51 protein-coding genes and 1 rRNA gene (1 of these 52 running past the window's edge) are annotated in these 57,671 nt (G+C 41.4%); 42 read left to right on the top strand and 10 right to left on the bottom strand.

Annotated elements, in window-relative coordinates; genetic code table 11:
* From GGQ95_RS12110 to dnaA, 8 genes are all read right to left on the bottom strand, one after another.
* A 16S ribosomal RNA gene (locus GGQ95_RS12110) occupies positions 1-76 on the bottom strand; the annotation flags it as partial.
* A gap of 818 nt (positions 77-894) precedes the next feature.
* A complete protein-coding gene (locus GGQ95_RS12115) occupies positions 895-2,007 on the bottom strand; it encodes an HD-GYP domain-containing protein (RefSeq protein WP_183186878.1) in 1,113 nt (370 codons plus the stop codon).
* A 98-nt stretch (positions 2,008-2,105) separates the two neighbouring features.
* Positions 2,106-4,577 (bottom strand): DNA gyrase subunit A, encoded by a 2,472-nt coding sequence (gene gyrA / locus GGQ95_RS12120; RefSeq protein ID WP_183186879.1) that lies wholly within the window; start codon positions 4,575-4,577, stop codon positions 2,106-2,108.
* 240 nt (positions 4,578-4,817) lie between these two features.
* A complete protein-coding gene (gene gyrB, locus GGQ95_RS12125) occupies positions 4,818-6,740 on the bottom strand; it encodes a DNA topoisomerase (ATP-hydrolyzing) subunit B (RefSeq protein ID WP_044745142.1) in 1,923 nt (640 codons plus the stop codon).
* A gap of 32 nt (positions 6,741-6,772) precedes the next feature.
* Positions 6,773-7,903 carry a DNA replication/repair protein RecF gene (recF, locus tag GGQ95_RS12130; RefSeq protein WP_066150829.1) on the bottom strand — a complete coding sequence of 377 codons (1,131 nt, stop codon included), beginning with the start codon at positions 7,901-7,903 and terminating at the stop codon, positions 6,773-6,775.
* Positions 7,904-7,914: 11 nt separating this feature from the next.
* The gene (yaaA, locus tag GGQ95_RS12135; protein ID WP_044745199.1) at positions 7,915-8,136 is read right to left on the bottom strand and encodes a S4 domain-containing protein YaaA; all 222 of its coding nucleotides are present in this window, start codon (positions 8,134-8,136) and stop codon (positions 7,915-7,917) included.
* A 112-nt stretch (positions 8,137-8,248) separates the two neighbouring features.
* Positions 8,249-9,385, bottom strand: coding sequence for a DNA polymerase III subunit beta (gene dnaN / locus GGQ95_RS12140; protein WP_044745144.1), 1,137 nt, complete (start codon positions 9,383-9,385; stop codon positions 8,249-8,251).
* A gap of 172 nt (positions 9,386-9,557) precedes the next feature.
* Complete coding sequence (dnaA, locus tag GGQ95_RS12145; protein ID WP_044745145.1) at positions 9,558-10,907, bottom strand: chromosomal replication initiator protein DnaA; 1,350 nt, start codon at positions 10,905-10,907, stop codon at positions 9,558-9,560.
* A 512-nt stretch (positions 10,908-11,419) separates the two neighbouring features.
* On the opposite strand from dnaA, the gene rpmH reads away from it, so the two are divergent.
* From rpmH to GGQ95_RS12200, 11 genes are all read left to right on the top strand, one after another.
* A complete protein-coding gene (gene rpmH, locus GGQ95_RS12150; protein WP_003397591.1) occupies positions 11,420-11,554 on the top strand; it encodes a 50S ribosomal protein L34 in 135 nt (44 codons plus the stop codon).
* A gap of 79 nt (positions 11,555-11,633) precedes the next feature.
* Positions 11,634-11,984: a ribonuclease P protein component gene (rnpA, locus tag GGQ95_RS12155; RefSeq protein WP_044745200.1), complete on the top strand. Its 351-nt coding sequence runs from the start codon at positions 11,634-11,636 to the stop codon at positions 11,982-11,984.
* A gap of 63 nt (positions 11,985-12,047) precedes the next feature.
* The gene (gene spoIIIJ / locus GGQ95_RS12160; RefSeq protein WP_044745146.1) at positions 12,048-12,815 is read left to right on the top strand and encodes a YidC family membrane integrase SpoIIIJ; all 768 of its coding nucleotides are present in this window, start codon (positions 12,048-12,050) and stop codon (positions 12,813-12,815) included.
* Positions 12,812-13,456, top strand: a complete 645-nt coding sequence (jag, locus tag GGQ95_RS12165; RefSeq protein ID WP_044745147.1) for an RNA-binding cell elongation regulator Jag/EloR — start codon at positions 12,812-12,814, stop codon at positions 13,454-13,456. The genes spoIIIJ and jag overlap by 4 nt, the downstream gene beginning before the upstream one ends.
* A gap of 442 nt (positions 13,457-13,898) precedes the next feature.
* Positions 13,899-15,284: a tRNA uridine-5-carboxymethylaminomethyl(34) synthesis GTPase MnmE gene (gene mnmE, locus GGQ95_RS12170; RefSeq protein WP_159720677.1), complete on the top strand. Its 1,386-nt coding sequence runs from the start codon at positions 13,899-13,901 to the stop codon at positions 15,282-15,284.
* Between the two features lie 17 nt (positions 15,285-15,301).
* Entirely contained in the window at positions 15,302-17,191 is a 1,890-nt protein-coding gene (gene mnmG, locus GGQ95_RS12175; protein WP_066150824.1) for a tRNA uridine-5-carboxymethylaminomethyl(34) synthesis enzyme MnmG, read from the top strand.
* A gap of 20 nt (positions 17,192-17,211) precedes the next feature.
* Positions 17,212-17,928 carry a 16S rRNA (guanine(527)-N(7))-methyltransferase RsmG gene (gene rsmG, locus GGQ95_RS12180; protein ID WP_066150821.1) on the top strand — a complete coding sequence of 239 codons (717 nt, stop codon included), beginning with the start codon at positions 17,212-17,214 and terminating at the stop codon, positions 17,926-17,928.
* Between the two features lie 61 nt (positions 17,929-17,989).
* Positions 17,990-18,835, top strand: a complete 846-nt coding sequence (noc, locus tag GGQ95_RS12185; RefSeq protein WP_066150818.1) for a nucleoid occlusion protein — start codon at positions 17,990-17,992, stop codon at positions 18,833-18,835.
* Positions 18,836-18,970: 135 nt separating this feature from the next.
* Positions 18,971-19,732 (top strand): ParA family protein, encoded by a 762-nt coding sequence (locus GGQ95_RS12190; RefSeq protein WP_044745152.1) that lies wholly within the window; start codon positions 18,971-18,973, stop codon positions 19,730-19,732.
* Complete coding sequence (locus GGQ95_RS12195) at positions 19,725-20,579, top strand: ParB/RepB/Spo0J family partition protein (RefSeq protein ID WP_066150815.1); 855 nt, start codon at positions 19,725-19,727, stop codon at positions 20,577-20,579. Before GGQ95_RS12190 ends, GGQ95_RS12195 begins: the two co-directional genes overlap by 8 nt.
* A 231-nt stretch (positions 20,580-20,810) precedes the next feature.
* Positions 20,811-21,512, top strand: coding sequence for a DUF554 domain-containing protein (locus GGQ95_RS12200; protein WP_080862690.1), 702 nt, complete (start codon positions 20,811-20,813; stop codon positions 21,510-21,512).
* A 47-nt stretch (positions 21,513-21,559) separates the two neighbouring features.
* Here GGQ95_RS12200 and yyaC read toward each other — a convergent pair whose 3' ends face one another.
* Entirely contained in the window at positions 21,560-22,183 is a 624-nt protein-coding gene (yyaC, locus tag GGQ95_RS12205; protein ID WP_044745154.1) for a spore protease YyaC, read from the bottom strand.
* Between the two features lie 246 nt (positions 22,184-22,429).
* On the opposite strand from yyaC, the gene GGQ95_RS12210 reads away from it, so the two are divergent.
* From GGQ95_RS12210 to GGQ95_RS12345, 28 genes are all read left to right on the top strand, one after another.
* Positions 22,430-23,320 carry a mechanosensitive ion channel family protein gene (locus tag GGQ95_RS12210; RefSeq protein ID WP_066150812.1) on the top strand — a complete coding sequence of 297 codons (891 nt, stop codon included), beginning with the start codon at positions 22,430-22,432 and terminating at the stop codon, positions 23,318-23,320.
* Between the two features lie 14 nt (positions 23,321-23,334).
* Positions 23,335-23,529, top strand: coding sequence for a DUF951 domain-containing protein (locus tag GGQ95_RS12215; RefSeq protein WP_080862676.1), 195 nt, complete (start codon positions 23,335-23,337; stop codon positions 23,527-23,529).
* 38 nt (positions 23,530-23,567) lie between these two features.
* Positions 23,568-25,577, top strand: a complete 2,010-nt coding sequence (locus GGQ95_RS12220) for a molybdopterin-dependent oxidoreductase (protein ID WP_183186880.1) — start codon at positions 23,568-23,570, stop codon at positions 25,575-25,577.
* 70 nt (positions 25,578-25,647) lie between these two features.
* On the top strand, positions 25,648-26,748 hold the full coding sequence (ychF, locus tag GGQ95_RS12225; protein WP_044745158.1) for a redox-regulated ATPase YchF: 1,101 nt from the start codon (positions 25,648-25,650) through the stop codon (positions 26,746-26,748).
* Between the two features lie 105 nt (positions 26,749-26,853).
* The gene (gene rpsF / locus GGQ95_RS12230; protein ID WP_066150806.1) at positions 26,854-27,141 is read left to right on the top strand and encodes a 30S ribosomal protein S6; all 288 of its coding nucleotides are present in this window, start codon (positions 26,854-26,856) and stop codon (positions 27,139-27,141) included.
* Between the two features lie 27 nt (positions 27,142-27,168).
* Positions 27,169-27,663: a single-stranded DNA-binding protein gene (ssb, locus tag GGQ95_RS12235; RefSeq protein ID WP_044745160.1), complete on the top strand. Its 495-nt coding sequence runs from the start codon at positions 27,169-27,171 to the stop codon at positions 27,661-27,663.
* Positions 27,664-27,790: 127 nt separating this feature from the next.
* Positions 27,791-28,027 carry a 30S ribosomal protein S18 gene (gene rpsR / locus GGQ95_RS12240; protein WP_027408127.1) on the top strand — a complete coding sequence of 79 codons (237 nt, stop codon included), beginning with the start codon at positions 27,791-27,793 and terminating at the stop codon, positions 28,025-28,027.
* A 68-nt stretch (positions 28,028-28,095) separates the two neighbouring features.
* Positions 28,096-29,025 carry a YybS family protein gene (locus GGQ95_RS12245; RefSeq protein ID WP_066150801.1) on the top strand — a complete coding sequence of 310 codons (930 nt, stop codon included), beginning with the start codon at positions 28,096-28,098 and terminating at the stop codon, positions 29,023-29,025.
* 38 nt (positions 29,026-29,063) lie between these two features.
* A complete protein-coding gene (locus GGQ95_RS12250; protein WP_080862679.1) occupies positions 29,064-31,037 on the top strand; it encodes a DHH family phosphoesterase in 1,974 nt (657 codons plus the stop codon).
* Positions 31,034-31,483, top strand: a complete 450-nt coding sequence (rplI, locus tag GGQ95_RS12255; RefSeq protein WP_044745163.1) for a 50S ribosomal protein L9 — start codon at positions 31,034-31,036, stop codon at positions 31,481-31,483. The genes GGQ95_RS12250 and rplI overlap by 4 nt, the downstream gene beginning before the upstream one ends.
* A gap of 98 nt (positions 31,484-31,581) precedes the next feature.
* Positions 31,582-32,946 (top strand): replicative DNA helicase, encoded by a 1,365-nt coding sequence (dnaB, locus tag GGQ95_RS12260; protein WP_044745164.1) that lies wholly within the window; start codon positions 31,582-31,584, stop codon positions 32,944-32,946.
* 147 nt (positions 32,947-33,093) lie between these two features.
* Positions 33,094-34,380, top strand: coding sequence for an adenylosuccinate synthase (locus GGQ95_RS12265; protein ID WP_044745165.1), 1,287 nt, complete (start codon positions 33,094-33,096; stop codon positions 34,378-34,380).
* 160 nt (positions 34,381-34,540) lie between these two features.
* Positions 34,541-35,257, top strand: a complete 717-nt coding sequence (gene yycF / locus GGQ95_RS12270; RefSeq protein ID WP_044745202.1) for a response regulator YycF — start codon at positions 34,541-34,543, stop codon at positions 35,255-35,257.
* A 10-nt stretch (positions 35,258-35,267) separates the two neighbouring features.
* Positions 35,268-37,097: a cell wall metabolism sensor histidine kinase WalK gene (walK, locus tag GGQ95_RS12275; protein WP_159720675.1), complete on the top strand. Its 1,830-nt coding sequence runs from the start codon at positions 35,268-35,270 to the stop codon at positions 37,095-37,097.
* Complete coding sequence (locus tag GGQ95_RS12280; protein ID WP_066150789.1) at positions 37,078-38,424, top strand: YycH family regulatory protein; 1,347 nt, start codon at positions 37,078-37,080, stop codon at positions 38,422-38,424. The genes walK and GGQ95_RS12280 overlap by 20 nt, the downstream gene beginning before the upstream one ends.
* A complete protein-coding gene (locus tag GGQ95_RS12285) occupies positions 38,411-39,196 on the top strand; it encodes a two-component system regulatory protein YycI (protein ID WP_080862681.1) in 786 nt (261 codons plus the stop codon). The genes GGQ95_RS12280 and GGQ95_RS12285 overlap by 14 nt, the downstream gene beginning before the upstream one ends.
* A gap of 8 nt (positions 39,197-39,204) precedes the next feature.
* Positions 39,205-39,993: an exodeoxyribonuclease YycJ gene (gene yycJ / locus GGQ95_RS12290; protein ID WP_044745204.1), complete on the top strand. Its 789-nt coding sequence runs from the start codon at positions 39,205-39,207 to the stop codon at positions 39,991-39,993.
* Between the two features lie 113 nt (positions 39,994-40,106).
* Complete coding sequence (locus GGQ95_RS12295; RefSeq protein WP_159720991.1) at positions 40,107-41,321, top strand: S1C family serine protease; 1,215 nt, start codon at positions 40,107-40,109, stop codon at positions 41,319-41,321.
* 97 nt (positions 41,322-41,418) lie between these two features.
* Complete coding sequence (locus GGQ95_RS12300; protein WP_082063770.1) at positions 41,419-41,574, top strand: CxxH/CxxC protein; 156 nt, start codon at positions 41,419-41,421, stop codon at positions 41,572-41,574.
* 92 nt (positions 41,575-41,666) lie between these two features.
* On the top strand, positions 41,667-42,137 hold the full coding sequence (gene rlmH / locus GGQ95_RS12305) for a 23S rRNA (pseudouridine(1915)-N(3))-methyltransferase RlmH (RefSeq protein ID WP_221212103.1): 471 nt from the start codon (positions 41,667-41,669) through the stop codon (positions 42,135-42,137).
* A gap of 141 nt (positions 42,138-42,278) precedes the next feature.
* On the top strand, positions 42,279-42,416 hold the full coding sequence (locus GGQ95_RS12310) for a PhzF family phenazine biosynthesis protein (RefSeq protein WP_183186882.1): 138 nt from the start codon (positions 42,279-42,281) through the stop codon (positions 42,414-42,416).
* Between the two features lie 13 nt (positions 42,417-42,429).
* Positions 42,430-43,947, top strand: coding sequence for an MDR family MFS transporter (locus tag GGQ95_RS12315; RefSeq protein ID WP_369815660.1), 1,518 nt, complete (start codon positions 42,430-42,432; stop codon positions 43,945-43,947).
* Between the two features lie 292 nt (positions 43,948-44,239).
* A complete protein-coding gene (locus GGQ95_RS12320) occupies positions 44,240-45,262 on the top strand; it encodes an ATP-binding cassette domain-containing protein (RefSeq protein ID WP_183186883.1) in 1,023 nt (340 codons plus the stop codon).
* The gene (locus GGQ95_RS12325; RefSeq protein WP_080862685.1) at positions 45,259-46,074 is read left to right on the top strand and encodes an ABC transporter permease; all 816 of its coding nucleotides are present in this window, start codon (positions 45,259-45,261) and stop codon (positions 46,072-46,074) included. The genes GGQ95_RS12320 and GGQ95_RS12325 overlap by 4 nt, the downstream gene beginning before the upstream one ends.
* Positions 46,075-46,447: 373 nt before the next feature.
* Complete coding sequence (locus GGQ95_RS12330) at positions 46,448-47,536, top strand: N-acetyltransferase DgcN family protein (RefSeq protein ID WP_066150768.1); 1,089 nt, start codon at positions 46,448-46,450, stop codon at positions 47,534-47,536.
* Positions 47,533-48,645, top strand: a complete 1,113-nt coding sequence (locus GGQ95_RS12335) for an alanine/ornithine racemase family PLP-dependent enzyme (protein WP_197431032.1) — start codon at positions 47,533-47,535, stop codon at positions 48,643-48,645. Before GGQ95_RS12330 ends, GGQ95_RS12335 begins: the two co-directional genes overlap by 4 nt.
* A 460-nt stretch (positions 48,646-49,105) precedes the next feature.
* Positions 49,106-50,248 (top strand): glycerate kinase, encoded by a 1,143-nt coding sequence (locus GGQ95_RS12340; RefSeq protein WP_159720667.1) that lies wholly within the window; start codon positions 49,106-49,108, stop codon positions 50,246-50,248.
* Between the two features lie 146 nt (positions 50,249-50,394).
* Entirely contained in the window at positions 50,395-51,846 is a 1,452-nt protein-coding gene (locus tag GGQ95_RS12345) for an alanine/glycine:cation symporter family protein (RefSeq protein WP_066150763.1), read from the top strand.
* 163 nt (positions 51,847-52,009) lie between these two features.
* Here GGQ95_RS12345 and GGQ95_RS12350 read toward each other — a convergent pair whose 3' ends face one another.
* The gene (locus tag GGQ95_RS12350) at positions 52,010-53,539 is read right to left on the bottom strand and encodes an FAD-dependent oxidoreductase (protein ID WP_066150760.1); all 1,530 of its coding nucleotides are present in this window, start codon (positions 53,537-53,539) and stop codon (positions 52,010-52,012) included.
* Between the two features lie 177 nt (positions 53,540-53,716).
* Here GGQ95_RS12350 and GGQ95_RS12355 point away from each other — a divergent pair, with 177 nt between their 5' ends.
* From GGQ95_RS12355 to GGQ95_RS12365, 3 genes are all read left to right on the top strand, one after another.
* Positions 53,717-55,102, top strand: coding sequence for a DUF8451 domain-containing protein (locus GGQ95_RS12355; RefSeq protein ID WP_159720665.1), 1,386 nt, complete (start codon positions 53,717-53,719; stop codon positions 55,100-55,102).
* A gap of 613 nt (positions 55,103-55,715) precedes the next feature.
* Entirely contained in the window at positions 55,716-56,930 is a 1,215-nt protein-coding gene (locus tag GGQ95_RS12360) for a branched-chain amino acid ABC transporter substrate-binding protein (protein WP_066150753.1), read from the top strand.
* A gap of 184 nt (positions 56,931-57,114) precedes the next feature.
* Positions 57,115-57,671, top strand: the 5' portion of a protein-coding gene (locus GGQ95_RS12365; RefSeq protein WP_044745180.1) for a branched-chain amino acid ABC transporter permease. It continues 430 nt past the right edge of the window; only the first 557 of its 987 coding nucleotides appear in the window; it begins with the start codon at positions 57,115-57,117; its stop codon lies beyond the right edge, outside the window.

Genomic DNA, 57,671 nt, shown 5'->3' on the forward strand with positions numbered 1-57,671 from the left:
ATTCGGTCCGCTCGACTTGCATGTATTAGGCACGCCGCCAGCGTTCGTCCTGAGCCAGGATCAAACTCTCCAAAAGAAAGTTGATTGGCTATTATTTAAATTTCGGCTGACCATACCGAAATTTTTCGATTCACGCTTCGTTTTGTTCAGTTTTCAAAGAACATTGTTCTAATAAAGCAGCTATTAAATAATAACAAATCAATCAGCTAATGTCAATCTTTTTTTATTTTATTCATCCGTTTTTCACGGACATTTTTTATTATACTTATATACTTTACATTAATCAAGTATTTTTTTCTTTTTTACTTCTTTGTCTATGAGACAGAAAAAGCGAAATGGTCACTTTTCTGTCTACTTCTTTAGAATTAAATCCATACTGGATAAAAGTTTAACTAAAAAAGTGTACCCCTATTTGAGAAAACATGAACAAACGACGTATACACCTCCGCTACCATCAACTGAACATAAAAAATCTGTAAAAGCGAAACCTGGCTTTTTAACGATTATATCTTTAATTCAGAGGTTTGTGTTGTTTTTCAACGGTCGGCCCGCTGTCACATATTTATATGATACAAACACCCCCGGACTTGATCTCCGACCGCCGAATACATTATCTACCCTTTTTAAAGATTTGTATTGATTATAGCTAGATCCTCTTTGATAAAACTAAAAGTATTTCTACTCCTTTTAAAATCATCCTCTATTTTTTAAATGCTTAACACTTGAAAGAAATACAAGGCGCAAATTATGATTTATCTAAATTAATGCTAATTTTTCGATTCGTAAGTCTCTAATCTGCTGACTAAGCATAGATATCATTTAACGCTTGCTACTCATGATCGCATCATCAAAAAAGGAATGGGAAAAATAGAGATGGTTTGCTTACTAAAATATTTATTCTCCATCCATCTCAGACGAATAAATGACCTCTTCGATAAAAAGATGACGTTGTTCGCTTAATGAAATAAACTCATTTCCATCAACTGTTTTAACAATAGGCCGCGTCGGTTCTTCTCTTTGAACAAACACAATTTCCGCCATTTCGCCATTGGATAACTTCACCTTTGTGCCGACCAAAAACATTGTTAAATGATTCAATAAGATTTGTATGACTTCCATGCTTAGTTTCCCAAAGTTATCTACTTGAATTTGTTCAAGCGCTTTAAACGGTGATTCTTTTTTCCGATAAAGACGCTCAGAAACCATGGCATGATATACATCCGCTACGGAAACAATCTTACTATATGGATGAATTTGCTTGTCATTGATCCCAAACGGATATCCGCTTCCATCATTTCTTTCATGATGCTGTAAAACAGCTAATTTTACTCCTTCCTGTAAAACAGGGATTTTCTGAACCATCTTATATCCTAAAATGGTATGTTCCTTTACCTCTTTATACTCTTCAGCCGTAAGAGCGGATTTTTTCATAATAATTTTTTCATTAATTTTAGCCATACCACAATCACAAAGAATCCCTGCTAGAGCAATTTGATAACATGCTCCTTTTCCATAATTCAGATGCTTCCCTAAAAACCCTGACAATAACCCGATACAGACCGCATGATGGTATAAATAATCTTCTTTCGTTGTATAACGATATAGGGTAAGCAGTTCTGTTCGATTATCGATAAAACGGTCAAGCAAAGGAATAATAATTGAACGAATTTCTCCAACATCAATAGGAGAACCTGACTGCCAAGATTGAAATGCTTTTTTGTATCGTTGTACTGCTTTTAAATAAAGAGCCATAATATCTTCCGTACTTTCATTATTTTGCTCATCGCTTTCCTTTTTTACCTCGATAATTTCTAGAGGCCTAAAGGGTTGGCCATTTGCTAATACCGGCTCTACATAAACATCTTCAATCAAAAATTTTTCCAACACATTTAAAAGCAACGGAGTTAATACAGTGTTCTTAGGAATAATTGTTTTCTTTGTTTTTCCAATTACATCGGCTGCTAGAATACATCCTTCTTGTAACTGATTAATTTTGACACGAATCATTTTATTCCCCCAGTCTAACAAGACACAATTCCCCGTGTATTATAAAAAGCTGACTCGAGGATGCGGGCTCTGTTCCTCGAATCAGCAATGTTAATCCATTAGTCTTCCTGTCTATCCTCAGCTTCCTTTTCTTCCTCTTTTGGTACTTTTGCAACTGTGGCAACATATTCGTGTTCATTATCACCTGATAGCCGGATCAATTTAACTCCTTGCGTATTCCGTCCCATTCTCGAAATATCGCTGACAGCAATCCGGATCAAAACGCCATTGGTGGTGATCAACATAAGATCTTCTTCGCCTGTTACAGTCTTTACAGCTACAACTGTGCCATTTTTTTCAGAAATATTGCATGTTTTTAACCCTTTTCCGCCACGACTTTGCACTCGATATTCTGAAGCCCCTGTGCGTTTTCCGTACCCGTTTTTCGTTACTACAAGCACATCATGATCTTCCTCTAGAATCTCCATTCCGACTACTTCATCGCCACCTTCTAACGTGATTGCCTTAACCCCCGTTGCATTTCTTCCCATTGTTCGCACCTCTGTTTCAGGGAAGCGGATGAGCATACCATGTTTCGTTCCAACGATCACGTGTTTAGAACCATCTGTCAATTTTACAGAAATAAGCTCATCTCCTTCACGCAAGCTAACGGCAATCAAGCCATTATTGCGGATATTGGCGAACGAAGATAGCGGAGAGCGTTTAGCAATTCCTTCTTTTGTTGTAAAGAACAAAAAGGAATTATCGTCAAATTGGTCGATCGTAATAATTGTATTGACCCATTCATCTTTATCGATTTCTAATAAATTAATAATTGGTATTCCTTTAGCTGTTCGTCCAAATTCAGGGATTTCGTATCCTTTCGAACGATATACTTTCCCTTTATTTGTAAAAAATAGAATGGTATGGTGGGTTGACGTGATCAAAAGGTGCTCCACAAAATCGTCTTCGCTTGTGTTCATTCCCTGAATTCCTCGGCCGCCACGCTTTTGACTTTTGTAGGTAGATAAAGGAAGGCGTTTAATATAGCCTTTATGCGTGAGCGTCACGACAATATTTTCACAAGGAATCAGATCCTCATCATCAAATTCTTCAATGCCTCCGCTTACAATCTCGGTTCTCCGTTTATCATTAAATCGCTCTTTTATTTCTGTGAGCTCATCACGAATAATTTGCAACACTTTTTCTTCATCCGCTAAAATCTCTTTAAGTTGGGCAATCAACTGAACCAACTCTTGGTATTCTTGTTCAATCTTTTCTCTCTCTAACCCTGTTAATCGTTGCAGGCGCATATCTAAAATGGCTTGTGCTTGTCTTTCGGTAAGTGAAAATTTTTGCATCAAACCTTGTTTAGCGATTTCTGTCGTTTGTGAGTGCCGAATTAAATGGATCACTTCATCCAAATGATCCAAAGCGATGCGCAGCCCTTCAAGAATATGAGCTCTCGCTTCCGCCTTTTTCAGCTCATAAGCTGTCCGGCGGCGAATGACGATCCTTTGATGATCTAAATAATGCATCAGACACTCTTTTAGGTTTAAAACTTTTGGCTCTCCATTCACGAGCGCAAGCATATTGATTCCAAAGCTTGTTTGCAGTGCTGTTTGTTTATACAAGTTGTTTAAAATCACCTTGGCATTAGCGTCTTTTCGAACCTCTATTACGATTCGCATGCCGCTGCGATCCGATTCATCACGCAAATCGGTGATTCCATCGATTTTTTTCTCGCGTACAAGTTCAGCAATCCGCTCGATCAGCTTGGCTTTATTCACCTGATAAGGAAGCTCCTGAACAATGATCGTTTCTTTCCCATTTGCTTTTTGCTCAATTTCCACTTTCGCTCTTAAGGTAATTGAGCCTCTTCCTGTTTCATATGCTTTCCTGATTCCGCTGCGCCCAATAATTTGTCCTGCAGTAGGAAAATCAGGTCCCGGTATAAATTCCATTAATTCAGCAACGGTCATTTCCGGATCTTGACTTAAGGCTAAAAGCGCATCAATTACTTCTCCCAGCTGGTGGGGAGGAATATTTGTCGCCATTCCGACTGCAATTCCTGAAGATCCATTGACTAGCAAATTAGGAAATCTCGATGGTAACACCGCCGGTTCCTTTTCCGATCCATCATAGTTATCTTGGTAATCAATGGTGTCCTTATTGATATCCCGCAACAGCTCCATCGATATCTTAGACATTCTTGCTTCTGTATAACGCATGGCTGCGGCTGCATCGCCGTCAATAGAACCGAAGTTACCATGTCCATCCACCAGCATATAGCGATAGTTAAAATCCTGAGCCATCCGCACCATCGTGTCGTAAACAGCTGCGTCACCGTGCGGATGATATTTCCCGATCACTTCACCAACAATCCGTGCTGATTTTTTATAAGGTTTGTCCGCTGTCATCCCTAAATCATGCATCGCATATAAAATACGACGATGGACTGGCTTTAATCCATCCCGAACATCTGGCAAAGCCCTTGAAACAATAACACTCATAGCATAATCAAGAAATGACGATCTCATTTCTTGGCTGATATTCACTTCGCGAATTCGAGGATTACGATTTTCTGACATGTTTACGTACCTCCCTTATAAACTCATTTTCCAGATGGGGAGGGTGGCATTTGAACACTCTCCAATACATAATGAAGGATTAACCTATACGAAGCCAACACTTTTCTTTTCATCCACGTCGGCAAGGTGTTCTTGCCGACATTGGATAGATCTGGGCATTGCTTCTTTATGCATATCAATGACAAAAACCATCAAAACCGATGTTCCGTAGATATAGAAATCGATTCTCAAACATCCATCTTAAATATCTAGATTTTTGACATACTTTGCGTTTTCCTCAATAAATTGTCTTCTTGGCTCAACCTTGTCTCCCATTAAAACCTCAAATATCTCGTCAGCTTCAATCGCATCTTGAAGGCTTACTTGAAGCAGCGTCCGCGTTTCAGGATTCATGGTTGTTTCCCATAGCTGCTCAGGATTCATTTCACCAAGACCTTTATACCGTTGAATGGTCGGTTTTGGAGTTTCTGGCAGTTCGGACAAGACTTGCTCTAGTTGACGATCATTGTAGGCATATTCCACCCGCTTGCCTTGCTGAATTTTGTAAAGAGGCGGTTGAGCAATATAAACGTATCCCTTTTCAATAATTTCCCGCATATAACGGTAAAAAAACGTTAGCAGCAGCGTCCGAATATGCGCTCCATCGACATCGGCATCCGTCATGATGATGATCTTATGATATCTTGCTTTTGTAATATCGAAATCTTCACCAATTCCTGTTCCTAACGCTGTTATAATTGTTCGCACTTCATTGTTCGATAAAATTTTATCTAGACGGGCTTTTTCAACATTGATAATTTTTCCGCGCAACGGTAAAATCGCTTGAAAATGGCGATCTCGTCCCTGTTTCGCAGATCCGCCCGCTGAGTCTCCCTCTACTACATACAATTCGCTAATAGAAGGATCCTTTGAAGAACAATCTGCCAGTTTCCCTGGCAAATTGGATATTTCAAGCGCACTTTTTCTCCGCGTTAGCTCGCGCGCTTTTTTTGCCGCTAAACGGGCACGCGCCGCCATCATTCCTTTTTCGATGATCTTCTTGGCAACAGTTGGATTCTCTAGCAAAAAGGTTTCAAACTGCTCTGAGAAGATGGCATCTGTTACTGTTCTTGCATCGCTATTTCCAAGTTTCGTCTTTGTTTGCCCTTCAAATTGCGGCGCAGGATGCTTCACAGAAACAATCGCCGTGAGCCCTTCCCGCACATCTTCCCCGGTTAAGTTAGCATCATTGTCCTTAAAAATGTGGTGTTTGCGTGCATAATCATTAATAATACGGGTTAATGCTGTTTTAAAACCCGATTCGTGTGTTCCGCCTTCATGTGTATGAATGTTATTAGCGAACGAATAAATATTGCTGCTGTAGCTGTCATTGTATTGCAAGGCGATCTCAACGGAAATTCCATCTCGTTCCCCATCGATATAAATAGGCTCATCATGAAGCACTTCTCTTGTTCGGTTTAAGTGTTGAACGTATGATTTAATTCCGCCTTCATAATAGTATTCGTTCTTTCGGTTTTCGTCTCGTTTATCTTCAAGACTAATTTTAATCCCTCGATTTAAAAAGGCTAATTCCCGTAATCGAGTGGCCAGCGTCTCGTAATCATACTCTGTCGTTTCGGTAAAAATCTCAGGATCTGGTTTAAACCGAGTAGTAGTGCCTGTCCGATCCGTTTCGCCAATAACTTGTAAATCCGCACAAGGAATCCCGCGTTCATATTTTTGATAATGAATTTTTCCTTCACGATAAACAAATACTTCTAATTCTTGTGACAGGGCATTTACAACAGAAGCACCAACTCCATGAAGCCCTCCAGATACTTTATATCCGCCGCTACCAAATTTTCCGCCGGCATGGAGCACCGTCATAATGACTTCAACAGCCGGTCGACCCATTTGTTCTTGAATGCCGACTGGAATACCACGACCATTGTCAACCACGGTAATACTGTTATCTTTTTCGATTGTTACAGAGATTTCTGTACAATACCCAGCCAATGCTTCATCAATACTATTGTCAACAATTTCCCACACTAAATGATGTAAGCCTTTGGGACCCGTTGATCCTATATACATGCCTGGCCGTTTCCGTACAGCTTCAAGGCCTTCCAATACCTGAATTTGCCGTTCATCATACATATGTTCGATTTTTTGTTCCATTGTCATGTTAATCACCTACGCTTTCCTTTGAAAAACGATCAAACATCCCCGGTGTCCGGGGAACAAATATGACCGGAACTCACTTGATAGATCGCTGCTTCCTTTATGACATCATGTTTAATTCCGTCAATACTTGTTGTAGTAACAAAGGTTTGAACTTTCTGGCGGATGGTGTTAAGCAGATGTGTTTGCCGAAAATCGTCCAGTTCCGAAAGTACATCGTCTAATAAAAGAATGGGATAATCGCCTGTTTCAGAAAAGATCAGTTCAATTTCGGCTAATTTGATCGATAAAGCTGTTGTTCTTTGCTGTCCCTGTGAACCAAATGTCTGTACATCTCTTCCATTGACATCAAATGACAAATCGTCACGGTGAGGACCAGCAAGTGTCGTACCTCGCTGAATTTCCTTCTCCTTTATTTTAACAAATTTTTCAGTATATGCTTCTATTATTCTCGACAATTCCAGCTCTTCTGATACCTGAACAGAAGGATGATATTGGATTTGCAGCTTTTCCAATCCTCGGCTGATTTCGTGATGAATGGGCTCAGCCCATTTTTGCAGCAGCTGGGAAAATTCATATCTCTTTAATGTAATTTTCGCGGCAATCTCTATCAGCTGTTCTGTTAATACATCTAAAACAGCTTCATCATGATGCTGCTTCGTTTGCAACAGCTTCAAATAATGATTCCGCTGCTGCAATATCTTTTGGTAGCGGCTTAAATCATGCATATAAACAGGGGAAATCTGCCCCATTTCCATATCAATAAAACGTCGTCTTACTTGCGGCCCGCCCTTGACTAAATGCAAATCTTCAGGAGCAAATAAAACCACATTAATGTGTCCGATATATTGACTTAATTTTTTTTGTTCAATATGACTTATTTTTGCTTTTTTCCCTTTTTTTGAAATCACAAGCTGCAAAGTTGACGGCCCATTTTTTTTAACGGCCTTCCCTTCTATTTTAGCATATTCCTCATCCCAACGAATCAATTCTTTATCATTTGATGTCCGATGAGATTTAGCCATCGCTAAAACATAAATAGCTTCCATCAAATTCGTCTTTCCTTGCGCGTTTTCTCCCAAAATCACGTTGACTTTATTCGTAAACGACAGCTCCTGGCTGATATAATTCCGGTAATTTTTTAACGATAGATGTGTTAAAAACAAAGATTCTTCACCTACTCCAAACCTTTTACCATAAAAGTTCCGAAATCGCGAATATCGACAACATCCCCATGCTTCAGTTTTCGTCCGCGACGATTTTCTCTATCGCCGTTGACATATACTTCTTTTGTTTGTAAAAACCATTTTGCCATACCGCCTGTATCAATCGCTTGCACAAGCTTTAAAAATTGGCCAAGAGTAATCGTTTCCGTTGTGATCTCTATCGTTTGTTTCATCATTTTCACCGCTCTTCAAAAAAATGTCCATCACTTCATTTTACTAAAAAATTGATCAATAGCAAATAAAGCTGCTAGAGAGTCGGAGTAGTTCTAGCAGCTTTATTATACATTAGTACGTTCTGACTGGTAAGATCAGCTGGAGCATGGAATCGCTGTGTAGTGGACGAAGAACAAATGGACGCATGGCTCCGGTAAAGCTGATCTTGATTTCAGCTCCCTCCAGTGCTTTAAGAGCATCCATCATGTATTTAGCACTGAAAGAAATTTTTAGCTCTTCCCCTTCGACAGATTCGCTCTGGATCTCCTCAGTAACTTTCCCGATTTCTGGGGATATCGATGAAATTTCTACAATGCCATCCTGTAATGTTGTCAATTTAACCACATTGTTTCTTCCTTCTCTAGCAAGCAAAGAAGCGCGGTCAATCGCTTGGAAAAACTCCTTCGCATTCACAATTACGTCTGTTTGGCTATCTGCCGGAATTAAGCGGGACGTATCAGGATAGTTTCCATCAAGCAATCGCGAGAAAAATAAAAGGTGTTTCGTTTTAAATAAAACCTGATTTTCTGTAATGACAATTTCTACATTTTCATTACTGTCATCAAGAATTTTACTTAATTCGTTTAAGCTCTTCCCAGGGATAACCACGTTATAGCCTAGACTTGCATCCATTTCGATTTTTGCTTTCCGTAAAGCAAGGCGATGACTATCTGTTGCAATACAGATCAGTTCTCCATTCTCTACCTTCCAGTTTACACCTGTTAAGATCGGTCGTGTTTCTGAAGTAGAAACCGCAAAAACCGTTTGACGAATCATGGTTTTTAGTAAATCCGTTGGAAGTTTGAACACATTCTCTTCTTTAATTTGTGGAAGTCTTGGATACTCTTCTGCATCTAAGCCGTTTAAGCTAAACTCCGCTTTTCCTGAACGGATGATTGTAACAAATTGATTTTGAACTTCTATTTCGACGTTGTCTTCTGGAAGTTTTTTAACGATTTCGGCAAAAAAACGAGCCGGTAATACAATACTGCCTGGTTGCAGGACTTCTGCAATAATTGTTCCTTCTTCTTCAGCTGGAATAGATGATTCAATGGATATATCTGAATCGCTTCCAGTCAGTGTGACTTCTTGAACAGTTGCTACCATTTTAATACCAGAAAGAATCGGGATCGTTGTGCGTGAAGAAACAGCTTTCATGACATCTTGAACGCTACGAACTAAGTGATCTTTTTGAATGGTAAGTCGCACGAATCGCACCCTCCTAAACTAGAATAAAAGTAAATTTATTTTATATAAAAAATAAGTAATAGTAGTAATAGTAGCTGTTAACATGTGGATAAGCCGAAAAATCGCAAAGGAAACACAGTCATCCACATGTGGATAGACTGTGCACAACTTTTTATATTATTCACACTATCTATCAATGTTTCAATTTTTCTTGAATTTCTTTTATTTGTTTCTGCAGCTGCACATCCGTTTGCAGCAAAGTTGAAATCTTCTCATGAGCATGGATCACAGTTGTATGGTCGCGTCCTCCAAATTCTTCACCGATTTTTGGCAAAGAACAGTCCGTCAGCTCCCGAGATAGGTACATAGCGATTTGCCTCGGAAAAGCAACCGATTTTGTTCGTTTTTTCGCCTTGAAATCTTCCAGCTTGAGATTGAAATGCTGCCCGACTACGCGTTGAATATCTTGAATGGTGATGACCTTCGGTTTGGAGCTTGGGATGATATCCTTTAGTGCTTCTGCAGCAAGATCCGCGTTAATTTCTTTATTAATAAGCGATGAATATGCCACAACTCGGATGAGAGCTCCCTCAAGTTCACGAATGTTGGAATCAATTTGATTAGCGATGTAAAGCATAACCTCATTCGGAATATCGAAGCCTTCTGCCTTTGCTTTTTTGCGAAGAATAGCAATTCTCGTTTCTAAATCTGGAGGAGTTATATCGGTTATAAGTCCCCATTCAAATCGTGAACGCAGGCGGTCTTCAAGAGTTGGGATTTCCTTTGGCGGCCGATCGCTAGAAATGACGATTTGTTTACTTTCTTCATGAAGCGTGTTGAATGTATGGAAAAATTCTTCTTGTGTTTGTTCTTTTCCAGCTAAAAACTGAATATCATCAATTAATAGGACATCAACATTTCGATATTTGTTGCGAAAGTCATCGGCTTTATTGTCACGAATTGCATTAATAAATTCATTAGTAAATTTTTCAGAAGATAAATAAACGACTTTGGCTGATGGATTATGTTCAATCACATAATGGCCGATCGCATGCATGAGATGGGTTTTTCCCAAGCCGACTCCTCCATATATGAAAAGAGGGTTATATGCTTTTGCTGGCGCTTCTGCTACTGCTAAGGAAGCGGCATGGGCAAAACGATTTCCGGATCCGATGACGAACGTATCAAATGTATATTTTGGATTTAGCATGTTTTGCGGAAAATCTACCTGCTCATCATCCAATTTACGTTGCTTTTTCGTCACCTGTTTAAGATCGATATCTTCCTCGTTCGAGTTGTGAGGAATGATAAATTTAATAGTTAGCTCTTCTCCAGTGATATCATAAATGGTTTCGCCGATTAAATGAGCATAGCGGGAATCCAGCCAATCTCTTGCAAATTCATTTGGGGCTACAATGACGAGTGTATCACCTTTTAGGGAGTGAGCTTTCGTTGATTTCAGCCAGGTTTCAAAGCTGGGTTTACTGATTTTTTTTTCGATCTCCGCAAGCGCCTTATTCCATAAATCATCAATATTTTCCACCCGTTGGCCCTCCTTTTTACACAAAGGGTTGTTCAATCTTTGTACAACTTTTTTAGCGATGCATATAAATTTATAAAAATACGCTGTGGAAAAATAATATAATTAGGAAGGAAAACGACATTTCGACAGAATCCACTTAGTGTGGATAGCTTTTTCTACAACCGTGAATAAATTGTCCACACATTATCCACATTTTGTGGATAAAAAAATTATACACAAGAATAATCCAGAGTGAAAACAAGAATATGATATCAAATAAACTAGCGTGTTGCAATGATTTTTGATAAATATCCACAACGCCCATACACTGTGGAAAATTATTATCCACATGGTAAGAAGTTGTGAAAAAAATGTCGATAAATGTTGTGAATAAATGAAAAGCAAGAGAAAATATATCCACAGGATAAAAAGTGACTGAAAGATCCACCTGGAACGGTTGACATTTCACTAAATTGTTCAATATAATTAGAAAGACTGCCTGTAACAGTTATTCCTCAGGGAGGTGTCATATAATGAAACGCACATATCAACCAAATAAGCGCAAACGCAGTAAAGTTCACGGCTTTCGCGCACGCATGAGCACAAAGAACGGACGTAAAGTGCTTGCACGTCGCCGCCGTAAAGGAAGAAAAGTATTATCCGCGTAGGCCACTGAAACCTCAGTGGTCTTTTTTCTAAGCTGTCTGCCCAAACTCTACGGAAGAATATGGAGTGTTGCGATTGGGGATGAAAAAAAAATACCGCATAAAAAAGAATGAGGAATTTCAACAAGTATTCCAAAAAGGCCATTCCATGGCCAATCGTCAATTTGTAATTTATGTATTGGATCGGCCAGAGCAGCCGTATTTTCGGATTGGCTTGTCCGTAAGTAAAAAAATTGGAAAAGCGGTCGTCAGGAATCGAGTAAAGCGTTATATTCGCCAGACTTTTCTAGAATTGCGAGATCAGGTTGCTACTGCAAAGGACTATGTGATTATTGCAAGACGGCCTGTTTCTGAAATGAATTATGCGGAAGTGAAAAAAAGCTTAATGCATGTGCTGAAAAAAGCTGGAGTATTAGAGAATCATTCTTTTTGATCAGAATGATGGTAAAATACATATACAGAAACCGGATTTTGGACATGTTAGGAGGGAAATGTAGTGAAAAGGCGAATTTGGTTAACGATCGCACTTGTTGCATTTATAGCTCTATTAGCGGGGTGTTCACAAGTAAATCAGCCGATCACATCGGAGAGTAAGGGATTTTGGAACGAGTATATTGTTTATCCGCTTTCGTGGTTGATTAAATATGTGGCGCACCTATTTGGTGGAAACTACGGTTTGTCGATCATCATTGTTACTATTTTGATCCGGCTTGTTATTTTGCCCCTGATGATTCAACAGACGAGAAATGCGAAAGCGATGCAGGCATTGCAGCCTGAGTTACAAAAGCTTAGAGAAAAGTATAGCTCTAAAGATATGGAAACGCAACAAAAATTACAGCAAGAGACGATGATGCTATTTCAGAAACATGGCGTGAATCCATTAGCCGGTTGTTTTCCGCTCATTATCCAAACCCCGATCTTAATTGGTTTTTACCATGCCATTATGCGAACAAGAGAAATTGCCGATCATAATTTCCTATGGTTCGATCTTGGAGCTAAAGATCCGTATTTTATTTTGCCTGTTGTAGCTGGGGTAGCGACATTTATTCAACAGAAAATAATGATGGCAGGGACTGAGCAGCAAAATCCGCAGATGGCGATGATGCTTTGGATTATGCCGATTATGATTATTGTTTTTGGTATTAACTTTCCAGCTGCTTTATCTCTTTATTGGGTAGTAGGAAATATCTTTTCTATTGTACAAACCTATGCTATTAAAGGTCCTGATTTAAAATCTAATCATTCAGGGGGACAGAAAAAGTGAAGGAAGTAACCGCGACCGCTTCGACTGTTGATGAGGCTATTCAGCTTGCATTAAATCAATTAGGCGTTTCAAGAGATCGCGTGGAAATTGACGTATTAGAGCAAGGGAAAAAAGGGTTTCTTGGTATTTTAGGCAATAAACCAGCGGTTGTAAAGGTAAAAGTACATCCTGATCCAATTGAAGAGGCAGAAATTTTTTTGAAAAATGTGATTGAAAAGATGGGGATTCCAGCGAGTGTGACGAAAAGTGAAGCAGGACATGACAAAGAAATTCAGTTTACCATTAGCGGTGAAAAGATCGGTTTGTTAATTGGCAAACATGGACAAACATTGAATTCTCTCCAGCTATTGACACAGCTGGTGGCGAACCGCTATGCCAATGGCTATGTTCATATCACAGTTGATGCTGAAAACTATCGGGCGCGGCGTCGCGATGTGTTGATGCAGTTGGCTGAAAAATTGGCGGAAAAAGCGGTGAAAACAAAAAAAGAAGTGAAATTAGAACCGCTGCCGGCATATGAGCGAAAAGTCATTCATTCTGCTTTAGCTAATAATCGGAAAGTTAAAACTTTTTCCGTTGGAACAGAACCTCATCGGTATATTGTTATAGCTCCCGTGCATGAGCAAATAAGCAAGGAATAAGATGTTTAAACATTCATAAAACGCGGGGGAAGGGGCTATCTCATCATTTGAGAAAGCCTCTTTTTTCTGTTGCTTTCGCAAAAAATAAGATCCATGCGCATAGAGACTGTCCTTGCGCTTAGTTCCATGAAAAAGAGATTATCGACGGTTGAAGCATGTGATATGCGCCCGCTTTTTGAACAATGAGCGATTTCTTGGCAATCTGCTTGTCCGCTCTCCCTGATTAAATCATGAGTTTTGTTTTTGGAATAAAGGAATAAATCATCCATGGGCAAGAGATAAAACGTTCATTTTGTTATTATTGTTATTCACATGTGGATAAGTTAAAATTGATAATGATTACTTTGATTACTTCCTGAATTGTGGATTATTTAATGATTGCAAGCGATTCTCTTGTTTACAATATAGATCATAGACAAGGATAGAAGAGAGGTGAAAATATATGGAGTTTGATACAATTGCTGCGATTTCTACTCCGATGGGGGAAGGCGCCATCGCCATTGTTCGTTTGAGCGGAAGCGAAGCCATTGCTATTGCGGATCGCCTTTTCAAAGGAAAAGGGAAAAAACGCCTGAATGATGTGCCTTCACATACCCTCCATTATGGGCATATTATTGACCCGGCTGATGGTCGTACGGTGGAGGAAGTAATGGTTGCTGTTATGCGGGCGCCTAAGACGTTTACAAGAGAAGACGTCGTCGAAATTAACTGTCACGGGGGGCTAGTTTCCGTTCACCGTATCTTGCAGCTTGTTTTGACAAATGGGGCTCGTTTGGCTGAGCCGGGCGAATTTACAAAGCGGGCATTTTTAAATGGTCGTATTGATTTATCTCAGGCTGAAGCGGTGATTGACTTAATTCGTGCAAAAACCGATCGAGCGATGAATGTGGCTCTTAATCAAATGGAAGGGCGATTATCAAAAATGATTCGCCAGTTGCGGCAAACGATTTTAGAAACGCTTGCTCATGTGGAAGTGAACATTGATTATCCTGAATATGATGACGTAGAGGAAATGACGCATCGGCTGCTTCTCGAGAAATCGCAGTATGTTCGTTCAGAAATCGAGCGGCTTTTACAAACGGCGCACCAAGGAAAAATATTGCGAGAAGGGCTGGCAACCGTCATTATCGGTCGCCCGAATGTTGGAAAATCATCTTTGTTAAATAGTCTTGTTCATGAAAATAAGGCAATTGTCACAGATATTCCGGGAACGACAAGAGATGTTATTGAAGAATATGTCAATGTCCGTGGTGTTCCGTTAAAACTGATTGATACAGCGGGAATTCGCGAAACAGAGGATGTCGTCGAGCGAATCGGTGTTGAACGTTCAAAGCAAATGGTGAAAGAAGCAGATTTGGTTTTATTTGTTTTAAATTACAATGAGCCGCTGACTGAGGAAGATGAGCAGCTTTTTGAAAGTGTAAAAGAGAAGGATGTTATCATCATTGTGAATAAAACGGATTTGCCGCAAAGAATCGATATGGAACGTGTAAAACAGCTTGCAAATGAACATCCGATTATCGCCACTTCTTTATTAGAGGAAAAAGGCATTGACCAATTGGAAGAGGCTATTTCTACGTTATTTTTTGCCGGAGCGGTGGAAGCTGCGGATTTGACATATGTGTCAAACTCAAGGCATATCGCTTTGCTCCATCAAGCGAAAAAAGCGATTGAGGAAGCCATTGCGGGAATAGAGGCAGGAGTCCCAATTGATATTGTACAAATTGATTTGACAAGAGCATGGGAATTGTTAGGAGAAATTGTAGGGGATACGGTACACGAAAGTTTGATTGATCAGCTGTTCTCTCAATTTTGTTTAGGGAAATGAAAAGGAGGTTGTTTCAAATGGAGTATCATGGCGGATCGTATGATGTCATCATTGTCGGTGCTGGCCATGCCGGATGTGAAGCAGGACTGGCTGCAGCGCGAATGGGTGCCAAGACGTTAATGATTACGTTAAACCTGGATATGGTCGCTTTTATGCCATGTAATCCGTCTATCGGCGGCCCTGCCAAAGGAATTGTTGTTCGAGAAATTGATGCACTAGGCGGGGAAATGGGGAAAAACATCGATAAAACATACATTCAAATGAGAATGTTAAATACGGGAAAAGGTCCGGCTGTTCGCGCGTTACGAGCGCAGGCAGATAAATTTTTGTATCAGCATGAAATGAAGAAAACGCTTGAGCGTGAACCGAATTTGACGCTTCTTCAAGGAAAAGTAGAGCGGCTAATTGTTGAAGAAGGCGTGTGCAAAGGGGTCATGACTCATACGGGCGCTCAATATTGCGCCAAGACGGTTGTCATTACGACGGGAACATTTTTGCGTGGAGAGATTATTATTGGCGATATTAAGTATTCAAGCGGTCCAAATAACCAACAGCCGTCCATTAAGCTGTCAGAGCATTTAGAGGAGCTCGGTTTTCAGCTCGTACGATTCAAAACGGGAACTCCTCCGCGAGTCAATAGCCGTTCGATCGATTATAGCAAAACAGAAATCCAGCCGGGAGATGATACTCCACAGGCATTTTCATATGAAACAACGGAATACATTACAGATCAGTTGCCGTGCTGGCTGACTTATACGACGGAAGAGACGCATCGCATAATTGATGAAAACTTGCATTTATCGCCGATGTACTCGGGAATGATTAAAGGAACGGGCCCGCGTTATTGTCCATCAATTGAAGATAAAATTGTCCGTTTCCACGATAAACCGCGTCATCAAATTTTCTTGGAACCAGAGGGCCGGAATACGGAAGAAGTATATGTACAGGGGCTTTCCACCAGCTTGCCAGAGCATATTCAACGAAAAATATTGTCAACGATTCCGGGACTTGAGCAAGCGCAGCTGATGAGAGCGGGCTATGCGATTGAGTACGATGCCATTGTTCCAACCCAACTATGGCCAACGCTAGAAACAAAAGTAGTGAAAAACTTATATACAGCTGGACAAATCAACGGTACCTCCGGCTATGAAGAAGCGGCGGGGCAGGGCATTATTGCTGGAATTAATGCGGCCCGCAAAGCGCTTGGAAAAGAAGAGCTCATTTTAAGCCGCTCTGATGCTTACATTGGCGTACTGATTGACGATCTCGTAACAAAGGGAACCAATGAGCCATACCGCTTGTTGACATCCCGGGCAGAATATCGCTTGTTGCTCCGCCATGATAATGCCGATTTGCGTCTTACAGAAATCGGGTATAAAATGGGATTAATTTCCGAAGAGCGTTACCAGAAGTTTTTAGCGAAGAAAGCAGCGATTGAAAAAGAGAAAAAACGTCTCCAAGCATGGATCATTAAACCAACAGACCAAGTTCAAGAGGTCATTCGTCAGGCGGGAGGCAGCGAATTAAAAGATGGCATTCGAGCTTCTGATTTATTGAAGCGTCCAGAAATGACATATGAGCATATTCAGCTGCTTGCTCCAGCTGAAGAACAGCTTCCGTCCGATGTGGTGGAGCAAGTAGAAATCCAAATCAAGTATGAAGGATATATCGAAAAGTCACTTCAGCAAGTAGAACGTTTAAAGAAAATGGAAAACAAAAAAATTCCTGAAGATATTGATTATGATGCAATTACAGGCCTTGCGACCGAAGCTCGCCAAAAATTAAAACAAGTCCGGCCTCTTTCTATTGCGCAAGCTTCGCGCATTTCAGGAGTAAATCCTGCAGATATTTCGATATTATTAGTGTATTTAGAACAAGGAAGAATTGCTCGCGTGTCGAATGAATAACATAGTGAAGGGATTGGCATATGGATACCAAACAGTTTCAGAGCCTATTGGAGGAGAAAGGGATTTCTCTTTCTCCCCGACAATTGGAACAATTTCAAATCTATTATGAGCTGTTGATTGAATGGAACGAAAAAATGAATTTAACAGCGATTACGGATCAATCGGGGGTTTATTTAAAGCATTTTTTTGACTCCATTTCTCCTGCGTTTTATTACGATTTTTCAAAGCCAATGTCGCTTTGTGATGTCGGGGCTGGAGCCGGATTTCCGAGCATTCCGTTGAAAATTTGCTTTCCGCATCTGAAATTGTCGATCGTCGATTCGCTGCAAAAGCGCATTACTTTTCTTCACGCTCTTGCCTCAGCGCTCGAATTGGAAGATGTCGCTTTTTATCATGACCGTGCTGAAACATTCGCTAGACGAGAAGGGATCCGAGAGGCATTTGACGTTGTCATGGCTCGGGCGGTTGCTCGAATGTCTGTGCTCAGTGAGCTATGCCTTCCATTGGTGAAAGTAAATGGGACATTTATTGCCATGAAAGCAGCGGCCGCTCAAGAAGAATTGGAACAAGGAAAAACAGCGATTAAAGTTCTTGGTGGAGAAGTTGCAGCCACTCATTCATTTACGTTGCCGATCGAAGAGAGTGAGCGTACCATTATTTTTATTCATAAGAAACGGAAAACAACCAAGCAGTATCCTCGGAAACCAGGGATTCCAAATAAACTTCCAATTGAATGAGAACGCCGACTGGGAACATTGTTAAAACAGGGGAGAGTTTTTAAAGGTGGTGTAGAGGGGAATGAAGCATCCTTTTTCGCGCTTCTTTAGTTTTGGAGAAAAGGAACAAGAAGAAATGATTGAAAAACATGAGAATGAAGAAGTAAGAAAAATTCCAGTATCGCAAATTGTTCCGAACCGTTTTCAACCACGAACCATTTTTGATGATGAGAAAATTGCCGAGCTCGCTTTAACGATTCGAACACATGGAATCATTCAGCCGATTGTTGTTCGTGAATGTGAAAATGGCAAATATGAAATCATTGCAGGAGAAAGGCGCTGGCGTGCCGTTCAAACGCTGGGATGGACAGAAATTCCGGCCATTATCAAAAATTTAAATGATAAAGAAACCGCTTCAGTTGCTTTAATTGAAAATTTGCAGCGCGAAGAATTAACGCCGATTGAGGAGGCGCTGGCGTATGCCAAGCTATTGGAATTGCACCATTTGACGCAGGAAGCGCTGGCGCAGCGGTTAGGGAAAGGTCAGTCCACTATTGCCAATAAGCTTCGTTTACTAAAATTGCCTCAAGAGGTTCAAGAGGCGCTATTGCAACGAACGATTACAGAGCGGCATGCGCGAGCGCTCATTGTTTTAAAGGATCGGGACAAGCAATTACAGCTTTTAAAAGAGATTATTGAAAAACAATTGAATGTCAAACAGACAGAAGATCGCGTATTAAAGATATTAGAAGCCAATCGTCCAAAGCCCAAGCCGAAACGAAAAGCTTTCAGCAAGGATATGCGAATCGCTGTCAATACCATTCGCCAGTCATTAGCGATGGTGGCTGATAACGGTCTTTCGATCGATTCTGAAGAAGAAGATTTTGAGGATTATTATCAAATTACAATTCGTATCCCGAAAAAATAAATGATTCAATGCGACCTCATCATATCGCGTGTGATGAGGTTTTTATTTCATGCGATGCATAGAAAATACATCCATTTTTTTTGTTTCATGATAAAATAGGACATATGAGTACGATTGTTAGAGGTAGGTGTCACCGTGGGCAAGATCATTGCAATTGCAAATCAAAAAGGCGGAGTAGGGAAAACGACAACGGCTGTGAATTTAGCAGCTTGCTTGGCACATATAGGAAAAAGGGTCTTGCTTGTCGATATTGATCCACAAGGGAATGCTACAAGCGGCATCGGAATTGAAAAAGGCGATGTAGATGAGTGCGTTTATAATGTCCTAGTAGAAAATATGAAAGCCAAAGATGTAGTAAGGCCGACAAATATTGAAAACTTATATATGATTCCAGCTACGATTCAATTAGCTGGGGCAGAAATTGAATTAGTTTCTGTGGTTTCACGCGAAATTCTTTTAAAAAAAGCTCTTGAGCCTTTAAAAAATGTATATGATTTTGTATTGATTGATTGTCCTCCATCCCTTGGGCTGCTTACATTGAATGCATTGACAGCTGCAGATGCCGTATTGATTCCTGTGCAATGTGAGTATTATGCGCTTGAAGGATTAAGCCAATTGTTGAATACGATTCGCCTCGTGCAGAAGCATTTGAATACGCAATTAAAATTGGAAGGCGTCGTGTTAACGATGCTTGATGCCCGAACGAATTTAGGGCTTCAAGTCATTCAAGAAGTGAAAAAATATTTTCGGGAAAAAGTATATGACACGATCATTCCGCGCAATGTTCGCTTGAGCGAGGCACCAAGCCATGGAAAGCCGATTATCCTTTATGACGTGCGTTCAAAAGGGGCAGAAGTGTATTTAGAATTGGCAAAGGAGGTGGTCGCGCGTGGCTAAAGGACTTGGAAAAGGGATTAATGCGCTATTTTCGAATTTGGAAGTAAGCGAGGAAGAAACGATTCAGGAGATTCAGATTAAAGAGCTGCGTCCCAATCCTTATCAACCTCGGCAAACATTTCATCCGGAATCGATTGAAGAGCTGAAGCAATCGATTATCCAGCATGGAATTTTGCAGCCGCTCATTGTGCGAAAAAGCATTAAAGGCTATGAAATTGTAGTGGGAGAGCGGCGATATCGCGCTGCTAAAGAAGCGCATTTAAAAACGGTTCCTGTTGTGGTGCGCAATTTGACAGAGCAACAGATGATGGAATTTGCGCTCCTTGAGAATCTTCAGAGAGAAGATTTGACTCCTATTGAAGAAGCCAAGGCCTATCAAACTCTTATGGAACATCTTCAATTAACACAAGAGGAGCTGGCTCAACGCATCGGAAAAAGCCGTCCGCATGTTGCGAACCATTTGCGACTCTTATCGCTGCCAAAAGAAATTCAGCAGTTGATTACCGATGGAACGTTATCGATGGGGCATGGCCGCGCTTTGTTGGGATTAAAAAGAAAAGAAAAAATGAAAGCGATCATTGAGAAGGTGATAGCGGAGCAATTAAATGTTCGCCAGCTTGAAAAGCTTATTCAGGAGACTAACGAGCGTGTTTCACGTGAAACAGTCAAACCAAAAAAAGAAAAGAGCGTTTTTGTTAAACAAAGTGAGTCATTATTAAGAGAAAAGTTTGGCACAAATGTGACGATTAAGCAAAATCGTAAAAAGGGCAAAATTGAAATCGAATTTTTCTCCAATGAAGATTTAGAACGAATTTTGCATTTATTAAATGTACAACTGGATGAATAGCCGAGCCATCAGCCTTTGATGGTTTATTTTTTTCTTTCTTCGCAGTTGGTGCCAATAACATAGTGTATCTTTTATGAGACTGTCTTTGAAGAAGAGCTACACATACTATGAACAGAAAGATCAGTTTTTCTTTTTTGGCTATTTTACTTTATTTTTATTTACGAACAAAGACATTGGAAAGCATGGATGCATATTGAGCATCATCCGCTTTATCTAGGGAGGCAAATTGTTTTGGTGTTATTAGGAACAATTGTGAATGGGATTTGCATTATTATCGGATCTTTATTAGGTAAAATATTCCACAAAATTCCTGAGCAAATGAAAGGGACCGTTATGAGCGGAATTGGTCTTGCTGTGACCTTGCTTGGAATACAAATGGGGCTAAAAAGTGAGCATTTTTTAATTGTCATTTGCAGTCTTGTTTTTGGCGGTATGATAGGGGAACTGTGGAATCTGGATCATCAATTAAACAAGCTTGGACAATGGCTGGAAAGAAAAGTAGGAGGACACAGCCAAGGAAATATAGCCAAAGGATTTGTAGCAGCTACATTGCTGTTTGTGGTCGGAGCCATGGCGATTATTGGAGCTATGGACAGCGGTTTACGAGGAGATCATCGAGTTTTATATACTAAATCGATGATTGACGGATTTACAAGCATCATTCTTACAACAACAATGGGAATCGGAGTCATTTTTTCTGCTGTTCCTGTTATGCTATATGAAGGAATCATCGCTTTATTAGCAACACAAATCCAAACATGGGTTCCGAAAGAATTAATGAATTCATTTATTGCCGAATCAACTGCAGTAGGCGGTATTTTAATTATGGCTATCGGCTTGAATTTGTTAGGAATCACAGCGATCCGTGTCGCTAATTTGTTGCCAAGCATCCTTATGACCGCTGTGATTGTAACCGCTCTTCATTTCTGGTAAAGTAAAAATCCCTTCTTGTATTATAGAATCAAGAGGGGATTTTTGCTTTAGAAAGGCTTCATTTGTTCTTGATTTAGGGCGGTAGCGGCTAAATACTCTTGACGCTTCAGATAGCGGTCTGCTTCATAAATGCCGTTTGCAATCGTTTTAGCCATATTCATTACTAAATGAAGACGGGTATTTTGCAAAACAAAAAATTCCATAAATCCACTGACATTGACGACTCCTGTAATATGAAGATCTCCAACCGGAGGAAGTTGCTTGTTTACGCCGGCACCTGGCCGGACGGGCCCTTCAGCAACTGTAATGGCGCCAACGCTTTTTAATCTTCCAAGGCAAGCATCAATGGCGATCATAAAAACATTGTCATGAAGAACGCGAATCCCATTAATTTTCTCCTCTAAATTTACTGCATGAATCGGTTCTTCCAATGTTCCATATACTTGAAAATAAGACAAATTCTTTTCTTTGAGCATGGTCCCGACAAGAGGACCGAGCGAGTCTCCGGTTGATCGGTCTGTTCCAATACAAACAATGGCTAATGGTTGCGTGATCGGCGAAGAAAGCAGGGAAATAAGGCGCATCGCAATCCAAGTAGAGGCTCCTTGTTCATCATGGAAAACTCGTTCTTTTTCATTTTTGGAATGAAAAAAAAGCGAAGAGATACTCATGAATATTCACTCCTGATATCAATTAAGTACTAAACAGTATACGGAAAAAACAAGAATTATATACATTGGGATTCTAGTTTTCTTATATGGCAATGGATGCTGTGAAACGAGGAAGTTATAAGAGAGCTTAATCGGAAGCTGCAACGCTACAAAATCATTTGAAATATTGGTACAATGATTGGTATGTATAATAGTGATTAAGAGGTAATTTAACGTATGTAGAGAGAAGATGAAAGGTGAAAGAGAATGAAAAAAGCTTATGAAAATGTTTGGGAATTTTTTTCTAATGAAGATTTTTGGGCCAAGATTGGCATTGGAAGTGTAAAAATCATTGCGATTATTTTGGTTGCAATGGTGATCTCCAAGGTTTTAAAAATTGCCGTTCATAATATTTTTAAAATGCGCCAAAAAGCGCCGATTCGTTTTTCAGAAAGACGGGAAGCGACATTATTAAAACTGCTGGATAACACGATTACGTATGTTATTTACTTTATAGCATTTGTGATGATTTTAGATACATTTGACGTGAAAGTAAGAACGCTGCTTGCCGGTGCAGGGATTGTTGGGTTGGCGGTTGGTTTTGGTGCCCAAAGCTTGGTGAAAGATGTCATTACAGGGTTTTTCATCATTTTTGAGGATCAGTTCTCGGTGGGCGATTATGTTCGAATCGGCAATTTTGAAGGATATGTAGAAGCCATTGGATTAAGGGTAACTAAAATAAAAAGCTGGACAGGCGAAGTTCATATTTTGCCTAATGGAACCATTACACAAGTAACGAACTTTTCATTGCATAATAGTGTCGCAGTTGTTGATGTGAGTGTTTCTCACGATGGAGATCTTGAACGAGCAGAGGAAGTCATTCGTCACCTGTTGAGCGAACTTCCAGAGAAATATGAGGATATGGTGGCTGCACCTGAGCTTTTAGGTATTCAAAATTTGACAAGCTCAGAGGTTGTCCTTCGAGTGACCTGTGAAACAAAACCGATGCGCCATTTTTTTGTGGCTCGGGCATTGCGCAAGGAGATTAAACTGCGCTTGGATGAAAATGGAATTGAAATTCCATTTCCAAAGCTTGTTCTGTATAATCGCGAAGGCGAAGAAGGTTTGCCTCAACCACGAGCAAAAGCTGATGCGTAAAGGAGGAGGAATCAATGGATAAAGAGTTTGGTCTTCATGACATTGTAGAAATGAAAAAAGCGCATCCGTGTGGAACGAACCGCTGGAAGGTGATTCGTATGGGAGCAGATATCCGCATCAAATGTGAAGGCTGTGCCCATAGTGTGTTGCTTCCGAGGAAAGAATTTGTTCGTAAACTGAAAAAGGTGCTGGAAAAGCATGAGGAGTAATTCCTCATGCTCTTTATTAAAGAGGGGGAATGGAGGAAATGCCAGACGTTCATATCTCATCGTGTCCTTTAAATTGCTGGGACACATGTGGATTGAAGGTGACGGTCCATGATGGCAAAGTAATCAAAGTGGATGGAGATGAACGCCACCCAATTACTCGAGGGAAAATTTGCGGACGAGGACGTATGCTGGAGGCACGGACCAATTCCCAAGAGCGATTGCTTTACCCTTTGAAAAAAGTGAATGGAACATTTATGCGGATCTCTTGGGAACAAGCATTGGATGAAATTGCAGAAAAAATGCGGGAGATTAAGGAAAAGTATAAGACTACAGCTGTTCTTCATAGCCATGATTACGCGAATAACGGACTACTAAAAAATTTGGATCGTCGGTTTTTTAATTGCTACGGAGGAGTTACGGAATTAATAGGAAGCATTTGTTGGGGAGCTGGGATTGAGGCGCAAAAGTGGGATTTCGGCAATGCTTACAGCCATGCTCCTGAGGATATTTACAATAGCAACAATGTAGTGATATGGGGCAGAAATGTTGCCCGCACGAATATGCACTTATTCGGACATCTTCAGTCTGTCAAAAAGCAAGGAACGAAGCTCGTTGTCATTGATCCGATTTTCAATCAAACAGCGCAAATCGCGGATCTGTATGTGTCTGTAGCGCCAGGAATGGATGGCTTTTTAGCGATGGGAATTATGAAGGAGCTGCTGCGCCTTGGCCTTGAAGATCGGCATTTTATTGAAACCTATACAGTCGGATTCGAAGATCTCCAGAATTTATTGAACCAGATCACAATGGAGGAGATTGAACAATTAACCGGGGTTGCGCACGAGATCATGAAAGAGTTAGCCCTTATATACGGAAACCGTCCAACGATGACGTATTTGGGACTTGGAATGCAGCGTTATGCTAATGGCGGAAATACGATTCGATTGATTGATGCTGTAGGAGCTTTAAGCGGAAATATTGGCATCAGGGGCGGTGGCGTCAATTTTGGCAATTTGCAGGTTGGTCAAAGCTTCAATATAGAAGCCTTGACTTTGCCGGAGCGGAAAACGGCATCTCGTACATTTACAATGATGAAGCAAGCCGAAGGAATTTTGCAAGCCACTGATCCGAATATAAAAATGGTCATTGTGACATGTGGAAATCCATTGACTCAAGTACCCAATACCAATCTAGTGAAACAAGCCTTTCAATCAGTGGAAACGGTGGTTGTTTTTGAACAGTTTATGACGGATACAGCGGAGATCGCCGATTATGTACTGCCGACCACAACGGTATTTGAGGAGGAGGATTTTTACTATTCCTCGATGTATCATGCTTATGTCAATTATGGTCCTGCTCTTGTTCAAGCTCCAGGAGAAGCGAAACCAGATCTTTGGATTTGGACAAGCTTAGCCGAACGGTTAGGATTTGCAGACGATTTTGCCTTTTCAAGAGAAGAATTTTTAAAGATGGGGCTTGATGGGCTTGAAAAATACGGGATCACGTTAGAAAAGCTAAAGCAGGAAAAGCATTTGCTGTTACCTGTTCACCCGGTCCCATGGAATGATTATCGCTTTCAGACACCGAGCGGTAAATATGAATTCACATCTTCCTTCGCAGAACAAAAAGGGATGGATGGAAAATTAAAAATCATGTACCCAGCTGAATCGAAAGCGGGAAATAAGCGATTAGCGGAAAAATATCCGTATCGTTTGCTGACGATCCATCCGCTGCGTTCCAATCATTCGCAGCATTATCATTTGATTAAAGCCATGCAATCAATCAAAATTGAGATTTCCCAAGATATTGCAGTGGAAAAAGAGCTGTCGGATGGAGATATGGCAAGGCTGTTTAATGAGCGGGGCGAGCTTATCGGCAAGGTGAAAGTTCTCGCGAAAGCTCATCCAAAAACGATCAATGTCGATGAAGGACAATGGGGAAAATTTGGTGGAAGTGTGAATGTACTCACGCCTGATGGCGAATCTGATAACGGTTTGGGAAGCACGTTATATGATTGCTTAGTAAACATTGAAAAAATTAATCCATGAACGCGCTTGTCATTTTATTTTTTACTCTCTATAATGAGGAAAGATGTTGACGGTTAGAGGAGTGGAAGCAATGGGATTAACAGCAGGAATCGTTGGTTTGCCGAATGTGGGAAAATCAACACTATTCAATGCGATTACAAAAGCTGGAGCAGAGTCTGCGAACTATCCATTTTGTACAATTGAGCCGAATGTTGGAGTGGTTGAAGTACCTGATGAACGTTTAAAAAAATTAACGGAGCTTGTCAACCCGAAAAAAACGGTGCCAACCGTGTTTGAATTTACTGATATTGCCGGCATTGTCAAAGGCGCAAGCAAAGGAGAGGGGCTTGGAAATAAATTTTTGTCGCATATCCGTCAAGTCGACGCCATTTGCCAAGTCGTTCGCTGTTTTGCTGATGAAAATATTACCCATGTAGCAGGGGAAGTCAATCCGCTTTCCGATATTGAAACCATTAACCTAGAACTCATTTTGGCTGATCTTGAAACCGTTGATAAGCGGATAGATCGCGTAGGAAAATTGGCGAAGCAAAAAGATAAAGAAGCGGTATTCGAGTATGAGATTCTTATGCGTTTAAAAGAAACATTTGAAGCGGGAAAGGCCGCGCGGACGTTGTCTTTTACGGAAGAAGAAATGAAGGTGGTAAAACAGCTCCACCTATTAACCATCAAACCAATGCTGTATGTAGCGAACGTAGGGGAAGAGGACATTGCCGATCCATCTGCCAATCCGTATGTTCAGCAAGTTCGTGAATTTGCGCAAAGCGATCATGCTGAAGTGATTGTTGTTTGTGCAAAAGTAGAGGAGGAAATTGCCCAACTAGACGAGGAAGAAAAACAAATGTTTTTGCAAGAACTAGGAATCGAACAATCAGGACTCGATCAGTTAATTCGGGCTGCATATAACTTGTTAGGACTAGCCACTTATTTTACAGCCGGGGAACAAGAGGTTCGTGCATGGACGTTCCGTAAAGGAATGAAGGCTCCGCAGTGCGCCGGAATTATTCATTCGGACTTTGAAAGAGGATTTATTCGTGCTGAAACGGTTTCTTACGACGATTTGCTTGCTTGCGGTTCCATGGCAGCAGCGCGTGAAGCAGGGAAAGTTCGTTTAGAAGGAAAAGATTACGAGGTTCAAGATGGCGATATTATGCATTTCCGTTTCAATGTATAGTATTGCATTGATCTTTTAGCCATGATATAATCAGAAAATGTGAGTAATGCATATTGCTCCTTGCTCTTTTCATAGAGCCGTTTAGACCAAAAGGAGGTGACTGGAATGAGAAAATATGAAATTATGTATATTATCCGCCCGAACATGGATGATGAAGGAAAAAAAGCAGTAGTTGAACGCTTCAACGGCATCCTAGCAGAAAACGGTGCGGAAATCACGAACGTAAAAGAATGGGGTAAACGTCGTTTAGCTTATGAAATCAATGACTTCCGCGACGGTTACTACATGATCGTAAACGTGATGTCTGAGCCAAAAGCAGTGCAAGAATTCGACCGTTTAGCGAAAATCAGCGAAGACATTATTCGTCATATCGTTGTTAAAGAGGAAGAATAATTCCGTGATTTTTAAGGAGTGGTTCTGATGATTAACCGCGTAATTCTTGTAGGGAGACTTACAAGAGACCCAGAATTGCGCTATACTCCAAGTGGAGTAGCTGTTGCCACGTTTACATTAGCTGTTAATCGCCCGTTTACAAACCAGCAAGGCGAACGTGAAGCAGATTTTATAAATTGCGTCGTCTGGCGTCGTCCAGCAGAGAATGTGGCGAACTTCTTAAAAAAGGGAAGCTTGGCTGGCGTGGATGGCCGTTTGCAAACGAGAAGTTACGAAGGGCAAGATGGAAAGCGTGTGTACGTAACCGAGGTGGTTGCTGATAGTGTTCAATTTCTTGAGCCTAAAGGTAGTACGGAACAGCGTGGTGCAGCAACAGGCGGCTATTATGGAGAGCCTTATCCATTTGGACAAAATCAGAACCCGCGTCACACAACCGACCCAGGCTATAGTCGCATCGATGAGGATCCGTTTGCTCATGATGGACAGCCTATTGATATATCCGATGACGACTTACCGTTTTAATCATAGATCGCAAAGACGGCTTTGGATCGTACAAGCACCTGCTTGCGCGTGAAAAGCCGAAACGAGACATTTGAACGTAAACTTCATTTTGGATATCATAATTGAAAAAAGAAAGGAGGAAAATAAAATGGCAGGACGTAAAGGCGGACGCGCAAAACGTCGCAAAGTTTGTTATTTCACAGCAAATGGAATTACACACATCGATTACAAAGATGTGGATACGTTAAAGAAATTTATTTCTGAGCGCGGCAAAATTTTACCACGCCGTGTAACAGGTACAAGCGCGAAATATCAACGCAAATTAACGGTAGCAATTAAACGTGCTCGTCAAATGGCATTATTGCCATACGTAGCGGGTGAATAAAAGAAAAAGCAGTAAGGGGGGACGGCATCCTTACTGCTTTTTTTGATGATAGGAGGGATTCGGTTCGGATGAAAAATACATATGTACTGACAGAAGCGGCGATTCAGCTGGCGATTTTTATTGTACTATTTTTAATCTTTTTGTACGTTCCATTTTTATCGGTGGTTGCGCTTTTCTTTTTATCTCTCCCTTTTATCGTGTTTACAATGAGACATGGCTATGCTCCAGGATTCATGTTGCTGGCTGTGGCCCTTATTGTCTCTTCCCTAATCGGTTCATTATTATCGCTACCCGTTGTGCTGATGTTTGGAACAAGCGGAATTGTGATCGGCATTATGTTTGCAAAAAAGAAAAACCGCTATTTAATTTTAACAGTAGCGACTCTTGTGTTTTTGGTCAATATCGTGCTTGATTATATCATTTCAGTCAAATTTTTTAACTTAGACATTATTGCTCAAACGCTTTCAATGCTAAAAGAATCCTTTCATGCCTCTATGCAAATCATGAAAGGAATGGGACAAGAGCCCCCGAAAGAAATGCAAGATCGCTTCCAACAAATGTTGGAGTTTGTGCAATACATTATACCGTCCGTGTTTGTTTTATCAGCGCTTGCTGCTGCTTATTTAACGATCATGGCTTCGATTCCGATTTTAAAACGCTTAAATATGCCGATAGGAACGTGGCCTCCTTTTCGTCATATTATGCTACCAAAGCCGCTTTTATGGTATTACCTGATTATACTATTAGCGACATTTTTTCCATTAGAAAAAGGATCCTTTGTCTTTATTGCCGTTATTAATCTCTATTATGTATTACAGCTTTTGTTTTTGATTCAAGGTTTTTCTTTCCTCTATTATGTCGCTGAGCAGAAAAAAATGGCAAGAAGCATCGTTGTAGTCGGAACGTTGTTTTGCTTCTTTCTCCCTTTTTTGCTTTATGTTATTGTAATATTAGGTATAATTGATTTAGGATTCGAATTACGGAAACGCATTCGCTAGGCGATGGGATTATTTTTATGGTTTAGGAGCTGACATGAATGTCTCATTTTTATAAAAAGAAGGCATACCGCTATCCCCTTTATGCATTAATGATGATTGCGCTCGGACTAATAGGAGTGATCGCTTATTTCCAATGGATTTTGGGGTTAGCCAGTTTTTTGCTCCTCGCTTTTGTGCTTTATTATGTCGTAAAATCGCAGCGTACGCTCTATACGGAGCTTGAACAGCATATTTCTAATTTATCCCATAGGCTAAAAAAAGTGGGCGAAGAGGCCTTGATGGAAATGCCGATTGGGATCATGCTGATTAATGACGATTATGTAATTGAATGGACAAACGTATTTTTGACATCCTGCTTTGGGGAGCAGACGTTGGTAGGCCGCTCGTTATATGATGTTGCTGACCAATTAATTCCGCTGATTAAACAAGAAGTTGACACAGAAATGATTGATATTCATGATCGGAAATTTCAAGTCATTATTAGGCGGGAAGAAAAGCTGTTATATTTCTTTGATGTAACTGATCAAATTGAAATCGAAAAACAATATGAAGCAGAACGAGTGGTATTAGGCGTTATTTTTCTCGACAATTATGATGAGATTACTCAAGGAATGGACGATCAATCAAAAAGCCAGCTGAACAGCCAAGTCACTTCGATGCTGAATAAATGGGCGCATGATTATGGATTATTCCTTAAACGAACATCCTCTGATCGCTTTGTCGCTGTATTAAATGAACAAATTTTACAGCAGCTTGAAAAAGGCAAGTTTGCGATTTTGGATGAAGTTCGCGAACATACCATGAAGGATAATGTTCAATTAACATTGAGCATTGGCATTGGTACAGGCGTTTCTTCGCTACCGGAGTTAGGGGCGCTTGCCCAATCTGGTTTGGATTTAGCGCTTGGCCGCGGAGGCGATCAGGTGGCAATCAAACAAGCCAATGGGAAAGTAAAATTTTACGGCGGGAAAACAAATCCGATGGAGAAACGCACGAGAGTGCGGGCCCGTGTTATTTCCCACGCATTAAAAGAGCTAGTTGTTGACAGTGATAAAGTCATGATTATGGGACATAAATATCCAGACATGGATGCAGTAGGCGCTGCCATCGGTGTGTTAAAGCTTGTTCAGCTTAATCAAAGAGAAGGGTTTATCGTTTTGGATACGAATCGTATTGATGCAGGTGTTCAACGGCTGATTGAGGAAATTAAAAATTACCCGGAACTTTGGTCAAGATTCATTAAACCGGAACAAGCGCTTGAGCTTGTCAGCGATGATACCTTGTTAATTATTGTGGATACGCATCGTCCTTCACTAGTGATTGAAGAGAAACTAGTGTTTCGGACCGATAATATTGTGGTGATTGACCATCATCGCCGCGGTGAAGAATTTATTAATAATCCGCTGCTTGTATATATGGAGCCTTATGCTTCATCAACCTCAGAACTCGTAACCGAGCTGCTTGAATATCAACCGCAGCGCATGCGGCTGACGATGCTAGAGGCAACATCGCTGCTAGCAGGAATTGTGGTTGACACGAAAAGCTTTACGCTGCGAACCGGCTCTCGTACGTTTGATGCTGCTTCATACTTGCGTGCTCAAGGAGCCGATACGGTATTAGTGCAAAAGCTGCTCAAGGAAAATATCGCCAACTATGTAAAAAGAGCTAAAATCATTGAAAATGCCTCTATTAACGCAAAAGGAATCGCTATTGCGAAAGGAAGCCCAAATGAAGCATATGACCAAGTTCTAATCGCTCAAGCGGCTGATACGCTTCTGACATTGAATGGGGTAGTGGCTTCCTTTGTGATTTCGAAGCGCACAGATAATCTGATCGGAATTAGCGCCCGTTCGCTCGGAGACATCAATGTTCAGGTCATTATGGAGAGCCTGGGAGGCGGCGGCCATTTAACGAATGCTGCCGTTCAGCTGGCTGATACAACGGTTGAAGAAGCAGAGCATCGTTTGCGTGCAGCCATTGACGAGTATTTAGAAGGAGGAAAAAAATCATGAAAGTTATTTTTCTAAAAGATGTAAAAGGAAAAGGCAAAAAAGGCGAAATTAAAAATGTGGCAGACGGTTATGCTCAAAACTTTCTTTTTAAGCAAGGGCTCGCCGTTGAAGCGACTCCTACTAATTTAAAGGCGCTAGAAGCACAAAAAAATAAAGAAAAACGTCAAGCAGAAGAGGAATTGGCAAAAGCGAAGCAGTTAAAAGAGCAATTGGAGCAACTGACCGTACAGCTATCAGCAAAAGCTGGTGAAGGCGGTCGCCTCTTCGGCTCCATTACAAGTAAACAAATTGCAGAAGCGCTGCAAAGCCAATTTCAATTGAAAGTGGATAAACGCAAAATTGAATTAGAGGATGCGATTCGTGCATTAGGCTATACAAATGTACCTGTTAAACTTCATCCGGAAGTAACGGCAACATTAAAAGTACATGTCAGCGAACAAAAATAACCTGATAAAAAATGTGATTTTATGGGGAATCCCCCATACAAATCACATTTTTCTTATGAGAATCGTTACCCAACAGCATCGAAAAGGTGGTGAAAGAGATGAATGATCTATTTGCAGAGCGCATTCCGCCACAAAATATTGAAGCAGAGCAAGCCGTACTTGGTGCGATTTTTCTTGATTCTTCGGCGCTGACTCCCGCTTCTGAGCTTTTAATACCAGAAGATTTCTACCGTGCTGCTCATCAAAAAATTTTCCACGCGATGCTCAAAGTGGCTGATAAAGGAGAGCCTGTCGACTTAGTAACAGTAACTGCAGAGCTCGTAGATTCCAAAGCGTTGGAAGAAGTGGGGGGAGTATCATATTTAAGCGAATTAGCTGATGCGGTTCCCACTGCTGCCAACGTTGAATATTATGCGCGCATTGTGGAAGAAAAATCGATTTTGCGCCGTTTAATTCGTACAGCCACCTCTATTGCGCAAGATGGCTACACACGTGAAGATGAGGTTGATGTACTGCTGAACGAAGCGGAAAAAAAGATTATGGAGGTGGCGCAGCGGAAGCATTCTGGTACGTTTCAAAATATAAAGGATGTGCTTGTTCAGGCGTACGACAATATTGAAATGCTTCATAACCGCAAAGGGGAGATTACTGGAATCCCGACCGGCTTCACCGAGCTTGACCGCATGACGGCTGGATTTCAGCGCAGCGACTTAATCATTGTTGCTGCTCGTCCCTCTGTTGGAAAAACCGCTTTTGCGTTAAACATTGCGCAAAATGTGGCGACACAAACGAACGAAAACGTTGCCATTTTTAGCTTAGAGATGAGCGCTCAACAGTTGGTTATGCGGATGCTGTGTGCCGAAGGAAATATCAATGCCCAAAATTTGCGGACAGGAAAGCTGACCTCTGAAGATTGGGGAAAATTAACGATGGCGATGGGAAGCTTATCGAATGCAGGAATTTATATTGATGATACCCCTAGCATTCGCGTCAGTGAAATTCGGGCGAAATGCCGCCGCTTGAAGCAAGAGAGTGGTCTTGGGATGGTATTGATTGATTATTTACAGCTCATTCAAGGAAGCGGAAGGAATAGAGAGAATCGCCAGCAAGAAGTATCTGAAATCTCCCGCGCGCTAAAAGCGCTGGCCCGTGAGCTAGAAGTACCCGTTATTGCTTTATCGCAGCTTTCCCGCAGCGTTGAACAGCGTCAAGATAAACGGCCGATGATGTCCGATATTCGTGAATCGGGAAGTATTGAACAGGACGCAGATATCGTCGCCTTTTTATATCGCGACGATTATTATGATAAAGAATCGGAGAATAAAAACATTATTGAAATTATTATTGCTAAACAACGGAATGGTCCTGTTGGCACGGTGCAGCTCGCCTTTATTAAAGAATATAATAAGTTTGTAAATTTAGAGAGACGTTTTGATGATACACAAATTCCTCCAGGAGCCTAAAAGCTGAACGGTTCTTTGGATAAGCATTTCCATTTTTATACGAATAAAAAAGTGAAATATCTATCCAATGTTCGTGTTTCGTTGACTTTAGTCAATAAAAGTGCTACACTTACTATGTTTACATTGAGTAAAGTGGAGGTGCTCGCCATGTCTTCGGTAGTTGTTGTTGGGACACAGTGGGGAGATGAGGGAAAAGGAAAAATTACCGACTTTTTATCAGAAAATGCAGAAGTGATCGCAAGGTATCAAGGCGGAAATAATGCGGGACATACGATTGTTTTTCATGGAGAAAAGTATAAGCTGCATCTCATTCCATCAGGAATTTTTTATAAAGATAAAATATGTGTCATCGGAAATGGAATGGTGGTTGATCCGAAAGCTCTTATTGCTGAGCTGCAATATCTACATGATCGGGGCATTTCGACGGACAACTTGCGTATCAGCAACCGTGCTCATGTGATTTTGCCATATCATCTAAAACTTGATGAAGCGGAAGAGGAGCGCAAAGGAGCCAATAAAATCGGCACAACTAAAAAAGGAATCGGTCCGGCGTATATGGATAAAGCAGCCCGAATCGGCATTCGTATTGCTGATTTATTAGATCGTGACGTATTTGCGGAAAAACTTGCCCGCAATTTACAAGAGAAGAACGTTTTATTTGAAAAAGTGTACGGAATTGAAGGATTGAAACTTGAGGATATTTTTGAAGAGTATTATGGATACGGACAACAAATTGCGCAATATGTATGCGATACATCTGTCGTGCTAAATAACGCTTTGGATGAAGGACGACGTGTGCTATTTGAAGGCGCGCAAGGCGTCATGCTGGATATTGATCAAGGAACGTATCCGTTTGTGACTTCTTCTAATCCAGTGGCTGGCGGCGTTACAATTGGGTCAGGAGTAGGACCGACAAAAATTAAACATGTGGTAGGAGTAGCGAAAGCATATACAAGCCGTGTCGGCGATGGCCCGTTCCCAACGGAATTACATAATGAAATTGGCGATCGCATTCGCGAGGTTGGAAGAGAATATGGTACAACAACAGGGCGTCCACGCCGCGTGGGCTGGTTTGATAGCGTAGTAGTCCGCCATGCTCGCCGAGTCAGCGGAATTACGGATTTATCATTAAATTCCATTGACGTATTAACAGGAATTGAAACGTTAAAAATTTGTGTGGCTTATCGCTATAAAGGAAATATCATAGAGGAATTTCCGGCAAGCTTGAAGGTGCTAGCGGAGTGCGAACCCGTCTATGAAGAGCTTCCAGGCTGGACGGAAGATATTACAGGCGTTAAAAGCTTAGACGAACTGCCAGCGAATGCTCGTCATTATGTAGAGCGCATTTCACAGCTGACAGGCATCCCGCTTTCTATTTTCTCTGTTGGTCCAGATCGTTCGCAAACGAACGTCGTTCGCAGCGTGTATGCCTAACGATTAGAAATAAAGCATAGATACGAGCGGTATCTATGCTTTTCTTTTGCCGAATTGGCAATGGGTAGTAAGTGAATTCCCGTAAATAACATGATACATTATTAATATGGAGCTTTTTTTGCGAATGAATCCATCGGATAAGGAAAGGATGTGAATGATGATGGAAAAACGAATTCTTGTGGTAGATGATGAAAAACCAATTGCTGATATTTTACAGTTTAATTTGCAAAGAGAGGGCTATGAAGTCATTTGTGCATATGATGGTATAGAAGCATTACAAAAAGTGGAAGAAATTGAACCTGATCTCATTTTGCTTGATATTATGCTTCCGCAAAAGGATGGCATGGAGGTATGCCGAGAGGTGCGGAAAAAATATGATATGCCGATTATTATGTTAACAGCAAAGGATTCTGAGATTGATAAGGTACTTGGATTGGAGCTAGGAGCTGATGACTATGTCACGAAGCCGTTTAGTACAAGAGAGCTGTTGGCACGCGTTAAGGCGAATTTGCGCCGTCATCAGCCAAATGCTAATGTTCAAGATGATGAAGAGAACGATGATATAAGCGAAATTACAATCGGATCGCTTGTCATTCGGCCAGATGCTTATATTGTATTAAAGAGAGGAGAAACGATTGAACTAACACACCGTGAATTTGAATTGCTTCATTATCTAGCGAAGCATATTGGACAAGTCATGACGAGGGAGCATTTACTGCAAACGGTGTGGGGATATGATTATTATGGAGATGTCCGCACTGTGGATGTGACGGTTCGCCGTTTGCGAGAAAAAATTGAAGATAATCCTTCGCATCCGACATGGATCGTGACGAGACGCGGTGTAGGATATTACTTGCGCAACCCAGAACAGGAGTAAAGGAAGCATCATGAAAAAAGTAGGCCCATTTCGTTCGATTCATTTTAAGTTTGTGCTGATTTATGTCTTATTAATTCTCGTTGCGATGCAAATTATCGGTGTGTACTTTGTGAGAGAATTGGAAACACAGCTTGTTCAAAGCTTTAAAACTTCGCTGAATGAGCGAATCACATTGCTTGCTTATAACGTAGATCAAGCAATGAACAAAGACCGAGATGCTAAAAGTCCAACATTGGAAGAAGAAATTCGCTCCCTTCTTCATGATTTTGTCTCGCAGGATATTTCAGAAGTCAGTGTTATTGATGATAAAAGCAAGGTGCTGGCTACTTCCAATCCTTATATGCAAAACATTGTCGGAAAACGGACAACGGAAATTTTTGTCAAGCGGGCGCTTGTGACGGGCGAAATGGTTGACCGAGCATTCATTGACCAGAAAACGGGCCATCGGATGTATATTTCTGCCACTCCGATTAAGATGAATAATGAAATTAAAGGAGCCATCTATGTGATTGCATCTATGGAAAATGTATTTTCACAGATGCGGCAAATCAACAAGATCTTTGCTACCGGGACAGGAATTGCCCTAGCTATTACAGCGGTACTAGGGATTTTGCTAGCTCGTACGATCACCCGGCCCATTTCTGATATGCGCAGACAGGCATTAGCCATGGCAAAAGGCAATTTTTCAAGAAAAGTAAAAGTATATGGATATGATGAAATTGGCCAGCTCGCCATGACATTTAATAATTTAACGAAGAAGCTAGAGGAGGCGCAGGCCACAACAGAAGGAGAACGGCGCAAATTAGCTCTTGTGCTTACGCATATGACAGATGGCGTTATTGCGACGGATCGCCGTGGCAAGATTATTTTGATTAACGATGCGGCGCTCAATATTTTAAATGTTTCACGTGAAACAGTGCTTTCCAGCTCGATTGTTGATGTGCTTGGATTGGAGGATCAGTATACATTTGAAACATTAATTGAAGAAAGAGATTCGCTCATTTTGGACTTTAGTACGGAGGAGGAGCTTTATATTTTGCGCGCCTCCTTGTCTGTGATTCAAAAGGAAACAGGATTTGTCAACGGTTTGATCGTTGTACTGCACGATATTACAGAACAAGAAAAAATCGATCAAGAGCGAAGAGAATTTGTAGCTAACGTTTCACACGAGCTAAGAACGCCACTAACAACGATGAAAAGCTATTTGGAGGCGTTGGGAGAAGGATTATGGAGAGATGAACAGATTGCTCCACGTTTTATTGAAGTAACACAGACAGAAACGGAACGAATGATTCGATTAGTCAATGATCTGTTGCGGCTTTCGAAATTAGATAGTAAAGACTATAAGCTAAATAAATCTTGGGTTAATTTCTCGAGATATTTTCATAAGGTGATTGATCGTTTTGAATTGACGAAAAACGAAAATATAACGTTTATTCGCAAAATCCCTGACGAAGCGATCTTTGTTGAAATTGATGAAGATAAAATTACGCAAGTACTTGATAATATTATTTCAAATGCATTAAAGTATTCTCCTCAAGGCGGTAATATTACATTTCGTGTAAAAGAGCTGAATAATGAAATTTTAGTCAGCGTAACAGATGAGGGAGTTGGTATTCCTAAATCTGATCTCGCTAAAGTATTTGACCGTTTTTATCGCGTGGATAAGGCGCGCTCTCGCAAGCTAGGTGGAACAGGGCTTGGATTAGCGATTGCCAAAGAGGTCGTTGTTGCCCATGGCGGGAACATTTGGGCAAAAAGCCAAGAGCATAAAGGAACGACCATTTTCTTTACATTACCGTTGGAACGGATTCAAGAGGATGAATGGGATGAGGTATGAAACAGCGAAAACGATTGTGTTGACGGTTTTGGTGTTAACAAGCATTTTGTTTACATGGGGGCTATGGACCTATCACCCAAAATATGATGTGATCCAAAATGGTGAATACGTCCAAAACGTATCTGTCAGTAATGCGCAAGTAGATCCATCGATGATTGTACGTCCTTCGCAAATATTGATTCATAAAAATGCAGCTCATTACGGATTGATAGAAGAAACGGAAATAAATAAATTGTTTAAAAACATGAAAAAGTGGACGTTTGATGATTTTGAGAATGTTTCCTCAACGGTATCCAAAGAAAGCTTTTTGTCTTTTATTCATGGAAGAGGGAAAATAGAAATTATTTACCCTGACGAAATTCCAATGAATATTTATCAAACCATTTTTCAAATTGACGATCGAGGGCTAGATAGTATTGGCTTTGATACGATCATCATTCCTGTAGAAAAACATTCAAGTCTTACGGTTTATTTTGTCTCTACAGAACGCCGTAAAATATACAAGGCTACGGCCAAGGATGTTCCATTTGAAGAAATCAATCAGTTATATGAACATACGGAGAAGCTACCGCGTTATTTTGCTTACAACGTAAGTGAAACAAAAACGTTGTTTCTACCAGAAAAAGAAATGACAATGGATCGTTTGCAATATTATACAGATGAGCTTGATACAGATAAATTTAAAGAGGCCTTATTTAGTGATCCGAGCTTCGTAAAAAAGGACATCTTGACATTTGGAGAGGAATATACAGATGGATCGCGGCTGATGGATGTTGACTTTTTGCAAAAGCTGCTTTTATATGTAAATCCAGCGGCTAAATATACAATTGGGCCATCCAGTGAAGAAAGCGCATCCTTGATTCAAAAAAGTATTGATTTTGTCAATGAGCATGGCGGTTGGACCGACATGTACCACTTTGTCCAATGGGATCGTGAAGAACGAAAAGTTGTCTTTCGTCTTTTTGTGAACAATCATCCCGTTTTCAATAACTATGGAATGTCAGAGATTGTTCAAATTTGGGGAGCAGCTGAAATCAACAAATACCAACGTCCGCTATTTCGCCTCGAAATTCCAGATCGCACAAGCGTACCAGTTCAACTACAGTCCGGACGGCAAGTGATTCAACAGCTGGAAAAAATAAAAGGCTTTAAAAAGGAATTGCTGACGGAGGTCACGTTAGGATATGAGCTTGTGAAAGATCAAGAAAGAGAAAAGGTGGTTGTATTAGAGCCGGATTGGTTTTATTTATATAATGGAACATGGAAAAAGTTCTCTGATGATGACTCAGACGAGATGAGGGGAGGCAATGCTGTTGGATTGGAATAAAACAAAGACGATTTTTATTATTACTTTCCTCATCCTGGATCTTTTTTTAGGGTATCAGTTTATCCAAAAACGCAACAGCAGCCAATTAGATGTTCTTTTAGAAGAGACCATTGAAGAACAGTTAGCAGCGAACGGCATCACGTATGTAGATATACCAAAAGAAATTAAAAAGGCCTCCTATGTTAGCGGTAAAAGCAAGATCTTTACTCGAGATGAAATTGCCAAATTAAAGAATCAAAAAATCACAGCAAGCGACCAATCCGTGCTACAAGCAACCTTTATCCATCCGGTAGCTATTGGCGATTTTGAAGATGCTTACAGTTTAAATCAATTTTTGCAGCAAAACATTATTCATGGGAAGGATTACGCGTTTTGGGAATATGATAATAAATCGAAAACGATTACTTGTTATCAAAAATATAACCGCAGAATGATTTATAAAAATTCAAGCGGCAAGCTGCTGCTGCACTTAAATGAGAAAAATGAAGTCGTCTCATATGAACAAACGCTATTGGACGATCTAGAGGAATATGATAAAAAGCAAGAAATTATTCCGGCGATTAAAGCGATCGAAACATTGTATAAAAAAGATTATTTAAAGCCGAAGGACCGAGTGACGAAAATTGAGATCGGATATTATGGGCTTGTGCAATTTACGGCTTCACAAGTGTTAACACCAACATGGCACATTGTAGTGAATGAAAAGAAAGATTATTTTATTCATGGCTTTGAAGGACAGATCATTAACGATAAAGGAAATGTGTTGGAGTGAATAAGATGATGCAGTTTAGCGTCCTGGCAAGCGGCAGTACAGGAAATGCTTTTTATATTGAAACAGAAAAGCAGCGCTTACTTGTAGATGCGGGACTTAGCGGTAAACAAATGGAGGAGCTCTTTAAGCAAATCGAACGTTCTCCGCAAAATTTGACCGCGATTTTGGTCACGCATGAACATAGTGATCATATTAAAGGACTAGGAATCATGGCGAGAAAATATCAGCTACCGATTTATGCCAATGAAAAAACATGGAGGGCCATGGAAGGGTTAATAGGTGACATTCCGACAGAACAAAAATTTATCTTTCCATTAGGGGATGTCCGTTCGTTTGGTGATTTAGATGTCGAGTCATTTGGAGTATCCCACGATGCAGCAGAGCCGATGTTTTATGTGTTCCATCATGATGGCAAGAAGCTCGCGTTAATTACTGATACAGGATATGTGAGCGATCGAATGAAAGGAACGATTCAACATGCCGATGTCTTTGTGTTTGAAAGTAACCATGATGTCGAAATGCTTCGGATGGGGCGCTATCCTTGGAGCATTAAACGACGCATTTTGAGCGATGTCGGACACGTGTCTAATGAAGATGCGGCACTGGCCTTGACCGATGTCATTGGCGATCAAACAAAGAGAATTTATTTGGCCCATTTAAGCCAAGATAATAACATGAAAGAACTCGCTCGAATGACAGTTGAACAAACATTAGAAAATCGGGGATTTGGGGTCGGACAACAGTTTGAAATTTGCGATACGGACCCGAAAGTGCCAACCAAGCTGGTGTATGTTTAACATTGATTTTGCAAAGGATGGACTATTGCCATTGAAAATGGATTTTTGTTAAAAGCGGGCAGTATAATAGAAAGAGGCACGACCTTTGAATGGAAAGGATTGGTGAGTCGCACGTGGGATATTATGATGATCATTATGGGGAGTATCGTCAAAAGCGGAAAGGCAACCGCAGAGGTGCATTTTTTTCCGGACTGGTTGGTGCGATTTTAGGAGCATTGCTGGTGACCTTTTCGATTCCTGCGCTATCAAGGTGGGATGTACTCCCGTATAATGTAACACCAAAGCAAGGAGAAGAACAAACGGGGGAACCGGGCCATTATCCAACGGTTCAAAAAAACGTCTCCGTCAATGTTACTTCTCAAGTGACAAAAGCGATTGATAAGGCATCTGATGCGGTGGTCGGCGTCGTAAACATTCAAGAAGCCAGCTTTTGGTCTGAAGGTGGTGAAGCTGGTACAGGCTCAGGCGTCATTTACAAAAAAGCGGATGGAAAAGCCTTCGTTGTTACAAATAATCATGTTGTCGAAGGCGCCAGCCAATTGGAAGTGAGCTTAAAAGACGGGACGCGGGTGCCAGCGAAACTGTTAGGCACCGATGCATTAACAGATTTAGCCGTTCTTGAAATCAATGCCCAAAAGGTTGGGAATGTAGCTGAGTTTGGGAATTCTGATGTCGTGACGCTAGGAGAACCAGTAATAGCGATTGGGAATCCGCTCGGCCTGCAATTTGCGGGATCTGTTACCGAAGGGATTATCTCAGGAAAAAACCGGACCATCGAAGTGGACTTGGATCAAGATGGATTGCCGGATTGGAATGCGGAAGTATTACAAACAGACGCTGCCATTAATCCTGGAAACAGCGGCGGAGCCCTTGTTAATATTGAAGGGCAAGTGATCGGCATTAATTCAATGAAAATTGCCCAAGAAGAAGTTGAAGGAATCGGCTTTGCGATCCCGATTAATTTTGCCCGCCCTATTATCGCGGATTTAGAACAATATGGACAAGTGCGCCGCCCTTATATGGGAGTCGAGCTTCGTTCGCTAAGTGATATTTCGTCCTACCATTTACAAGAAACGCTGCATTTGCCGCCTGATATTACCGAAGGAGTAGCGATTATTCAAGTAAGACCAGGGTCTCCGGCAGATCGTGCAGGACTTAGACAATTTGATGTCATCATTGCATTAGATGATCAAAAGGTGAGCGACGTACTTGACCTTAGAAAGTACCTGTATACGAAAAAAGCCATTGGCGATAACATGAAAGTGACCTTTTATCGCAATGGGAAAAAGGAAACGGTGACCATGAAGCTTACGAAAGAATCGCTTTAAGGGGAAAGAATCTATCAAGCAGGCCCAAAGAAAACAAGGAGCGGAATAGGACGCTCCTGTTTTCTTTGTCCACAAGTGGATAAAGGGGGGGAGAACGATGATTATGTGTTGTGAAGAACATATGGAGCTGGCCATTGATGTGTATGTGGATAATCATGAAAAAGCGCCAGAAATTTATCCTTTACCTGTGGATAAGTATGATGGAATATGCGAATATTGTTCTCGTCAAGCCGCATATATAGTGGGGAACTAATGTTTCTGCACAATATGTGGATAGATGTTGTGTATATGTGGATAAATTTTGTTGATAGGATGTTTATAAAGTGGGGATGACTTGTGAATATAATGGTTTTATCGGTAGGGAAATTAAAAGAAAAATATTTAAAGCAAGGTATTGAAGAATATGTGAAAAGGCTGTCTGGGTATGCGAAAATGGAAATCATTGAAGTCGCTGATGAAAAAGCGCCGGAGAATTTAAGCGATCAAGAAATGAAGCAAATCAAAGAGAAGGAAGGTGAGCGGATTTTAGCTAAAATCTCAGATGATATGCACGTCATTGCTTTGGCGATTGATGGGAAGATGAAGTCATCTGAAGAATTTGCCATCCATTTAGATAAGCTAGCCACCTATGGTACGAGCAAAGTCGCTTTCGTAATTGGAGGCTCGCTCGGATTAAGTGAAAAGGTAATGAAGCGGGCCAATGAATCACTTTCTTTTTCACAAATGACCTTCCCGCACCAGCTGATGCGGCTTATTCTTCTTGAACAAATTTACCGCGCGTTCCGGATTAATCGTGGAGAACCGTATCATAAATAGAGGTAAAGCAAAAAAACGGCTTAGATAGGCAAGCAGGGTATAGCCTCTGGTTATCACTCGATAACAAAGATGTATTTCATGTGGGTATACTAAATGCGGTATGATGACAAGTGAACACGATTAGAAGGGAGCATGATTTCCATGAAGCAAATTCCTGTATACCACGTGGATTCGTTTACGAGCGAACAATTCGGAGGGAATCCTGCCGGTGTAGTTATTGCTGAAGAAAGAAATGCCTTGTTTCCAAAAGAGGAGAAAAAATTAACAGATCATAAATAAAAGGGGAATGTCTATGAACTTGCAAGAAAGCAAAGTTGGATTCGTTGTAGTCGGTCTATTATTAGGAATATTAATGGCTTCAATGGATAATACGATTGTATCCGCTTCAATGCCAACCATTGTAGGGGAGCTTAATGGGCTAGATCAATTTATTTGGGTGACTTCGGCATATCTCGTAGCGACGATGGCTAGTATGCCGATTTTTGGGAAATTATCAGACATGTATGGCCGGAAACGGTTCTATTTATTAGGCCTGACTATTTTTGTTATCGGTTCGGCTCTTTGCGGAGCCGCACAGAGCATTGTGCAATTAAGCATTTATCGGGCCATTCAGGGAGTTGGCGGAGGCTCATTAATGCCGATTGCCTTCACCATTATTTTCGATATTTTCCCTCCGGAAAAACGGGGAAAAATGACAGGATTATTTGGCGCTGTGTTTGGTTTATCTAGCGTCATTGGTCCGTTATTAGGCGCATATATTACCGATCAAATTAATTGGCGCTGGATTTTTTATATTAACTTGCCTTTAGGGATTTTATCTTTATTTTTGATTGCTCAGTTTTATAAAGAAACGCTTCAGCTGAAAAAACTTAAAGTTGATTGGTTTGGGGCCCTTACTTTAGTTGGTTCCGTTGTCAGCTTGATGTTTGCGTTAGAGCTTGGCGGGAAAGAGTATGATTGGAATTCTGTCCAAATTATTTCTCTATTTTTGATTTTTGCTGTCCTTTTCGTATCCTTTATCTTGATTGAACGGAAAGTATCAGAGCCGATCATTTCATTCAGCTTATTCAAAAGACAGCTCTTTGCAGCAACACAAGCCGTGGCATTTTTTTATGGGGCCGCCTTTATTATTACAACGGTCTTAATTCCTCTTTTTGTTCAGTCTGTATACGGAGGAACGGCCACTAACTCGGGGATTATTTTAATTCCGATGATGCTTGGCTCAGTGGTGGGAAGCCAAGTGGCGGGCCGATCTGTGAGATGGTTCAGCTATCGTAGCATTATGCTTGTTTCTGTTGTTTTATTTTTTATGGGCATGTTTCTATTAAGCACATTAGATGTCAATACGGCCCGCTCCACTGTGACGATTTTTATGATTATAGCCGGCCTTGGCATGGGCTGCTCCTTCTCTTTGTTAAGTATGGCAACACAGCATAAGATCGAACCGCAAAAACGGGGAATTGCGACATCGACAAATACGTTTTTTAGAACATTAGGAATGACCATTGGAGTGACCATTTTTGGCACGATCCAAAACCATATATTAAAAGGTGATTTAAAAGATGTGTTCGGCCATATGAGCGGATTTGCTGGAAAATTGGATTCAAACACTTTATTATCAGCGGATGTTCAAGCAAAAATACCGCCAGACATCCTTCATAAAATTGCGGATGCGATGGCCAATTCTGTTGCTACCACTTTTAAATGGACATTAGTGCCCATCCTATTAGCATTTATATCCATTGTTTTGATGGGCAAAGAAAGAATGGTAATTCCGGTCAAAGAAAAAAGCGGCGAACAAGTTTCATAATCAGCATCAAAAGGATCAGGGAAAAGCCCCCTGATCCTTTTGATCATTTTAGGAACAGACTTTCTAAAAGATGACTCATTCCATCTTTATACATGGAGAATGTTTCTTGCCGTTTGCCAACGCGACATAAATTAGCTGCTCCCATAAGCAATACAAACGGACGGACGCTTTGGCGGAGAGCATTTTTCCCGTATGGGTGTACAAGCTCATGATTAGTCATTCATTGTTCATATTCTGTTCATAAACGTGTGTTACCATCAGTCATGTACTCAGTTGTAGAGGAGGAAATGAAATGGGACATATCCAGCGAACAGTGTCAGACAATGGTCATTGGGCTATTGAAGCGCACGGACTTGTTAAAGTTTTTGGCGATAAACGAGCGGTTGATGGAGTTCATCTCAATGTGCGTGCGGGTACGATTTACGGCGTACTTGGGCCGAATGGAGCGGGGAAGACCACGACCGTCCGAATGCTGGCGACCTTGTTGCGGCCGGATGAAGGATCAGCGCGCATTTTTGGCTATGATGTGGTGAAGGAACCGCAAATTGTGCGACAGTTGATTGGCGTGACAGGCCAGTATGCATCGGTGGATGAATCGCTCAGCGCGATCGAAAATTTAGTGATTTTTTCTCGTCTGCTGGGATTAAGCCGCACAGAGGCGCGTCGTAAAGCGGCAGAGCTGCTGGAGGAGTTCGGCTTGACCGAAGCGGCGAAACGCCCGTTGAAGCATTTCTCCGGAGGGATGCGGCGCCGTCTCGATTTAGCCGCAAGCTTGATTGCCCAGCCGCCACTTATTTTCTTAGATGAACCGACTACAGGACTGGATCCGCGCACACGCAATCAAATGTGGGAGACGATTCGTCGCTTAGTAAAGCAAGGCTCAACCGTCCTTTTAACAACCCAGTATTTGCAAGAGGCTGATGAGCTAGCTGACCGAATTGCCGTCATTGACCGCGGTCGAGTGGTTGCTGAGGGAACAGCAGATGAGCTGAAAGCGTCCGTCGGCAGTTCGTCGCTACAGTTGAAAATTCAGCAGGAAACGGATATCGAGAAGGCTTGTCAGACCGTTGAAGGGGTGCTGAAGGTCCGAGCCAATGTGTCATTGGAAACGGGAAAAATTACGGCGCCGATGGCAGACGCCGACCGAGTGACGGATTTGCTGATCGCTCTTCGCGAGGCCGGAATCCATTTAGCTGAGTTAAGTGTTCAGAAACCAACGCTTGATGAGGTCTTTCTCACCATTATTGGACATGGGGTGAAGGAAGACGGGGACATTTTTGCGACATCTAACGAAACAACGGAGGTGGGGATATGAGACATTCTGCTAGCGAGCTCATGGCTAAGCGTCAACTAAAAAGCAGATTAAGCTTTGGCCAGACGGTACGCAACTCGTTGACGATGGCCTATCGGGGTGTCTTGAAGATCCGGCGCACACCGGAGCAATTATTTGATGTCACGCTCCAGCCCATCATCTTTACGTTAATGTTTACCTACATTTTTGGCGGAGCGATTGCGGGAAATGTGCAAAGCTATTTGCCGATTATCATTCCAGGTATTCTTGTGCAGACCGTGATCGGGACATCGATTGTGACGGGGGTTCAATTGCGCGAAGATATGGACAAGGGCGTGTTTGACCGTTTTAAATCACTGCCTATTGCCCGTATTGCTCCACTTGCGGGCGCTCTTTTAGCCGACACCATCCGCTATACCATTGCGACCGTTCTTACCTTTGTGATGGGGTATATCATGGGCTATCGTCCAGAAGGGGGACTAGGTTCTGTCGTCATCGCCGCGGTTTTTGTCATTGTGTGTTCTTGGGCAATCAGCTGGATCTTCGCTTTTTTTGGCGTTATTGCCCGTACGGCTTCAAGCGTACAAGGAATCTCGATGCTTGTGCTGTTTCCTCTTACTTTTCTTTCTAATGCTTTTGTGCCAGTCAAGACAATGCCTGATTGGCTCCAATGGTTTGCGAAGATCAATCCGATCTCACATATTATTACCGCTGTCCGCAATTTAATTAACGCTGGAACCATTGGTTGGGATTTCGCCGTTTCCCTCATCGGCGCCGCAGTCATCGTAGCCATCTTTGCACCTATCACGGTCCGTGTATATATGCGTCGGGCATAAACAGGATATCGTGCGCCCATTCGTGCACGGTATCCTAATAAATCACACTCAACATCATGATCTTGTTTTTCGTGATCATAGAGTTTGCTTGGTTATATCAAGCAATGAAATACCAAGCGAAACGGGTACATGCGAGTCAGCGATGAAACAGCTAGAAAAGAGCAAAATAGTTCACATTTTTCATTGAAATGATTTATAATCTTAATTAAGAAACTTCTTCCACGCGAAAATACCTCACCAGCCATAAGACCGTTTTGATGAAGGACATCTTTCTTCCTAAAGGAATGGATGATTACATGACTTCAGGAAGCTGGTAAGGTGTTCTTTTTTATGGAAAAAATTGATTTCACATGAGAAGATGGAGGGATTCTGTATGAAGAAGTACGCCATTGTTTATTGTGAAAATCAATTTGGCTCCATGGATGGAAAAACGGCCAATGGATTAATCCGCAGCTCAGGCTTGTATGACATTACAGCGGTGATTGACAGCACAAAAACAGGAAGGGATTCAGGAGAGTTTTTGGATGGCAAAAGGAATGGGATTCCGATTTGCAAAAACCTTCAAGAGGCCATCGCGGTGTCTAAGCAAAAGCCAAGCTACTTCATCCTCGGTATTGCCCCTGCTGATGCTTTCCTAAAAGAAGGAGAACGAAGAGTCATTATTCAAGCGATGGAAGCCGGAATGAATATCATCAACCCGCTTCAGGAGTTTCTTACAGAAGATGAAGAAATGATGCGTATCGCCAGCCGATGCGGCGTGGAAATCCGTGACATTCGCAAGCCGAAACCAAAAAAAGAGTGGACACTATTTACAGGACAAATATTGCAAATACCGACACCGATTATTGCCGTGTTGGGAACGGATGGGGCATGTGGAAAACGAACCACGGCCATGATCCTTGACAGGGCATTGCAGAAACGCGGCTACCGAACCGCTTTTATCGCAACCGGACAAACAGGGCTGATTCAAGGAGCTTCCTATGGGTTTGCTATGGATGCGTTTCCATTGCAATATATGATTGGCGAACTGGAGCGCGAGATTGTGAGAGCCTATGAAAATGAAAAACCCGATATAATGATTGTCGAAGGACAGGGAGCATTAAGCCATCCTGCCTATGTCAGTTCAGCGGGAGTTTTAAAGGGAGCAAGACCTAAAGCTGTGATTTTGCAGCATCCTCCCAAACGAAAAACGCTAGGGGATTTTCCGTTTATGAAAATGCCGACTGTCCAAAGTGAAATAGATTTAATCGAACATTTCGGCCAAACAAAGGTCATTGCCATCACTTTGAACCACGAAGGAATGTCGGATCAAGAATTGACAAGGACGATAAGAGAGTATGAGCAGAAGTTCCATCTGCCCGTGACAGATGTTTTAAAAATAGGTCCTGATAAAGTAGTCGATCGAATCATTGAATATTTCCCATCATTGCAAAATAAGGCTCAATCTGGGGTGGCGATATGATGAAGGAAATCGCCCCAAGAGTGGAAATCGATCTTAGAAAAATCAAACACAATGCTCAAGTTTTAAAAAAGCTATATGGAGAAAAAGGAATTCAAATTACCGGAGTGGTCAAAGGAGTCGGAGCCAGTCTGGAGATTGCCAAGACGCTTATTGAAAGCGGAATAACCAGCTTGGCGGATACGAAAATCGTCAATCTCAAAAGAATGAGAATGGCTCAATTGAACGCGACATTCATGCTGATCCGAACTCCTGCGTTGAGTGAGATCGAACAAGTGGTTCAATTTGCCGATATGAGCATGAATACCGAGATTGAGGTCATTCGGGCCCTTTCAGCAGAAGCGGTAAAGCAGCATAAGGTGCATTCTGTGATTCTAATGGTAGAAATGGGAGATTTACGTGAAGGAATTATGCCTGAGGATGTCCCAGACTTTATTCGTCAAGTTTTACCGCTTCCGGGAATCCGAATGGCTGGTCTTGGCACTAATTTTGCTTGTTTTGGCGGAATCATTCCAACGGAACAGAAAATGAAGGAATTTTCGGATTTGGTGAAAACCATCCAAAAACAATTTTCATTATTGCTTCCATATGTTTCGGGAGGAAATTCTGCTAACTACCAGTGGTTTAAGAATACGAAAGATGTCGGCATGATGAATCACATTCGGCTTGGAGAATCTATTTTTTTAGGACGAGAAACGGTTCATGGGTCGCCTATTCCAGGGTTATATCAAGATGCCTTTTGCTTAGTGGCAGAGGTCATTGAGTCGAAATGGAAACCGTCGGTACCGTTTGGAGACAGAGGAAGAAACGCGTTTGGAGAAACCGTATCATTTAAGGACAGGGGCATGATCCGCCGCGCGATTGTAGGAATCGGGCGGCAAGATGTACTAGTAAGCGGACTGACTCCTGTAACGCCTGTTGAGATACTCGGTTCCAGCAGCGATCATATCATTCTCGATGCCAAAAGCAGCTCTTTACGTCCAGGAGATGAGGTCAGATTTTCCTTGAATTATGGAGCGATGCTTTCTGTTATGACGTCTCCTTATGTTTATAAAAAGTATTTGCACGCTAGCGAAAAAGATGATAGCTCTGTTAACAGGACATCAGCTTAAGCGTAAGCAAATAAGAGAATCCTTTCTCCCCCCTGCACGCAGGAGATGGAACAGCGTACCATGAAAAAGAAGGCGCGCTTCCATTTTTGCGTGCAGGGGAAATTTTATGGCGAAAGTCTATCCATCTAATTGGATGTCTCAACATTTTCTCCTCAAAATAAGTAGGGATGGAGGTCGCGTGATTGGTTATTCGGTTCTCGGTCACGCTGAGGAGTGATCGAGACAAGTCTTTGTGCTTTTGAATGGGGATATATAGCGTCCAACTAGATATTGTTTCTCTTTTCTAAAGATCCGTTATAAGCTTATAGAGAGAGGTATATGAAACAACGGCAAACTGCAACAGCGGTGATGGATGCTGGGAAACTAAGTTGTATATACATAATAGACGTATCCAAAGTGGATGGGGCTGTCATAAGACACTTACATTTTACTCAATGAAAAAAGATGGGGGAGAAAATGGATGAAAATTGTCATTGCGCCTGATTCATTTAAGGAAAGTTTAGCCGCTATCGAGGTCGCTCGTGCGATTGAGAAAGGGTTTCGTGAGGTATTTCCCGAGGCGGAGTATGTATGCATGCCAATGGCTGATGGAGGAGAAGGAACGGTTCAAGCGTTGGTTGCGGCTACGAAAGGCCGGATTGTGGAACGAGAAGTCACAGGACCTTTAGGAGAACCTGTTCAGGCGTGTTTTGGGCTGCTTGGTGATGGAAAAACAGCGGTCATCGAAATGGCAGCCGCCTCAGGCTTGCATTTAGTCCCTAATAACAAACGAAATCCATTGATAACGACAACAAAAGGGACAGGAGAGTTGATCCGGGCCGCTCTTGATGAAGGAGCGAACCACTTGATCATCGGGATCGGCGGAAGCGCGACAAATGACGGAGGAGCAGGAATGGTGCAAGCATTGGGAGGCCGTTTGTTAGATAAACATGGAAAAGACATTGACCCTGGCGGAGGAAATCTTGCTAAGCTTGCATCGATTGACCTTTCCTCATTAGACCCGAGACTGAGCCGGGTTAAAATAGAAGCGGCTTGCGACGTAGTAAATCCGTTAATCGGTCGGCAAGGGGCGGCAGCCGTCTTTGGTCCGCAAAAAGGAGCGACACCGGAAATGGTGCTGCAACTTGAGCAAAATTTGCGTCATTATGCGGATATGATTGAACGAACCGTCGGAAAACGAGTACATGATGTTCCCGGAGCTGGTGCGGCGGGAGGATTAGGAGCGGGCTTACTTGCTTTTTTGAATGCGGAACTAAAACGAGGGATCGACATCGTGCTGAACGCTGTGCAATTCGAGCGACGCATCCGTGGAGCCTCGCTTATTATTACGGGAGAAGGACGCATCGATGGACAGACGATCTACGGAAAGGTGCCAATCGGTGTAGCAAAAGCCGCCAAGTCATATCACATTCCGGTTTTAGCTATAGCGGGTTCGCTGGGAGACGATTGCAGCGCTGTACTATGTCAAGGCATTGATGCCATTTATAGTATTGTTCCTGGCATTATTTCGCTGACGAAAGCAATCGAACAGGCAGAATATTATATAACACAAACAGCGAAAAATATCGCAGTAGCATGCAAAATAGGCATGAATATGAAGTAAAACATCCTGTTTTAAGGATGTTTTTTATTTTGGAGTAAAAATACAGTTAAAAAAATAGTAAATTTATTTTATAATATTTAATGATTCTGTTATTTAACAATATAATTGTTTTTTTTCTGTTATTAAACAAAAAGGGAGGAATTTTCTTGGAGCAGTTTATTGAACGGTTAAATCAGCTGATTTGGAGCCCTGCTCTTATTTATCTTTGCATCGCGGCAGGTTTATTCTACTCGGTGGCCACTCGTTTTTTGCAGTTGAGATACTTAAAGGATATGATAAAGCAAATGTTTGAAGGCCGCAGTTCAGAAGCCGGCATTTCTTCATTTCAGGCGCTGTCGCTTGCGTTATCTGGGCGCGTCGGTACCGGAAACATTGCAGGTGTCGCGACAGCCATTGCTTACGGCGGACCAGGTGCTGTTTTTTGGATGTGGCTAATTGCTTTTTTAGGTGCAGGTTCAGCCTTTGTGGAAGCTGCTTTGGCACAAGTATATAAAGTCAAGCAGGATGGGCAATTTCGCGGCGGGCCCGCCTATTACATTGAAAAAGGCTTAAAAATGAAATGGTATGCGGTCTTGTTTGCAGTTGTTACTGTTTTGGCTACAGGTGTGCTGTTGCCGGGAGTACAAGCGAATAGTATTGCCGCGGGAATGAAAAATGCGTTTGGAGTGAGTCCAATCATAACTGGTATTGGATTGGTGCTGATTTTAGCAACGATTATTTTTGGCGGAGTCAAACGCATTGCACGTGTTGCAGAGTTTGTCGTTCCATTTATGGCACTAGGCTATATTGTCGTTGCTTTGTTTATTGTTTTCTCGAATATGGCTCAGATTCCAAGTGTGCTTGCTTTAATTTTTCGAAGCGCTTTTGGCGCGGATGCCGTATTTGGCGGGATTTTCGGTTCTGCCGTTGCTTGGGGAGTGAAGCGAGGCATTTATTCCAATGAGGCAGGACAAGGTACAGCGCCGCATGCAGCAGCAGCGGCTGAAGTGTCGCATCCGGCCAAACAAGGATTGGTGCAAGCTTTTTCTGTATATATTGATACATGGTTTGTATGTTCTGCCACGGCATTTATGATTTTAATTACTGGGATGTATAATGTGACGCCAGAAGATGCGGCGCCGATTGTTCAAACGCTTGGCAATGTGGAGCCAGGTCCGATTTATACGCAAAAAGCGGTGGAAACCGTCTTCCCTAGCTTGGGTGCCCCATTTGTGGCGATTGCGCTTTTTTTCTTTGCCTTCACCACAATTATGGCTTACTATTATATGGCTGAGACGAATGTTACGTATATTATGAGGAAAATCAACATAAAGTGGCTGCCAATTGCATTAAAGGTGCTTATTTTGTTGATGGTTTTTTATGGAAGTGTTAAAACAGCGGAAATGGCGTGGGCGCTCGGCGATATCGGCGTTGGAAGTATGGCATGGCTCAATATTGTTGCGATTCTTCTTTTATCGAAGACAGCTTTACGAGTGTTTAAAGACTATGAGAATCAGAAAAAAGCTGGGAGGGACCCTGTATTTGATCCAGTCAAATTAGGAATTAAAGACGCGGAGTTTTGGGAAAAAGAGTATCAGTCCTCTGAAAAATCAGCATAAGAAAAGCTGTCCGATCGGACAGCTTTTCTTATGCAATCCAATAATAAGGCTTCTAGCATGAGCGATCCTTTACCTATAAGAGAGAAGTGAGCTCTTAGAAAAGCCGGGTAAAACAATGATGGAATGATATGAGAAAATCATCATGTTTATATACTAGAATCTTTTAATCCAGAGCCTCTTCGCTTATTTTCGTAAGCGGCTGTTGGGCAGGGCCTTCTACGACATCGCCGCAAACCGAAAATCGAGAGCCGTGGCAAGGACAGTCCCATGTGCGATCTCCGCTGTTCCATTCCAGTTCGCAACCCATATGTGTACATGTTGTATCAACGAGAAATAATGAACCGTTCTCATCTTTATACGCCCCTGCCCTCTTCCCGTTTACGAGCACGACAGATCCTTCTCCGTTAGCCAGATCTTGCGGCGTCCGAATGACAGGTTCTATTTTTCCCTCGATAAGGTGTTTTGCGACATCTAAATTTTGTGTAATAAAATGCTTGACGCTTGGATCAGCATAAAAGCGTGACGGTGTGTAAAGGTGATGATAGCGGTTTTCTCGCCCTGTAATGAGATCGGTCAGAAGCAAACCAGCGACCGTTCCATTGGTCATCCCCCATTTTCGGTATCCTGTCGCGACATAAATATTAGGGGTATGGGCTGTCATCGCGCCGATGTATGGAACTTTATCTAATGTCGTTAAGTCTTGGGCAGACCAGCGATAGGGAATCGACGTCACTGGAAACATATCTGAGGCGAAGGATTGAAGAGCCTCATAATGCTGAATGGTAGGGACTCCCTGCCCGGTTTTATGGTTTTCTCCACTCACTAAAAGCAATTTTTCTCCGTTGATTGTGGTGACATAGCGAATCGAACGTTTCGGCTCATCTGCGCTTAAATACATGCCGCCAGGGTAATCTCCCTCTATTTGTACACCGAGAACATAGGAGCGCTCCGCATACATTCGCGAAAAATAAAAGCCACCGTCATAAAAAGGAAAATGGGAACAAACAGCGAGATGCTGGCATGTAATTCGTTTGTTATTGCGTGTAATGACCGTTAATGTATTTCCTTTTTCGACATCTTTTGCAGGAGTCTGCTCATAAATGAGCCCGCCCGACTGTGTGATCTCTTCAATGAGATGCGTTAAATATTTTAAAGGGTGAAATTGTGCTTGCTGTTTCATGACAAGAGCAGCTTTGCTGGGAAGCGGCAGCGGAAGATCTTCCACCAATCCCCCTTTGATTCCAAGCTTTTCATATGCTTTACATTCGTTAATGAGCTTTTGAATAGAGGATGAGGAGTGAGTGTATATGTACGCATCCTCTTCTTTCCAGTCACAGTCAATGTTTTGCTCATGTATGATGGTTTGGATCCATCGCATAGCTTCTGTACAAGCTTCATAATAAAGCTGAGCTTTTTCGGTACCAAGGTGATGAATCAATTCATCGTAAATAAGATCGTGCTGGGCTGTAACTTTTGCGGTTGTATGTCCCGTTGTTCCATTTAGCAATTGGTCGGCCTCAATTAGAGCCACTTTGCTCCCTGCTTTTGTAAGCAAATAAGCAGTCGTAATGCCGGAAATACCGCCTCCGATAATAGCGACATCGACATGGATATCTTCATTTAACGAAGGGAATTCGGGAAGTTTGACAGATGAACGCCAATAAGGCTCAACAGATAATGGAAGAGACTGCACGATTTGTTACCTCCTTCAGTATTTTTGTCCATATACATAAATTTCCTTGAATTTTAAAAATTATCCCTGCCATTTTCTTTTTTTACCATTATCCGCAATACACAAGAAAGGTGATAAAATAAAAAGCATAGGATGCCGGTTTTATTTTTATAAAATAGCATAAGAGGGAGATTGGAAGTGAATAAATATACAAATAATCCGGATGGACATTCACTGGTTATGTCAGACAATTTAATTTTAGAACACTACGGATTGAATGAGTTGAACTTTGAATCAGTGAATCATTATCGCGAAAAATTTGCAGCTGTAAAGCCGCAGCACCCATGGAATGGACTTGAGACAAAAGAATTTTTATACAAAATTGGTGCATGGGGAAAGCTGAGAAACAGCAGTAAAGAAGGCGTCACGGTTGCCGGACTCATCATGTTCAGTGAAGAAAGAATTATTACAGAAGTATTGCCGCAATATTTTCTGGAATATCGCGAAAGCACGGGGGAAATGGAAGCGGCTAACTGGGAAAAACGATTTACTTCTCAAGACGGAACATGGTCTGGCAATGTATACGATTTTTATTTTAAAGTCATGAATCATATGGACAGTAGTCATTCATTTGTACAATCGGCGCTCCATGAAGCGGTTATCAATGCTTTAGTTCATGCTGATTACTCTGGAGAGGGAGGGATTGTCATTGAAAAAGAACGAAATATCGTTCGCCTCTCCAATCCCGGTTTGCTCCGTATTCCAGCTGACTCGGCGTTTTCAAGCGGCATGAGCAATTTACGCAACCCTAATTTATTTAAAATGTTTATTCTAATCGGCCTTTGTAAACGGGCAGGATCTGGATTAAAGCATATTCAATCGATATGGGATGCCCATCAATGGAAGCAGCCTGAATTTATTCAACAGAATCATCCAGAACGCACGGTTTTTACCATGATGTTTTTTCCAGTTGATATTGCGGCAACATATGAAACAGATCACCAAAAAACGATAGAACAGGAACAAGATGAAGGACTAGACGATTGGATCCATGCAGATATAGATAACTCCGTAAATAAAGTTGATAACTTAGTAAATAAGGACTTAAACTTACTAAATAACGACCATAACTCCATAAATAAATCTGGTTACTCTATAGATAAACGCGACTACTACGTAAATAAACCGGACAATTCTTTAAATAATGTGTCGAACTCCATAAATAAATCTTCGAACTCCGTAAATAAACGGTCAAACTCCGTAAATAAAATGGAGTATATGGATTCGGATATCCATCATGAGGAAATAGATGAACAGCTATGGAAAATAGCTGAACTGGCACGTAAGAAAAAAAGGCTTCATCCAAGCGTCATGGAGCAAATGATTTTACAGCTTTGTGCGCAACGGCCACTGATGTTAAAAGAATTAGCCTATTTATTAGAAAGAACATCTGATGGATTGCGTAATAATTACTTGGCTAAGCTGCTAGAGGAAGGGAAGATTCAATTAAAGTACCCAAATCAGCCAAACCATCCGAGACAAGCCTATATGACGAAACAGCACTCCCGTATAGATGAGATGTAACATCATCCGCCGAGAAATCTCCCACCTCTAACCGAAGTGGAGGTGGGAGAGGTTCATTCTTCTCATCTTTGGATCTTTATTGGAGGTTACTTTTCGTTTCATTACATGTGACCAAGAAGAAACTTTGTTACTTTTCTTTACAAACTCGCTTCGTTTGCTATTCAGCTGTATTATAATCGAAGAAGATCATCGAAATAGTAAAAAACGAGCCTTTCGCTTCCTTTCAGAAAGGTTCGTTTTTTATTTAGAGGTTAACGTGCTGGCACATTATAAATACAAGATGATTTTCACAGACATCGTTTGCTCAATCTTTCGCTGTGCTTATAAATAAAAAAGAAATCTAGTTGCTCCATGAGTGGAACCTCTCCATAATATTTCATTCTATGTTTATATTGTTGAAAATATTTAGTAAATTTTGTAAGAATAATATTTCGTGATTCGAAATATTGAGTAAAAAAGCCCTAGAAATGAGTATTAGATAGCATTATCCAAAGTATTTTGTGAAAAAAAAGTTTTTTCTAGGAAAAAAATAAAGCTTGTTAATTTTGAAAATTCATATTATATTTTTCTTAAAATATAAAAAATTTTTAAAAGTCAAAAAAGGGGGATACGAATGGTCTTCAAGAAAACCTTCTCAATTTTAGCAACAGCGACACTAGCAGTCGGCTTGTTAGCGGGATGTTCTGGAGGGAACAAGGATCAAAACGCTAGCAATGGAGGAAGTGGAGGCAGCAGTGGAAGCAATGTCATTAAGATTGCGACGCAAACGCCGCTTTCCGGTGGAAGTGCGACATTGGGCGAGTCGATTAAATTGGGTGCCCAGCTGGCATTAGAAGAACAGCAAGCAAATTTTGAAAAGCTTGGATTTAAATTGGAGCTTGTTCCTTATGATGACCAAGGTGACCCGAAAAAAGGGGTAGCAAACGCTCAGCTTATTGGAGCCGATAAGCAAATTTTTGGTGTAGTAGGACATCTTAACTCAGGCGTAGCCATTCCTTCGTCAGAAATTTATGAAAAATACAGCATTCCGATGGTTTCCCCAGCAAACACAGCAACTGACGTGACAGACCGCGGCTTAAAAACAGTTAACCGCATTTGTGCCCGCGATGATTTCCAAGGACCTGCAGGAGCGAAATTCGCAATCGAAAAGCTTGGAGCGAAAAAAATCTTCATTATCCAAGACAAAACCGCATATGGTAGCGGCTTGGCAGAAGCATTTAAAAAGGGCGCTGAAGATCTAGGCGCTCAAGTGGTCGGCTTTGAAGGAATTACAGTCGGCGAAAAAGACTTTAACGGCGTGCTAAACCAAGTGCTAGCGAAAAAGCCGGACCTTGTATACTTTGGTGGCTTGTATACGGAAGGTGGCCAGTTGATTAAGCAAGCGCGCGATAAAGGGATTACGGTACCGATCATGGGCGGTGACGGTTTAGACTCATCGACGCTTGTGCAAATCGCTGGAGACGCAGTAAAAAATGTATATATGACATCTGCGGCTGGTCTTACGACAGCGACAGATGCTGGAAAGCAATTTGCCGAAAAGTATAAGCAAAAATTTGGAAAAGATATCGAATCTTATTCTGCTTATGGTTATGACTCCATGGGAGTATTGCTAAAAGGAATTGAAAATGCCATTAAAGAAAACGGAAACAAGCTTCCTTCTCGCCAGCAAGTGGCTGAGGGCGTTCGCAAAGTTCAAGAATATGAAGGAGTGGTTACAAAGGTAAGCTTTGATGAAAAAGGCGACAATAAATATGCGAAAATCTACATTTATAAATTTGACGAAGCAAAATATCCAGCTAAATTGGAGGATGAAGTAAGTAAGCAGTAATCATAGTTGGAAAAGGTGGGGAAGATCATTGCTCCCTTTTCCTTCAATTTAAAGTTTAGAGTGTTACTGGGCGCCTAGCTTAGTTCATTGATGACAAATAAAGAACATTTGTTGTCTGTAGCCATAAAGCTAGGCGCCTTTCTGATGGAAAAGTAAAAGTAGCAAAAACAGGCAGGTGAACAGAATGATTGAACAAGTATTGCACACATTGCCTCAAGTGCTGATTGACGGTTTAGCACTGGGAGCTGTATATGCGATTGTTGCACTAGGATATACGATGGTTTATGGAATTTTAGAATTAATTAACTTTGCTCACGGCGAGATTTTTATGACAGGGGCGTTTGTAGGAACGGCGATTTTATTGACGTTTTCTGGATTGGGTTGGATTACCTCTATGCCAGCCATTATTACTTTAGTGTTGGTGTTAATCGTTACGTCGGTACTTACCGGTTTGCTTGGAATGGGTATTGAGAGGGTTGCTTATCGCCCGTTGCGTAATGCGCCGAAGCTTATTACATTAATCACGGCGATCGGCATTTCGTTTTTGCTTCAAGATCTTGTCCGTTTTATTACAGAATTGAAAAATGGCAATTATATTTTAACAGGACCAAATTTATTCAATAAGCAAATTGGAATTGAAGCCTCTTCAATCTTGTCCGTATTTAATGATGCATCGGTAAAATCCTCGTTTTTCATTGTATTAGGTGTCGCTATCGTGATGATGATCACATTGGACTTTTT

This window comes from Anoxybacteroides rupiense, assembly GCF_014196195.1.
GTDB lineage: Bacteria > Bacillota > Bacilli > Bacillales > Anoxybacillaceae > Anoxybacteroides > Anoxybacteroides rupiense.

Coding starts and splice junctions, on each gene's coding strand:
- rpmH (WP_003397591.1), top strand. CDS start 11,420: ATGAAACGCACATATCAACCAAATAAGCGCAAACGCAGTAAAGTTCAC.
- ssb (WP_044745160.1), top strand. CDS start 27,169: ATGATTAACCGCGTAATTCTTGTAGGGAGACTTACAAGAGACCCAGAA.
- dnaB (WP_044745164.1), top strand. CDS start 31,582: ATGAATGATCTATTTGCAGAGCGCATTCCGCCACAAAATATTGAAGCA.
- walK (WP_159720675.1), top strand. CDS start 35,268: ATGAAAAAAGTAGGCCCATTTCGTTCGATTCATTTTAAGTTTGTGCTG.
- GGQ95_RS12300 (WP_082063770.1), top strand. CDS start 41,419: ATGATTATGTGTTGTGAAGAACATATGGAGCTGGCCATTGATGTGTAT.
- GGQ95_RS12245 (WP_066150801.1), top strand. CDS start 28,096: ATGAAAAATACATATGTACTGACAGAAGCGGCGATTCAGCTGGCGATT.
- mnmE (WP_159720677.1), top strand. CDS start 13,899: ATGGAGTTTGATACAATTGCTGCGATTTCTACTCCGATGGGGGAAGGC.
- GGQ95_RS12315 (WP_369815660.1), top strand. CDS start 42,430: ATGAACTTGCAAGAAAGCAAAGTTGGATTCGTTGTAGTCGGTCTATTA.
- rpsR (WP_027408127.1), top strand. CDS start 27,791: ATGGCAGGACGTAAAGGCGGACGCGCAAAACGTCGCAAAGTTTGTTAT.
- yyaC (WP_044745154.1), bottom strand. CDS start 22,183: ATGAGTATCTCTTCGCTTTTTTTTCATTCCAAAAATGAAAAAGAACGA.
- GGQ95_RS12325 (WP_080862685.1), top strand. CDS start 45,259: ATGAGACATTCTGCTAGCGAGCTCATGGCTAAGCGTCAACTAAAAAGC.
- GGQ95_RS12310 (WP_183186882.1), top strand. CDS start 42,279: ATGAAGCAAATTCCTGTATACCACGTGGATTCGTTTACGAGCGAACAA.
- rplI (WP_044745163.1), top strand. CDS start 31,034: ATGAAAGTTATTTTTCTAAAAGATGTAAAAGGAAAAGGCAAAAAAGGC.
- noc (WP_066150818.1), top strand. CDS start 17,990: ATGAAGCATCCTTTTTCGCGCTTCTTTAGTTTTGGAGAAAAGGAACAA.
- GGQ95_RS12340 (WP_159720667.1), top strand. CDS start 49,106: ATGAAAATTGTCATTGCGCCTGATTCATTTAAGGAAAGTTTAGCCGCT.
- yycJ (WP_044745204.1), top strand. CDS start 39,205: ATGCAGTTTAGCGTCCTGGCAAGCGGCAGTACAGGAAATGCTTTTTAT.
- GGQ95_RS12220 (WP_183186880.1), top strand. CDS start 23,568: ATGCCAGACGTTCATATCTCATCGTGTCCTTTAAATTGCTGGGACACA.
- rsmG (WP_066150821.1), top strand. CDS start 17,212: ATGGATACCAAACAGTTTCAGAGCCTATTGGAGGAGAAAGGGATTTCT.
- gyrA (WP_183186879.1), bottom strand. CDS start 4,577: ATGTCAGAAAATCGTAATCCTCGAATTCGCGAAGTGAATATCAGCCAA.
- GGQ95_RS12250 (WP_080862679.1), top strand. CDS start 29,064: ATGTCTCATTTTTATAAAAAGAAGGCATACCGCTATCCCCTTTATGCA.
- GGQ95_RS12320 (WP_183186883.1), top strand. CDS start 44,240: ATGGGACATATCCAGCGAACAGTGTCAGACAATGGTCATTGGGCTATT.
- GGQ95_RS12330 (WP_066150768.1), top strand. CDS start 46,448: ATGAAGAAGTACGCCATTGTTTATTGTGAAAATCAATTTGGCTCCATG.
- GGQ95_RS12115 (WP_183186878.1), bottom strand. CDS start 2,007: ATGATTCGTGTCAAAATTAATCAGTTACAAGAAGGATGTATTCTAGCA.
- GGQ95_RS12215 (WP_080862676.1), top strand. CDS start 23,335: ATGGATAAAGAGTTTGGTCTTCATGACATTGTAGAAATGAAAAAAGCG.
- yycF (WP_044745202.1), top strand. CDS start 34,541: ATGGAAAAACGAATTCTTGTGGTAGATGATGAAAAACCAATTGCTGAT.
- GGQ95_RS12280 (WP_066150789.1), top strand. CDS start 37,078: ATGAATGGGATGAGGTATGAAACAGCGAAAACGATTGTGTTGACGGTT.
- GGQ95_RS12360 (WP_066150753.1), top strand. CDS start 55,716: ATGGTCTTCAAGAAAACCTTCTCAATTTTAGCAACAGCGACACTAGCA.
- mnmG (WP_066150824.1), top strand. CDS start 15,302: ATGGAGTATCATGGCGGATCGTATGATGTCATCATTGTCGGTGCTGGC.
- GGQ95_RS12335 (WP_197431032.1), top strand. CDS start 47,533: ATGATGAAGGAAATCGCCCCAAGAGTGGAAATCGATCTTAGAAAAATC.
- yaaA (WP_044745199.1), bottom strand. CDS start 8,136: ATGAAACAAACGATAGAGATCACAACGGAAACGATTACTCTTGGCCAA.
- rlmH (WP_221212103.1), top strand. CDS start 41,667: ATGGTTTTATCGGTAGGGAAATTAAAAGAAAAATATTTAAAGCAAGGT.
- gyrB (WP_044745142.1), bottom strand. CDS start 6,740: ATGACAATGGAACAAAAAATCGAACATATGTATGATGAACGGCAAATT.
- rnpA (WP_044745200.1), top strand. CDS start 11,634: ATGAAAAAAAAATACCGCATAAAAAAGAATGAGGAATTTCAACAAGTA.
- ychF (WP_044745158.1), top strand. CDS start 25,648: ATGGGATTAACAGCAGGAATCGTTGGTTTGCCGAATGTGGGAAAATCA.
- GGQ95_RS12265 (WP_044745165.1), top strand. CDS start 33,094: ATGTCTTCGGTAGTTGTTGTTGGGACACAGTGGGGAGATGAGGGAAAA.
- GGQ95_RS12210 (WP_066150812.1), top strand. CDS start 22,430: ATGAAAAAAGCTTATGAAAATGTTTGGGAATTTTTTTCTAATGAAGAT.
- rpsF (WP_066150806.1), top strand. CDS start 26,854: ATGAGAAAATATGAAATTATGTATATTATCCGCCCGAACATGGATGAT.